Genomic DNA, 57671 nt, shown 5'->3' with positions numbered 1-57671 from the left:
GTCGCGCATATAGTGGACAAACGTCACGCGGACGAACTCGCCGTACAAGTTGCCAGAGAAGTGAAGGAGATGCACCTCGATGCGCGGGTCGTGTGGACCATCGACTGTGGGCCGGTCTCCTATATACAGCATCCCTTTGTATCGCATTTCGTCCGTATCCACCCAAACCGCATACACACCCGGTTTCGGCACGACTTTATGCTTGTCGAAGAGGTCGAGGTTGGCAGTCGGGAAACCCAATTGCTCGCCGAGCCCGTCGCCATGTATCACATTCCCTTGCAATTGGTAAGGATGGACGAGCAGTTCGTTGGCGCGCTCTACCTCGCCCTCTGCCAACATCCGTCGGATAGCGGACGAGCTGACACGCACGTTGCCGACGTCGTAAGGAAGCACATGCACGATGTCCATCCCGCATTCCCTGCCATAAGCTACATACTCCTCGAATCCCTCCGCCCGATTGTGTCCGAAGCGATGGTCGTAGCCTACGAGAAGCGTCCGCACGCGGTATTGTTTCCACAAAACCTCTTGGATAAACTCCTTCGCCGTCAGCGAGGCTAATTCTTTCGTGAAATGCAGCACGACGCAGTAGTCGACACCCGTCCCGGAAAGTTCCATCATTTTTTCCGGGAAGGAGCTTAACAAAGCCGGCTCGTATCCATCTTGCAATACGCTGCGGGGATGGACGTCGAACGTAAATATCGCCGACGCCAGCGATTGCCGTAGCGCGCGTTTTCTTACCTGTTCAATCAAGAACCGATGCCCTTGATGCACGCCGTCAAAGAATCCGACAGTGGCGACAACCCCATCCGGGGCATTTTGGTATATTTCTACCTCGTTGTGACAAAAAATCATCTGTTTTTCTCCTTTTCTTTTCGTGCACGCTCTTTGGCTTTCAATTCCTCTTTGCGTGCCTTTTCTCGTTCTTTTAATTTTTTCTTATATGCTTTCTCTTTCGCTTTCCGTTCCTTTTCTTTTTGTTTCAGACGCTCTTTGTAAGCACGTTCTTTCTCTTTCCGGAGCTCTTCACGGGCTTTGAGCTTGGCTTTTCGCTCTTGCTCGGCTTTTTTACGGGCTTCCTTCTGTGCTTTTTCCTGTTCTTTTTCGCGGTCTTTCTTCGCTTCCAGGAGGGCACGTTCCTCGGCGCGTTGTTGCTCTTCGAGCGCGGCGCGTTGGCTGGCGTTTTGTTCCAGTACTGCCTTCTCGGCCGCTTGCGAGGCTTCAAAATCCTGGCGGGCCTTTTCCTTCTCGGCCTCTGCCTGTTCTGCCTCTTTCTGACGGATTTCTTCGATGTCGTCGAGCGTCAATCCCTTGTCGCGCTCTGGTATCGGTGCGCGGAAGATGTCGGGACGCGCGGGCAGGGTATCTGCCGGTGTCGGCAAGACAGGCGCTGCAGTTCGACTGCTGTCTGCCTCTTCCAATGGCAGTCCTTCCGGCGCGACAGGCATCTCTGCAGGGATTTCCAGCTGTACGGAATCCGCCGCTAGGCTGTCTGCCTCTTCCAATGGCAGTTCTTCCGGCACGGCTGGCATCGGCGCCAGGGTGTCTGAAGGTATGGAATCCGTAGCCAGGCTGTCTGCTTCAGCGGCTGCCTCTTGCCGCATCCGCCAACGGGCTACGAACTCAGGCGCCATCTGTCCGAAATTGGCTTCAAAGAAGGCCGCATATTCATCCAGGGTTTTCCCGTGCATCAAAGTCTCATAGTTCTCTTCGGAAATAGGAACAATGGCGATATCTTTGTCTAATGCCGGTGCGTAACCATCTGCGTCGTAAATCATCTTATAATAATGGTTGACTTCGTCGAAGTTGAAGAATCCGGATAGGATAAATACACTCATGAGGCCAGATTCTTCAAAAGTCATATCCAATTGCTTCACCATAAAGTGAGCGAAATTGTAGGCTGCTACCGTAAACAGGAGCTGATTGCGATCGACGGCGCCCGTGGGATATATCATCACCATCCGATAGGGTACATTCGCGTCTGCTTTGAAAACGCGGGCGGAGTCGGCAGCAGAAAGCGAGCCGTCTTCTCCCGTACCAAATCGAAGGTTCCACGTCATGCCGCGCACACCTCCCTGCACCATCTGACGACCCCGCAGCACGCCTTTTAGCATCTCTCCCGCCAGCTCGGATACGTCGGCAGACGGATACTTATCCAAAAGTGCCCGCAAAGCCGTCTTGAATCCTTCGGCGTCTCCCGCTTGCACGTACGTAAGGGCGTCGAGGAACATAAACTTAGGCATCAACTCTGCCAACGGGTATTTCTCGCTGATGGCACGGTAATTGCGGCGTACGGCGGCTGTATCTTCGGCCAGGTACAGTTCGTACGTTTGTTCGTAGATGGAATCCTGCACGACATCCATCATCCGTATGTTTCGTTCGAAGTTCGGGTCGGAAATAGCTACCGTATAATCGCTCGACGGGAATTTCTCCGTCATTTTACGCTTATATTCTTCGGCGAGGGCTGTATCTTTCAGGCGCAACGCCATCAGATACACTTGATAATAGCTCTCCAGCAAATGCGGACTCTCCGGAAAACGCTTTTCCAAGTTGCGGAAGCCTTCGATAGCCAGCGACAAGTCCTCCAGCTTGTCTTTGTAAATTTTAGCCATATTGTATAGGCCATCTTCTATGATGACGTTCGAGGCTTCTACGTCTTCAGGTGTCATCGGCAGTTGTTGCAGATAATATTCCCGGCTCTTCGGGTCGTCTGACCCTATCGCGGCCGAATCAGCCCCGCCGGCAGCCAGCAAAGCCGAGTCTCCTGCCGCCGTAAGGTCATCGCCTTCTGCGAGCGCTTCCGAATCGTCGCTCGGTTCGTCGAACGTAGAGACACGCTTATTGCGGCGCCGCCAGTCATCCTCCAGCGGACGACGACCCCACTTGCGCTGGAATTGTGTCTTTCCCTGCGCCACCGCTTGGGGATTGTAGAAATAAAAACTACTGCCGCCCCCTGCGACAGGTAAAGTGACGACGTTTGCTTCCGTTCCGGGCCTGTTGATACCTGTCCCTTTCGCCGCCTGCTCTGCTAAGTAGGCTTCACGGGCAGCTTCTTCCTCCGCGCGCTTCTCTTCTTCAATGACGCGCTCAATAATTTTGTCGATCACCGCCAGTCGCTCTTGTTCCGGCATCTTGGCGAGCGTTTGCAGACTGTCTTGCAGGTGCACAGCTTCGGCGTGAACCACCAGCTCGTCCAACACGGCCGACAATTTGGATACCCGCTCATAGTCTTTAAACTCCTTCTGTATCCCTGCCAATGCGGCGCTAAAATTAGGCTGCGCCTTCAGGTAGTCTCGCTGTTGAAAATACAAATCACCCAGTTTGATATGGCACAATGCCTTGTCCAATCCGTTTTGAGTGCTCTTGTCTACTCCCAATTGGTATTGTTTCAGCGCATTTGTCGTGTCGCCATGCGCGAGGTATATATTTCCCAGCGCGTAATATACCTGATCCAGTAAATCTTTGTTCTTTTGGCTTTTTGCCATCCGCTCCAACTTCTTGACCACTTTCTGGTAATTTGAACCCGCAAAAACTTCTGCTTGACGAATACGGGCAGCAAACTCCAGCTCGTACGGAGGGTTAGAGCGAGCCACTTCGCCAAATGTCTTGTATGCCATGGCATCTTGGCCCAGCGTGGCGTACATCTGGCCCAAAAGATATTTCATACGCTTTCGTTGCAGCCCGCTACGCTCGGCGCGAATGGCGGTGCGCATATAAGGGATGGCCTCCTCATATCGTTGTTGTTTGACGAGATAATCGGCGTAAACCGTCGCATATTGTTCCTGGCAATCGGCAGGAATTCCCTCCGTGTTCAGCTTTTGTAGGATGTCTTCGGCATCATAAAACCAGCCCAACTCCGAATAACACCGTGCTTGCCAGAGTTTCGACGCCGCTACTATCTCCGCATCCTCCTTATAGTGTCGCGCGATGTAAGAAAAGGTGGCTGCAGCCTGGAGGAAATCAGCGTTGTAAAATTGCGCCTCTCCCATCAGTCGCCAGCAATGTTTTAGGAATGGGTTATACTCCTCCTGGTTCTGCAGGCGTACTTGCTTGGGATCATTGCGCCAACCCGGTTTCTTTTTGGGTTTCGCCTGGATGGAATGCAGCCGGATGGCTTTATTTGCCTTTTCGATGGAAATATCAAAGGGTCCGCCTGGTTCGGTTTTGTCTTTCGGCTGCGCGCTAATGGGATACATCAATATCATATCCGAGTAATTTTCCTTATAACCCGTTTGCATAGCCAACAAAGCCTCGTCAAACGCCGTTTTACCGTTAAAGTATATGTTGAAACGGGAATTCAGCGCATGATAAAACCGATTCATCCGCGTGTTCTTCTTCGTGCTGCACGACCAAAGCATACTGACCAACAACACGGCTACTATATAGTAAAATCCTTTTCTCATGAATGCTTCGAAGACGGTAATATAACGCTTTTACCATCATTTTATTGTTTAATTATGACTTTATTTTTATTTTCTTTTCCGACTGCAGGGGCTGTTCCCATGACTGCCGGGGCGGAAAGGCCGTCGGCACGTGACAATGGGTGTAGTTTCGGATTTTCTTATCCCATTGTCATGTGCAAAAATAGTTGTTTTTAAATGATTCTTCCATTGTAACGTGCGTATATAAATAATCTTATTAACATTTCCTCATTGTAACGTGCAAAAAGGGTAGTTCCAGAAATCAACTGCTTCTGCACGTTACAATGGGATTTTGACTCTAAAGAAATTTAAATAAGCACGTGCAGATGACAGTTCCGTTTAAAAACAACTGCTTTTGCACGTGCAGACGGCAGAAAAATTCGGAAATAACTATCTTTGTCATCTGCCGATGATAAAAAAAGGGGAAATCAAGAGGCATTTGCATGGGATTTCCATTGTCGGATTCCCTGAATACATTTAACTGCAAGGAAGAACGACACCAGCAGGAGAATAATAAAGGCGCCCGACGGTACATTTTGGTAATACGAGAGAAATAATCCCCCGACCGACCCTGCGAATGCCAATAGTATGCTCCCCCATTGGATTTTGCGGTAGTCCGACGTGAGCAGATTGACCGTGATTTGGGGCAAGGTAAGGAGGCTCATCAAAAGCATGATGCCCACCATGCGGATGGACAATACAATCGCGATAGCAATAAAAAAAATCATCATATATTCAATGAACCGCACGGGAAGTCCTTGCGTGCGAGCAAAATTGGCATCGAAGGCGACGTATATAATTTCGCGCCCAAAGAGCGTGAACAGGAGCAACAGCACTCCCGCCAGCGCCGCACTGGCGATGATATCCGCCTGCGTAATAGTCAGGATATTTCCAAACAAATAAGCCGAGAGGTTTGGGGCATAACCGGGCGTTAAAAAGGTAAATATCACGCCCAACGCCATTCCGAGCGACCAAATGCCGGCGATGGCAGAGTCCTCGCGTATTTGTTGGGATTTACTCATCCATTCGACCCCAAACGCCGATAGTACGGCGAACGCCATAGCCGTCAGGATAGGGTTCGTCCCCAGATAAAAACCCAGTCCTAAGCCGCCGAACGACGCGTGGGTAATCCCGCCGCTGATGAACACCAGCCGGCGCGAGACGACGTACGTCCCCACCATGCCGCAAACGATAGCCGTAAAGAGACTGCCGAGGAGCGCGTTTTGAAAGAATACAAACTGAAGCAATTCCATGTAGGCGCGTTTTTGTATTAGTGTGAGCGTCGTTCGCCGACAATTAAAAAGGCCTCGTCTTTCAGCGCGTCCGGGAGGTTGACCCCACGGAGCTGCAGGCTACGCAACCAGCCCGCGACTTCGACTTCGCGGAGCGTATACAATACCTCTCGAAACTCTTCGACGGCGTTGTCTGGATAAGCTTCAGGCTCCACGCCGCGGAAACGGTCCAGTTCTTCGTCGTCATAATATTCGATCTTTTTACTTACCGCAGCCAGGAGGCTATCTCGTTCGCAGACTTCGTGCTGGCCACAACATTCCTCCGGAATCTCCCTTGGTTCCGGGATTTCGCTAATTTCGCCCCGTTCCAACATCCGTTGCAACTTTCGATTGCGAAAATAGCCTAAAATAGCGGCCACCACCCCGAGCGCCACTAAACTTAAAATGAAATACCACATAATTGTAAGAGAAAATTACGAATAGAAATTTAAGATTCCACCGAAAAGCCTGCAGCGAGGAGATGTTCCCAGAAATGCGGATAACTTTTGCTGACGACATGGGGATTTGCAATCCGGATACCCTCCTTTCGGACGAGGGCGACGGGCGCAAAAGCCAACGCCATTCGGTGATCTTCGTAGGTGTTGATAATAGGATTTGTTTCGGATTCGCATCGCTCGCCGTCCCACATAAGGACGCCCTCCGACGGATCCTTCAGCACGTATCCGAGCTTTTTCAATTCTGTTTTTAAGGCCGCAATACGGTCTGTTTCCTTAATGCGGAGCGTTTGAAGGCCATTGAAATAGAACGGCACGTTCAGCAGCGCACAGGTGACGGCAAAGGTCTGTGCCAAATCGGGTTCGTTTACGAAATTATGCACCAGCTTCCGGGTGATTTGCCCTGTCCGACGGAGCGTGACGCCCTCGACGAAATCGCACCCGACACCCAACTGCGCGAACAGCCGAGCCCCCATGGCATCCCCTTGAAAACTATGCTTGAACAATCCCTGCAAACAGATATGGGCTTGAGGCGCGAGCGCCATCATCTCAAACCAATAGGAAGCGGCGCTCCAATCAGCTTCTACAGTAAATGGCACGGGCTGATAACTTTGCGGAGCCACGCGGATAGTCGATTCCCCCAGCCATTCGGCCTCGACGCCAAATTGTTTCATCAATTGCAAAGTCAGTTGGATATAGGGCTTCGAAATGACATGCCCCGTCAGATGCAGCACCAAACCCTTTTCCATGGTAGGAGCAATCATCAATAGCGCAGAGATATATTGCGAACTGACGTCGCCCGCCAGCGAGATCTCGCCGCCTTGCAACGCACTCCCGAAGATGCGCAGCGGAGGGAATCCCTCCTTCTCTATATATTCAATACGCGCACCCAACGAATTAAGTGCATCCACCAACACACGAATAGGGCGATTCTTCATCCGCTCAGTTCCTGTGATGGTCCATTCTCCCATGATTTTCGCGAGGAAAGCCGTCAGGAAACGCATGGCCGTCCCTGCCGCTTGGATATCGAAATCCCGCTCATTGGATTCTAAAGCCCTTACAAGCACATGCGTATCGTCACAATCCGATAAATTTTGAATAGGAAAAGGACTGTAACTTAATGCATTTAGAATCAATGCCCGGTTGCTAATACTCTTCGAAGCAGGCAACATCACGTCCGCCTGCCACATTCCTTCCGGAGATTTAATGATATATTCCATAAAAGAAATCCTTATTTTCGGCCACAAAAATAAGGATTTCTGATGAAAATATCAATTGGAATAGAAATCCAGCTCGGCGATTGCGGTGGAATTCTTGCCATCCGTGCTTTCTACGGCTTCCACTTGGATGTAGCGCGTTGAAAGCGGTTGTTTGAAGAAGTGCGTACGTTTGCTGGGGTCGTTGATGAGGTTTCCGAACTCGAAGCTCTCGACCGTGCGCCAAGTTTGGCCATTTTCGCTGGCTTTGATCACGCCTCGAGCCATCATGCCTTGTGAATTGACGGTCTGTGGCGTATAGGCAAACCCTACCAATGAATGCGTTTCGCCCAAATCAATGGTAATATGATGTGGCAACGCGCCTTTTTGCACATTCCAATAGGTAGATGGGTTCGCGTCGAAAGCCGCTGTGGCAGGATGAGATTCTTCCTCTCCATCCGCTTTGATTAATTTCCAATTCTTTTTGGCGAGTCCGGCCCGTTCGCTGGCAACGCTACCTGTTTCCCCATTCAATATAGCCACAGCTTTAATTTCTCCCTTTGTCTGAGGGAAAGGCGCAGTATAGACGGGAGATTGGGCTGTAGGCTCTGTTCCGTCTGTTGTATAATGGATGGTGTAACCTGCGTTCAGGTTCTCTGCGGCATTTTGTCCATGTTGATTCCAACCGAAATCTTGGAGTTTAGGAGAAATAACGATTTGTCCCTCTTTATCTTGATCGATACTCAACTGAGGCGGACGGGCAGCATAATGATGCGCAGAAATATGACTTATAGCCGGAGCCATTCTCGATTCGAGGATGCGGACGCGTATCTTGTCGGTCGTAACGTCCGGGAAACGGAGGATTCGTTTGTAGCCTATGTTTGTCGAGGTAGCTATCTGGGTCCATTCTCCTTCGATTTGGGCATCTACGGCGAAGCTCTCCACGCGTTCGCTATGGGTAGCTACAGCCTCTTGCAATACAAGACGGTTCAATGTGATAGGCTTCGGAGTAGACAGGACAAATTCATTCTTTCCCTCCAACAGAAGGAATGTGTGGGGGTCGTTGTCTAATACCTCTTTTGGTCCTTTGGCTCCTTCCAGCAGGTTCGTGTCATAGGTCTCGTGGATACGTCGGCCCACTTCCTGCAATACTTTCACATCTTCGTCGGAGAAACGTCCGTCCCGGTTCGGCGGAATATTCAAAAGGAAGGTAGAATTACCACCGACGGCTCGTTCATAAATATCAAATACATCGTCTGCGCTCCGTACCTTCTGGTGCGTATCGTCTCGATAGAACCACCCTTCGCGTATCGAAGTGTTGGTTTCTGCCTGCTGGTAATGGAGGTATTTGGCGGTATAGAGTTTTTCACGCGAACCTAAATCAGCATCGGTCATATCGGCGAAATGGTTCATCGTATCAGGATTTGCCTGATAAGCTACCACGTTCCATTCTGTCGGGCGCGTACCTCCGGCTTCATTACCACACCAGCGCACGTCTTCTCGGCCAAAGATGACGGCTTCGGGGGCTAACGTATGTATCAACTCTTTCCAGGCTTGATAGTTGTAGGTCTGTCCGCCTTTCCGTTTCGGATGCGCGCCGTCGAACCACACTTCGTGGATGGGGCCATATTCCGTGAGTAACTCGAACAATTGATTGAGGAAATACTCATTATAATCATCTACCTTAAACTTGAAAGTGGTCTTATTGGCAAACGGACGGCCGGGCACTTCGCGGGGAATGACACGTTCCGTGTATGGACTTAAATTCCCATACAATCCATCTTTGCTTTCAATCTGGAACAAATCGGCAGGCGAAAGGTAAATACCCAACTTCAATCCATATTTTTGACACGAAGCCGAAAGGTTCTTCAAGATGTCGCCCTTTCCTCCTTCAAAGCCGGTCGACATGATGCCATGTGTCGTATAACGGCTTTGCCAGAGCACAAACCCATCGTGATGTTTTACGGTCAGTATCACCATCTTCATGCCCGCTGCTTTCATGGCTTCGCACCACTGGTCGGTATCCAGCGCCTTCAGGTCGAATATCTTAGGGTCTTCATGCCCCGTTCCCCACTCGCGTTTTGTAAACGTGTTCGGCCCGAAGTGGATGAATGCGATGAACTCGTTCTCCAACGCATGTAACTGATTAGCTGTAGGCACTACATGGGCCGCCTTTTCAATAATCATTTCGTGGCTGTCGCCCGCCTCCACAGGGATGGTGTTCTGATAGGCCATCGTATCTTTTGGAGCTTGTGCACAAGCCGAAAGCAACCAGATACCCGCCACGAAAGGCAAAATTTGCTTCATGTTTCTCATTGTCTTCTCTATTTATCGATTATGTTTCCGCAAAGGTAACGTTTACAAATGGAATATCCTTGCTGATAACTCATAAATTTCGGATTGGATTATTTGTTGGCCTGGATGTTAAACTATTTTCTCCGGTGTGGTGGGTAGTAACCCTCCACACTGGAGGAAAATGCGGATTGGATTAGCTCCGGCGGAAGCGGACGCTCACGAACTCCAGGACAGAGGGTAAGGCCGTGCGCCAATAGGTCCAGGTATGCCCTCCGTCGCGCACCCGAAGTTCATGTTTGATATTCTTTTCTTGCAAGATTTCATGTGCGATGTTGTTGCCATGCAGCAAATAATCCTCGTCGCCGCAATCCAGATAATAAGCCACGCGCCAAGGCTTTTCAGCATCCAACGTGTTTAAGAGGTCGAGTACGCTGTTTGTACGCCAATGTTCCGTCAGGTTCCCCTTCCCGAAAATCGAATCGAAGAGCGTACCTCGCGTGGTATTCAAGGCCTTTTGCATTTGCTCGTCGGTATAAATCGCCGCACTCAGCGGGGCACAGGCTGTGAACATGTCCGGATGATGAAGGGTATAGAGGAAAGAACCATAGCCCCCCATCGAAAGGCCGGCGATAGCTCGGTATTCACGGTCGGCCCGGGCCCGGTATGTCTTTTCGATGTAAGGGATCAGCTCTTCGAAAAACATATCTTCGTAAGGCACACGGCCATCATAAGAATTAACATACCATGTTTCACCGGCATCGGGCATGACGATAATCATTTCTGCTGCCCGATGGGACGCGATGGCTTCGTCGGCAATACGCTGCACCTCGCCCATTTGTACCCACGACGTTTCATTGTCCGACCAGCCATGCAGCAGATAAAGAACCGGATATTTGCGTGTAGAATGATCATATCCGTCCGGCAGGTAGATAGAATAGCGTACCTCTTTACCCAATTTGTTACTCTGGAAGCTCAACGACTCCCGCACCGTGCTTGCCGCCATCAGACATTCGCAACAGAGCAAGCAAACTAATACATACCAATACTTTACTTTCATACGTTGTTTTTATTATTTGTTAATTGTTTACCAATTCATTGTCTTTTCATCTCCGGAATTCAAGGTTACGTTTTTTAATCGGATACTTTTATCGCCTACTTGGAACTTCTTTAAAGACAAAGAACCTTTTAAGACTTGAAGTGTGGCATTCGATGCGGAGATAGTACAAAGTCCCCATGCCGAACCATTGCTCCAGAAATAGGTACCTGGTTTAGACGTAAAACCTATTTGCTTATCAATGCCCGAGTAATGGAAGTCGCTTAATGCCAATACTGCAGCCCAACTTGCCATCGAACGAGCATAATGATGCCCGCACTCTGCTTCGCTAAATGGATTTCGCTTAGCTCCATCAAAACGGTCTCGGATAGAACGGATGCACGTTAGCGCTTCGTTTTCCATGCCTTCATATAACATGCTTACAGCCGCACAATATTCAAAGCCAGTCATCACTTCGGCGAAATAAGGGAAAGGAACCTCCAGGCGTCCTTTCGGCCAAGAGGCCATCAGAAGTCCGGCCTCATCGCCTATGACGTAAGAGCGCATATTGTTGAAGTGTCGACTGAAGTTGGGTACGTAATTATACTTCATAATGCTTTCCAATGTTGTACGGATATGCGCTTCATTGGCCAAATAACCTAAGCCACAAATATGTGCCATGTATTGCCCTACCAATTGATCCACCAAGCATCCTTTACCCAGTTGAAATGCGGGGATTTCTACATGAGGGTCGTCCATGTGGAGAAACTCGAATGTCTTTGGGTTGGTGATTTTGTGTTCGTAGTATTCGCCATTAAAGAGATTCGCATCCATCCAAGTACTACCTTGTTCGAAAAGCCGACGGCACTTCTTGGCAAAAGCTTTGTCGCCCATAGCTTTCGCCATTTCTTCGGCAGCCCGTAGAGCTCCCATATACCAAAAACCCATTTGAGGATTCGGTCCGAAATAATTTACATCCATGGTATTGTGTTGCGAACCTTCCATCACGCCATCTTGATTGCCATCCCAACCCTTTTCTGTCCAGGCGTAAGAAAGGATTTTCTTGGTTTGTTCCCAATTCTTTTCCAGGAAAGCGTTGTCTCCCGATAGTTGCCATTCGCGGTACATTTTCATCACACAACCCATTTGTCCATCGGCTGCGGCCGCGTTCCCTTTCGAGGCTTCCGAAAGAGGTAAAGCGGCGCGGAAGTTCATTAATCCGTTCTCTTTGGTGGCATAATTTAGTTCCACGTCGCGCATCGTCTGAGCTAAATCGCCAAAAAGATAAGGCGTGGCCACTTCATAATTCCAAACATGCGTGCATGAACCTTGGCAAGAACCAAAACGATCCATCACGCCTTCCCAACCCATTAAATGTCCACTTGGAAGTCTGAAAACCGTTTGCGAACGTAGCGTAGCCAAATTGAACAAAGCCGCTTCTTTCACTTCTGCTGGATACGAACTTGCGAGGAACGCATTGACAAAAGTAAGGGTTTCTTTCTCTAACTGTGGAATTTGGGGGACTATTTTTTGCGCAGCATCCCAAGCGTCGGTATATTGTGTGCTATAATAATTCCCTACAATAGTTTCCGACCAAGCTTTTCGATTGGGAAAGTTCCAGGTCAGATAGAATGTGAACGTAGCTTTCCCTTTGGGATTAATCTCTTTCTTAACAGCCAACGATGCCATTGGGTCGTCTTCTGTTATCGGTTCAGTCCGCTCTTGCATCAAACCGTCGTCTGAGAAATCATCCCAGAAATTCAAGATAGCATTGTTCCAATCATCCGGTTTAGAAGATGTGCGATAAGTTACTTGTCCATCGGATTGTGTCGTTAAAGCCAAGGTTCCCCAGGCAGGGTCTTCTTTTTCTACGCCTTCCGAGTAGAAATAAATACCTTTCAATCCTTCTTGTGTGCGGTATTCATTTTTATTCTGTTTGGCACCTATAGGGATGAAGTCCCCTTTCCAATTCGACGTGAATTTGCTTCCATCTTTTCCAATAAAATTACGGAGCGAACCGCATATGGATACTTCCATTGGTTTGTCTGTCCGGTTTTCTACTTCGTATGATAATACGGCTAGCGGCATTCCGCTTGCTTCTGCATCTCCAGGGATTAACGGATTGAATCCTTTAATAGTTACTTGGATAGGCAATGCCTCATCTGATAGATGTACTTGCCCGAATGGATAAGCCGCCTCAAACGAAGCCTCGGCAAAGCGCGGCATACCGTGATGATCTACCGGACGCCCTTCGTAATGTAAATATTCTTGTGGATAAAGCGGACCTGCCAGCAATGTGGTGGAAGCCGCTTCACCTTGTGGCTTGGCATAGATGGCAAAGAAAGGCGCATTGTTGCCGGGTGTCACTGTGCTATATTTTTTCGCTGGGACATTCATAAGTTCCCAATCGCGCAATTCGCCACGTCCACCCAGCGAAACCGTACCAGTCCCGATTCCACCCAAAGGTAAAGCAATCTGATACAAATGTGCCCCGTCATATTTTTTCAATACAGGCCAATCGGATGGTGTCCATTCTTGGGCGGATAGGAAATCTAAAGATAAAAGGAACATTACACAAAAAGCTATGTACTTCATAAATGCAATTTTTATTTTACTTAAATTCGGAAGGAAGAAGTGGCCAATTTTCGTCGTATCGGTGTGCTTCCCGCATTAACGCTTTCAACTCTTCCGCCTTCTTAGGATACAAAGATACTACATTATAATATTCGGACGGATCGGATGCCAAATTATATAATTCGTATCGGGATTCTTTTTGTATATTCAGATGGATCAGTTTCCAATTCCCTTGCCGGATGGATTGTCTGCCATTGAGTTCATGAAACTCGAAATAAAGGTAATCATGTGCTTGTTGATTTCCCTTTCCAAGCAAAGTCGGGAGTATGCTAATGCCGTCTGTCTCTATCTTTTTGTTTTGTAATAGTTCATTAAAAGTAGGCATCATATCCCAAAAAGCGCACATATGGTTGTTGGTGGTAGATTCAGCGATATGGCCTGGCCACGAGGCTATGAATGGGACGCGAATACCGCCTTCATAAAGATCTCGCTTAAGTCCTCGATAAATGCCATTACTATTGAAAAATGCAGGATCTGCACCTCCTTCTTTATGCGGTCCGTTATCGCTGGTAAAAATAACAAGCGTGTTTTCATAAAGCCCCAATTCTTTTAACTTGGCTATGATTTGGCCTACATACACATCATACCGATAAACCATTGCAGCAAAGGTCGCTCTGGGGTAAACTTGAGAACAATATCCGCCTTTTCGGAACATTTTACCCGAATCCACCCCCTGGAAAGGTTGCTCCGGATACATTCCACGAAAGTGTTGAATAATACTATCTTCTGGAACTAATAGCTCGGCATGAGGTAATACGTATGGGATGAATAGAAAGAACGGTTTATCTTGATTTTGGTCGATGAATTGAAGCGCCTGCTTGTGTATCTCATCTTGAGAATAGGTACCGAATTGTCCGTTGCTATTTTCTGGATAATTGATCCGTGTATCATTATCCCATAAATGGTCCGGGTAATAATTATGAGCCAACAACTGACTATTATAACCAAAGAAATGGTCGACAGATTGCTTATTGGGGTCTCCAGAACTACCGACTTCACCTAATCCCCATTTCCCAAAAGCCCCAGTTGCATACCCGGCCTCTTTGAATAATTTGAAAATCGTATTCGTCTCTATAGGAAGAGCCACTTCGTAATCCGGATTGACGCTTCCATTGCCACGAATGCAGGCATGTCCTGTGTGCATCCCCGTCACCAAACTGCATCGCGAAGGGGCACTGACGGTTGTCCCTGAATAACATTGCGTAAAACGCATGCCATGCCGTGCCAATTCATCGATGTTAGGAGTCTGGAATTTCTCTTGCCCGTAACAACTCAAGTCGCCATATCCCAAATCATCCGCCAAGATAAATACCACGTTTACTCTCTCTTGCGAAAAAGCAGTTGGAGAAGCAGCAAAACTTCCCACCAGTAAACACAAACTATACTTTAGAAGATTCATGATGATCGCATTTAAAATCTTTGTCTATGCCTTATAAAATTAGGTATGTAGTTAGTAAATCTCTATCTTTAGGCTGCAGATATATATCTTTAGTCTAAAGATAGAGATTGGTTAGTTAGATCCCGTATTAGTGGCCGGATAGCCTGGGTTTTGTTCCAAGTTCTTATTCAATAATAATTCATTGCTTGGAAGCGGATACAAGTAATAATAATCTTGCCAACCTTTTCCGGATACGATTGGATCCGAGAAGAATACCACACGTCCTTCGTCGCCTTGGCGATCCAACTGGAGCAGGAAGTTGTTTACGTTTGCCTCTTCCCCGCGATGCCGCTCATCTTCCAGATCCGATTTCTTCAGATAAACGCCTACCTGTTGTTTATTCATATATTCTCCCTTCTTCCATCGGCGCAAATCATCATTGCGAAAACCTTCGAACATCAATTCTACCCGGCGTTCACGGCGTATTTCCCACAAAACAGGATCTACGCTTATATCGCGCTTCGGGTCAAAATCGGAGGTGATTTCTGATACTTGCATGTGAGCTACATGTGCGCGATCCCGAAGGACATTGATAGTCGCATCCGCCACGCTTTGGTTGAATTTACCTAATTCGAAAGCAGCTTCTGCATGGTTTACCATGACTTCTCCCATGCGGAATAAAGGATAATCTGTTGAATTCAAATTCCCCGCCGAATTGACAGGTGTTACCGTATTATAGTATTTCCATACATAATAGCCTCCATACGAAGTCATGAAACCTTGCCCCATGCCGTATGCATTCTCGCGGAAATGAGGAATCTCCCGCAAGATTTGCCCAGCCCATTGCAACATGGGCAAGGTCTTGGTCGAAGTTGTCCCTGCACATAATTCGGCCATTAAGTCTATATATTCCCGATCTACCGGATTCTCGGTGTCTGTAACCAATGCCATATCTGTATTTGTGGCCGAGGGGCTATTTACTTTATATGGAGGGCATACATTCCAATACAAACGGTAATCGCGGTTCCGAAACTCGGTATAGACATCTGCGTCGCCTGTTTCCTTATCTCCTTCAAACAAATCGCTCGTATAGATAGGTTTTCCATCTTGGCAAAGATAAGCAGCTATGGCCTCTGCGCAAACCTCACCATAATGAGAAGAAGTACGGACATAGCGCGTCATATTATGTCCTTTCCCATCAGATAAGAAGTTCTTGTATAATAAAATACCCTCAATGCCAGCCAAACTTTCCGAATTGAAAAGTTCGTCGTAATTAACATGAACTTGTGGATGGGCCGCTATCAATTCGTTGGATGCCTCAAAGCTTGCTTGCAAATAAGCTTCTCCATTCGAAATGCCATGATACTTTTGCCATGTTCCTTCAAATAAGCCGAAACGAGAAATCAATGCTAATACAACGTCTCGATTAATAGTATTATCTCCATCTCCGTTTATTTGGATATTATCTTTGGCGTATTCTAACATATCCAGAACTTTAGCTGCTAACTCCTCGCGTGGCATACGTGCACTATAAAGCACATCGGTATCTGTATCTTGCAAGGCATGTTCGACCCAAATCGCACTACCGAAATAAGCAATCAACCGGTAATATTCATTTGCCTTAAAGAAATAGCCTACGCTTCGCCAATGATTCTTTTCTTCATCCGTCATACTTGATGCATCAATGTTGTCCAACAGAATATTAATGGCACGGATGCGAGTATAAGGCGTATCCCAATTATTTGTGGTGCTGGGCACTGTAACGGTTTGCCATACCCAAGGGTTTTCGTTATTCGGACTACCGAAGAAACCATTATCTGAATAACAATCAAATATGCTTGTGGACGTCGGGCCTGCGTCTAAAGACGTCGGACCAGCATCTGCCTCCAAGTAAGTATAGAATTGCCATGCATACGTTTGGAAATTCTCATAAGACGAAAATGCCGTCTCTTCTGTTTGCTGGTCTAAAGGCAATCGGTCCAAATAATCATTATTCAGACAAGATGAAAATAAAAACAAAATGCTACTGATGCTTATAATTACTTTTTTCATTGCTCAATCCTCCTAATTAAAATGTAAGGTTAATACCGAATGAATATTGCCGCATCAAAGGATAAGCCCAACCGTTTGCGCTTGAATCACCTTCGATATTGGCATCTATCTTGTTACTTCCTGGAGACATGCTATACGTATCCGGATAATATCCTGTGGGTAAATGGTGTATAGTAAATAAATTCTCACCACTTAAGAATATCCTAAAACGTTGAATGTTTAGTTTCGTACAGATTGCTTTCGGAAGATTATACCCAATCGTTACATTCTTCAAACGGACATAAGAACCGTCAAATAGATATTTCGTTTGGCGTTGGTGGTTATAGCTATCATTTCCACCTTCTCCATACAAACGTGGATAAAAAGCATTTTGATTTTCTTCCGTCCAATAATCCGTTTGATATTCTTCTATTGCTGAAGGAAATTGTCCACTTGGTATCCATAATTGGCTAATCCACAAATCGCGTTTACCCACTCCGGTGAAGAAGAAAGACAAATCGAAGTCGCGATAAGAAATGCCTCCTGTAATTCCATATTGGAAGCGCGGAGTACTATTCCCTATGACACTCAAATCACCAGGGTTATTCAATGAATTATCTCCATTGCTTATTTCCCCGTCGCCATCTAAGTCTTTATATAAGATGTCTCCAGGTTGTACATTATCCCTATTTTGGCCACGGAAAGCAGGAATATTCTCTTTCAATTTACCGTCTACAAAATCATTTACCGTATAGAAACGGTCCGTTTGATAGCCCCATATCTCTCCAAACTCCATACCTTCCCGATAATAAGTTTTCTCGACGTTATCTTCCGTATCGGTGTAGGTCAGTAACTGCTCGTCATTACTATATTTTGTTATTTTAGACCTTGAATCATATAGATTGAGACCCACATTGTATTTTACTTTCCCTATTTGGTCATTCCATGTCAATGACAATTCCCAACCTTTACTCGTCATGTTTGCCGCATTGACTTTTGGGGCAGATGCACCTAGGACAGAAGGCAGAGGTTGGGCTGCAGTCAACATATCTTTGGTATCTCGTTTATACCAATCGAAAATAATGCCTAATCGATTGAACATATTCAAATCTATACCCACGTCCAATGTGTTTACAGTTTCCCAAGTAAATGAAGAACTTACTAATCCAGGAGGATCGAGTGTTGTAACGTATTTGTCGGAACCTGGAAGGATCCAATTCAAGCTACTGTTAGCTGCCATCGTTGCCAAGTAGGCATAATAATCTACGTTTTGATTGCCAATGCTTCCCCATGAAGCTCTTAACTTTAGGTTATTAAGATAATCCTTCGTACTTTCCATAAAAGCTTCTTCGGATATACGCCATCCTGCTGAGAAAGACGGGAAAAATCCGAAACGATCATCTTTTGGAAAACGAGAAGATCCATCATATCTACCATTAGCTTCAAATAGATATTTCCCTTTATAAGAATAGTTCACGCGATAAAATAAGCTTCGTATCGCATATTCATAGAAATGATCTTCGGATTCTATCGTTCCGGTCGATTGAGAAATGGATGGCAATTTCTGATTAATAGGGTCTTGTCTGGACGCTTGTAATGATTCGCTATACCAATTCTCTTGGTTATAACCCACCATCGCCGAAAAGGAGTGATCGTCTATTTCTTTGCTATAGGTTGCATACGCGTTGATGGCATTGGTCGTCTCGAAGGATTGGAGCATGGTATAGGTGGAAGTATTATAGGATGTTTTCCTTTCACCTGTTATGGTCTCTATGAAATCGAACTGGTCGTTGAATGTCCTTTCGGATGCCCAATAACGGTTAAAGCTGTATTCACCTATAATTTCTAAGTCTTGAATAGGCTTTGCGATCAATCGCCCTAATAGACGGATATTATTGTTCCTATTTATTTTAGGAGTGGAAAGTTCCAAGAAGTTACGTGGTGTGCCGTATGGCAATAATTCTGTACCATCTTCCGTCGTATATCCAGAACCTAATGGCGTATTGGATGGACGATTTTGTGCAAAAGCCCATATCCCGGCAGAACCCCATTCGGATGTTCCGCCAACGGCTGTAGAAGTATTAGAATCTGAATAACGGATATCGGTTTGTACGGTTAGGTACTTATTCGCATCCATACTTACAAAAGCTGATGCGTTATATCTTTTATAAGTATCTTTATCTCCTACTAATACACCGTTCTCATCAATCATACCAAATGCCACACGATAAGTTGCTTTTTTACTTCCTCCTGAAACAGAAATATTATGTTGTTGTTGGAATCCGACTTTGGCCATCATGTCGTCGATCACATCGGATGCCGCCAGGTTATATCGAACGCCATCCGACCACAGATAACCTTCGGGATGTTGTCCTTGGTCGTATTCGTTTATAAATTGGAGCCATTGCCCTGTATCTTGCCCTCCGTAATAGCGTTGTAATCCCATGTCGGCATACGTTTGTACAGTCCGATAAGGATTTACTTTATCCAACAAAGAGGCTGGTTGGGAAAAAGAAAAGTTATTATTGTAAGTTACCCGCATCGGAGCATCTTTCTTCCCTTGCTTAGTTGTAATAAGAATCACACCAAAAGCCGCACGTGCTCCATAGATAGCCGATGCGGCAGCATCTTTCAAAGTCGTTACACTTTCTATGTCATTTGGATCCAATAAGTCTATATCCATCGGGACGTTGTCTACCAAGACCAGAGGCGCCCCATTTGTATTGTCGTTGATCGAAGTCGCTCCTCGTACGTTCATATTGATAGTCGTACCTGGTTTGCCATTATTGCGGCTTACTTGCAAACCCGGAATAGCACCTTCTAATGCTTGCGCCGTATTGCCTACAGGTCGATTTCCTATTACGTCATCCATTTTCACTGTTGATATGGCTCCTGTCAGATTCACTTTCTTTTGCGTACCATAACCAACCACCACCACTTCTTCCAATGCTTTGGAATCTTCTTTCAGGGTGATGTGAAAAGTGTTTTGATGGCCTACTTTTATCGTTTGGGCCGTATAGCCGATATACGAGATTTCCAGTGTCGAGCTGGTACTTGCTTCTAAAGAGAAACGACCGTCCATATCGGTTATCGTACCGTTGGTTGTCCCTTTCTCATAGACATTTGCCCCAATCACAGGCACACCGGAAGCATCTACTACCGTACCGCTCACCATCTTTCGTTGTTGTGTCCCTTGTGTGGCTGGGTTTTCTACCTGATGGTTTGCCCTTCTGCTTAAGATGATTTGGTTATTTTTGATGGTATAAACTACATCCGTGCCATTGAAAAGGGTATGAAGTACCGATTCGATGTCTTTCGCATCCACATCGATAGAGACCCTTCTATCCACATTGATTAGGGTATGATTATATAAGAAAGAATAATCGGACTTCGCCTCGATTTCGTCCAATACTTTTTCTACCGTTGTATTTTTCATCTCCAACGAGATACGCGTTTCTTGCGAATAGAGCGAGGCGGCTTGTGTCTGCACCAGAAAACCGGCTAACAATAATGATGTAATCCGCATACGCATGGGTATTTTAGGTAATAAATCATAAGATGATTTAAAATGCTGAAGTGTTATAATTTTCTTCATATTTTTACGCTGTAAATCATTTAGGTAAATACTTGTTTATCTCTTAAGGCTGCCTTTCGAAAGGTAGGATGTTCGGGCAAGGCAGCGGGGTTTACGCGCGGAGGCGAGCCAACGTCTCCGCTTTTCTTTTCTTATCCGGTGTCTGTTTCTTTCTTCATGATATTACTTTTTTACTGTGTTATTATTAAAATGTCTTTGCTATATTGACGAAACCAGTCGGGAAATACCCTATGGGAAATTCTTACTTTTTTTGATTTATGTCGAATTTATTTTCGGAAAGCCTTGGGCTATATTTCAAAAGCCCTTTTCAAAAGTTCAAAACATCCGAAGAATTTTCTATCTTTAGATTAAAGATATATATCTTCAGTCTGAAGATACGTATCTGCAACTTAAAGATATGTATCTTTAGCCTAAAGATAGAGATTTCCTCGTATCTTTTTCATTTTTTGTCAAGCCCTTCGGCATTTTCGTTCAAGGTAAGGAATGAATCCATACTTTCTTTTTCGAGAAGGCATAATCGGCGGTTGGTTCCGGGTGGATGATTTCACACCGGATAGGGGCTGTTTTTTCTAATAAATCAAGGATTTCCGTGAGGGTTTCGGTCGTAAACGTGGCCGAATAGGTATATTCGTAGAGTTCTTTTCCTTGCAATTGGATGTCGACGTTGAAGTGGCGCGACAATTGACGGACTACCTCTTGCATGGGAGTTCGGCGGAAAACGATTTTACCCTCTCGCCAAGCGGTTTCAGCCAAGAGGCTGGCTTCTTTTGTCTGCATTTTACCCTCTTTTTTCGTGTAAATAAGTTGTTCGCCGGGTTGTAAGTCTTCGCGTTGGCGGGTATTCGTTTGTTCAACTTCGATGTTCCCGTTTGCTAATGTGGCAATAATGTCGGTTTCATCGTCGTAGGCTTGAACATTGAACTCTGTCCCGTAAGCGCTTACCACCAATCCATGCCCGGTTTGCACTTCAAAACGATGTGTGCGGTCGGACATGACATGGAAATAGGCTTCGCCAGATAAGAATACCGTCCGTTTTTCTCCTTCAAATCGCGAAGGATAAATTAATTTCGAACCAGAATTTAACCATACCTCCGAGCCATCGGATAGTTTAACCTTGGATACAACCCCGTAGGCCGTAGTTAACTCGACTTGCGCTATCGGTTGGGATTCTAATTGGTTGAGTTGCTGATATAGATAGCCGGAAAGGAGCAAGGCAGGCAATAACAAAACGGCTGCCATCCGGTATGCGATGCGAAGTAAGCGTCGTTTTGTCTCGTCTCGATGAATGCGCTGGTGCAATTGCTTCCAGTTTTTGTCTACATCTATTTTGCGTTGCATCTGCAACCGCTCTAACCAATCTTCTATTTTCTTGTCTTCTTCGTTCATCATATTCCTTTGTTCTGTTTCATTGACGAAGCCTATGCCTGCTTACCCTATCTAATTATCCTAAAAATCCTACGAAAAAAGGCAAATAATCCTTCAATTCCTTTCGGAGAAGACGCAAGGCTTTCGAGATATAAGCTTCGATGGTTTTTATGGAAAGCCCTTTTTCATCAGCGATTTCCGCATAGGTCTTTCCTTCAAAGCGGTTCAGCCGGAAAGTCTCAGCAATGGGTTCGGGCAACTTTCCTAAAGCGGTTCGGAGGAGTTCTTCCAATTCGTGCGTTGTATAGAAGTCGGAAGTGTCTGTTTCTTCTTTTTTATGTTCCTGTAAATGGACAATCCAGTTTTCCTCGGCCATCTGGCGTCGTAATGTATCTAAACAGGCATTCCGGACGCTGGTTAAAAGGAAGTTGCGGACGGATGATTCGATGTGTAATTGCGTCCGATTCTTCCAGAGGCGATAGAATACTTCTTGCACGACATCCTCGCAATCATCTATTGATTCGAGATAACGTCGTGCAAAGACACATAAAGGAGAAAAGAAATCATAGAACAAGGTGCGAAAAGCGTCCTCGTCATTCCAGAGTGCCATTCGACGGATTAATTCGGCTTCCTTTTCTCCCTCGCTGTTCATTTTACTATCAACTCATGGATTCCTGCATCAGTTATGGCAAAACTTCCTGTTTCTCCTGTCAGGGCATTCATCCAGTGTAATGTATCCTTTCCGGTCGTTTGCACGCAGACTTTCCAACCTTCGTTGTCCTTTTCGATGGTAAGCACATCGCTTGTATTGGCTTCGGGCCGTAAGGCTAAGCCTTGTGCGCAATGAATGGTTTCGATGTGGTAACGACGTACAGGAATGGTAAATTGCTTTGTTCCATAGACAAAAGAGGCATTGCGTAGTTCCTTGTCGCTTTGCCAGTCTGTATTGAGTAGATAAAGGGTGCGCCGCCCTGCATCGTCCCATACCGTAAAGCCGATTTCAGGAGAAGGAGTTATCCATCCTTTCGCTGGTTCATGGTTAATGGCCTCTTGGGCTATCTTTTCCATTTCCGTGCAATAAGCTTCCCGTAAACTCTCTTCTGCCGGATAGGCTTTCTGGGGGAAATAAATGATTTTGCCTAAACCATACGAGATTTCGGTCTTTTGTGTTAAAGAGGCATAATTATTACCTAAAAGTTCGCGAATTAGGGAGTCCTCCTTCGGGAAACAGGGAGGCATGTCGGGTTGCAACTCGGCATTCAAATGCGCAGCAGAGAGTAAAAGTGTCCCGCCTTTGAATACATAATTCCGGATGCGCTCGAAATAATCTGCATCATACGTATTCCAGCCTAAAAAGATAAGGGCGCGATAACGATTCATTACATCTTGCGGCGCTTCTATGGGTAATAAATCGATGGTGCCGTAGGGCGTTGTCGTAAACCATCCTTCCGGGCCGCATCCATCAATGATATTATCGGGATAAAAGACCTTGAGAAGGTCAAAGCTCTCGCAAGCAGCATTGAATTTCCATTTCTTTCCATCTTGTGACCAAAGTGGTCCGCGTCCGAATGACTTCCAAGCATCGTTTTTTCCTTGCAAAACGGCGACGCGGCTCGTGAGTGTTCCTCGGCGGCTATGCGTTTCAATGAAATCCAGCATTTGATGTTGTGCATGGAGATGTTCCTTTCCAGACTTCGTATATCGGTCGTTCGCGTATTCATCCGTCCAAAGAGCTTCTTCGGTATTGAGATGAGAGGAACCATGCATATAAGCTACAGCCAGTGAAAGGTAAAGACGCAAGGCATGACATGGATCGGTGAAAGGTCCAGATCCCCATTGCATGGCGTGGAGCGTCCCATATTGTGTCTTGCTGTAAGCGTACGAAGCTCCGCGTAATGCAGAAAGGATAACTTCTTCCGGTCCATACATTTGTTCGGCGCCCAACCATTCATATCCGGCTTGATATAAATAACGGAAGAGCGTTGAGGGGCCTGTATGGCGTGTACTTTCTCCTTTGGATGAACGAATATTGGCAACGAACGTCCGAGCTCCGTCGGCCATATCCTGCACGCCCTGCGTATCGTAATGGATAAATGTACCATGGTTGGTATAGATTGGACGATGTTTGGCAAAAATACCTCCAAAAGGACGTGCCCGGGCTGCCATATCTGAGAATAACCCTTGATAATGAAAGTGTTGCCAATAATAATAACCGCCATCATTCTCGTGTGCTTGTTTCCCGTGGAACATCGGAGTTTGTAATGTCTCCAAGGATGGATTTATACGCGTGCTGGCCAATGTGCGGCCTTCTACTTGCCAAGCATAGGGCATTTTCAGTTGGTCGAGCAGGAGAACGTAGTGCCGAATGATTTCCGGATTAGCCATGCGGAATCCGCTCCATTGATAGGAGGGGCGGAATTGGTACCAGTTCCCGATGCGTTGTGAAATATACCATTTAAAAAAATAGTCGTAAATGCCGTATTGCTTATCCATGTATATTTCATCTCCGGATGAGAGGTAAATGGGTTCGCCACTCTGCGCGATGACTTGGCAAACAGTATCTTGTTGGATTTGTCCGGACGATTCAATTTGGATAGGAATAGATTCTCCCGCCTTGCCCGCTCGTAATTGTACGACGTGTAGGCCTTTGTCGACACATTGTTTTATTTGTTCGCTCGGCTCGCTTCCTTTTGCAGAGATTTTTAAACGCACGTTGGGTTGATTGGTTTCAATCAATATGCCAAAATCACTTTGTTGGCGCACGAAACGAGGAACACTGATGATTTCAAAAGGACGTGCGGTTTCTTCGATGATTTCAATAGAACGGAGCTCGTAAGGGAAAGCAGCGCGGTGTGCCTCTTTTCGGAGAGAGAGCTCAATCTGGTCTCCTGATTTCGTATCGGGAGGCAATGGAATATAAAAGTCGGCTATGTTGGAAGCCCTATCGAAAATGTAATCTTCAAAGATAACTTGACCGTTCCGTTTTAAGCGCCAACGCGGCCAACTGCGGGTAGAGAGATTCACGCCTACCCAATAATTTTTCTTGTCTGTCTGTTGTGCCTGTTTGATAAATGGTATCTGGCCTATGTTTTTTCCGTTCAGGTATAAGCGTGGTGCTTCCAACCAGCATTCGCCTGAAAACAAATGACCGCCAGCACGCAATAAGATGCAAGCGACATGCGAGGGTAAACGGAAACTTTGCTTGATTTCCCGGTAGCCGGAAGTGCCGGCTGAAATTGGTACAAACAGAATAGAATCTGGGGTGTCGTAAATATCTTCGGCTGCCCGTCCTGGTTGGTCGTAATAGATTTCCAGTTCGAGGCCAAATTCCCCTTGAGGCGATACCTGTAGATTCTGTTGACGGACTACTGGTACTCGGATTTCCAATTCTCCTGCTCCGAGTAGTTCCTTTTCAAGGCGGTAATAGGCATATCGCTCGAATGCTTCTCCATTTCCTTTGAAATAAAGCGAATAAGTGTCATTATGCCGCACGAGGGAATCCAGATTGTCGTCGATGAGATATTCTACCCGCCGAAACATTTCTTCTCCTCTTTTTTCGAAAGGAATAGGCATTCGGACATTCCCCACGACTCGTAGATATTTGTGCGTAGGGACTTCCGTTTGAGTTAGTTCGATGGTAGCAGCGACGGACTCGTCGGGTTGAAGCATTTGTATTTTTGCAGCATTGCTGGGTTGGAAAATCACGTGGCGTGTCTCTTTCCATCCATTTCCGGCCCAAAGGCTTGTTCCGAAGCAAAGCGTTGCCAGCAGTAATCCGATTTTTTTCATGGCCTGTTTGTGTTTATTTTGATTAATATGGACGCAAAGATAGAAAAAGATGGCGAAAAGGGAAAGGAAGCGATGGAAAAAGGAAGAAACGTGACATGTAGAGGAGTGTCACAACTTGAACCGGAGAGATTGAGTTTTGAAGCCCTTCAATGTTCATTTACGCCGGTGTGTTTCGATTTTACTTCTTGTAAAATGTGTGATAGGTTGATTTTATGAATATTTTGAAAGTTTCTCACATGGATTTTTCCCCCATTTCCTGTTTACCCTTGCCATGTGCAAAAAATATTGTAGTTTTGTGCCTACAATCAAATTAGAAATGAGACAATGGTAAACGAAGAAATAGCTGCCATATTAGCGCAAGAGGCAGATGCGGTGCGCAACATCCCGTTGACTTCAGACTACGAAGGGGCAACGGATTTAATCATCGAATATGTACATCATCGTGGTGGAAAATTGATTACCAGCGGTATGGGTAAGGCAGGACAGATTGCCATGAACATGGCGACGACCTTCAGTTCAACGGGCACGCCGGCATCGTTTCTCCATCCCAGCGAAGCGCAACATGGCGATTTGGGTATCGTGCGGGAGAATGATCTCATGTTATTGGTTTCCAATTCCGGACGGACAAGGGAGCTGGTCGAACTGGTTAGTCTCACACGTGGATTAGTACCAGCGATGAAATTTATCGTCATTACCGGTAATCCGGGGAGCGAGTTGGCGCGCGAAGCGGCCATTTGTTTGCCTACAGGTGCGCCGGCCGAAGTTTGTCCTTTGGGACTGACGCCCACTACTTCGACTACGGTCATGACCGTCATCGGCGATATCCTTGTCGTACGGACCATGAAGAAAATCGGTTTCACCAATCGAGAATATGCCAAACGACATCATGGTGGTTATCTGGGTTCAAAAAGCCGCGCGCAGAGCCAGGAAGAAAAATAAGTAAGAAGAAAGGAGACGCAATATGAGGAAAATCATCGGCATCGGCGAAACTATTTTGGATATTATCTTTCAGAACAACCAGCCCTATGCGGCTGTTCCGGGCGGGTCGGTATTCAATGGCCTGGTTTCTTTAGGAAGGTTGGGTAATGAAGTGTTATTTATTAGCGAATTGGGTAAAGACCAAGTGGGGGGGCTTATTCAGTCTTTCATGGAAGAGAATCATATTTCGACTCAATACATCGATTTTTTCCCAGATGGGAAAAGTCCGATTTCGTTGGCTTTTCTCGATGAAGAACAGAATGCCCATTACACATTTTATAAGAGTTTCCCTAATCGACGGTTGGATGTACCTTTCCCTCCCATAGACGAAGATGATATTTTTATCATGGGTTCCTATTTCTGTGTAGATCCTGTTTTGAGGAAACGAGTACGTGAGTTTGTAGAATATGCTACCGAGCGGAGGGCTATCATTTACTATGATCCGAATTTCCGGAAAGCGCATGTCCATGAGGCTATCCATTTGTTGCCGACCGTTCTCGAGAATTTTGAATTTGCCGATATCATCCGAGGTTCTGATGAAGATTTTGAGAATCTGTTTCAAGAAAACCAAGTAGATAAAGTTTATCAGGAGCATGTCCAATTTTATTGTAAAAATTTTCTGATGACGCATGGAGGCCAAGGGGTAGATCTTCGCACGGAACGCGTGAAAGCTCATTATGATGCTCCTGAAATTCCGTTGGTTAGTACAATAGGCGCGGGTGATAATTTCAATGCAGGTGTTCTTTATGGACTTTTGAAATATAACATTAGGAAAAAAGATTTGAATACATTGACCGAGATACAATGGCAAAAGATAATCCGTTGTGGTTTGGATTTATCCAGCGAAGTATGTCAGCACATGGATAATTATATTTCGCGGGATTTCGCCAAGAATTACCAACTCTAAAAAGGAGGTTAAATTAGTATAATGTAGAAATAGGTAGTCGTGTATTCGTTTATCTTTGTGCAAAATGAAGGTAAGAGGTTCATCGTATGAATAGGAAATGGTGCGCATTAGGCTTGATAGGTTGGATGTGGATATGGCTTGTAGGATGTACGCCAAAAGCCGGTAATATCCGCGTGGTTTGCGTGCGGGATGAAGTGGGTAATTATATTCTCAAGTGGGAAACAGATCCTAAATTGAAAGGACAGGTGCAAGTATATGCCTCCGCGACACCCGAAAATTTCGATATGTCCGTTCCGGCATTATCGGCAAAAATAGAAGACGGTGTAACTACATTCATTACCAATGATAACTTAAAACGATTGTATTTTCGCCTTATTTTTGATGGAGAATATCAATATGATGTAAGTGCACGTTATTCCTTTATGGATAATATACAGAATTTCCGCGATTTAGGTGGTTATTATACTTCCAAAGGAAAGCAAATGAAATGGGGTATGATTTATCGCTCGGGTTCTATCGAACGCTTTGATGTGCGAGATTCTGTACGCCTGAGTAGTATAGGTATTCGTACGATTTTGGATCTTCGTTCAAAAAAGGAAGTAGAAGCAGCTCCTATTTCTTTTGCAAAAGCTAACGTGGTTCGTGTATCGATTTCAGATGGTGATAGGGATGCGCTTATGGAGCGTTTGCAGGCAAATACGCTTCGGAAGCAAGATGGCATTTTATATATGGAGGATAAATACCTTCAATTTGTCACTCAAGATTATGATGTGTTTGGCGAAGCATTGCATCTGTTTTTAGATGAGGCGAACTATCCGATCTTGATACAAGATGATTTGGGGAAGGACCGGACAGGTTTTCTTTCTTCTTTGTTGCTTACTTTGCTGGACGTCCCGCGTGAAAGCGTGATGCAAGATTATTTAGCGTCGAACCGTTATATTGACGTAGGTTTTTTTGCGAAAGATGCTTGTTCGATGAGTCTAGATGCGCAGGAGACTATCACGGTGCTTCTCTCTGCCAAAGAGAGTTTCTTAGATATTGCTTACCAAGAAATTGATCGGAAATATGATTCGTTTCAAGAATATACTGAGAAAGAGCTGCATTTTTCTTCTCAAGATCAAGCACAATTGCGAGAGATATTGTTAAAGTAGAAAGGATTGCGTATCTTTGTGCCCGCTTAAGCATTTTATATATTTACAAATACACATAATTTGAAGACATTTGAAGAATTGAGGATTGCAGAACCTATTTTGCGCGCAATCCAAGAGTTAGGTTATGAGGTTCCTATGCCGGTGCAAGAAGAGGTAATTCCTATTTTGCTGGAAGGAAATGATGATGTAATCGCGTTGGCTCAGACAGGTACGGGAAAAACGGCGGCGTATGGTTTGCCTTTATTGCAACGGGTCGTGGTTGAAAATACTTATCCACAAGTATTGATTTTGTGTCCGACGCGCGAATTGTGCTTGCAGATAGCAGACGATTTAAAGGATTATTCGAAATATATTACTCGTCTCAAAGTGTTGCCCGTTTATGGTGGCTCAAGTATTGAAAGCCAAATTAATATGCTTCAGAAAGGAGTACATATTTTGGTGGCAACTCCGGGACGTTTGATGGATTTGATGCGTCGTAAGAAAGTGGATTTAAGTGGTGTGGGAAATGTCGTTTTAGATGAGGCGGACGAGATGTTGGATATGGGATTCTCGGAAAGTATTAATGCGATATTCGAGGCTCTTCCTGCAGAACGTCATACGTTGCTCTTCTCAGCTACGATGCCGAAGGGTATTGCTGCTATTGCCAAGCAATATATGTATGAACCGAAAGAAATTGTCATCGGACGTAAAAACGAGGGAAATCAAAATATCCGTGATATCTATTATATGGTACGTGCACAAGATAAATATGTGGCTTTAAAACGTATTGTCGATTATTATCCTAATATTTATGGCATTGTCTTTTGTCGTACGCGTAAAGAAACGCAAGAAATTGCGGATAAGTTGATTCGGGATGGATATAATGCAGATGCGTTGCATGGTGAGTTGAGTCAATCGCAACGAGATTATGTGATGCAAAAGTTCCGGATTCGCCATTTGCAATTATTGGTGGCTACGGATGTGGCGGCTCGTGGTTTGGATGTAGATGATTTGACGCATGTAATTAATTATGGGCTCCCGGATGATGTAGAATCGTATACACATCGACGTGGACGAACTGGGCGTGCGGGAAAAACAGGTATTTCTATCTGTATTTGTCATGTGCGCGAGAAACGTAAAATCCGGGATATTGAATCGGTTATCAATAAGAAGTTTGAGGCAGGAAAGGTCCCGACTGGCAAAGAGGTTTGTACGAAGCAGCTTTTCAACTTTATGGATGAAATCGAACGGGTAAAGGTGGACGAAGAGGAAATTGCTGATTTGATGCCTCAAATTTTCCGCAAACTAGATTGGCTTGATAAGGAGGATATAATTAAGCGTATCGTCTCGCTCGAATTTAATCGCATGATTGAATATTATAAGAATAATGGCGATATTAAAGTACTGAGCGATGAGCCTAAGTCTAAGAAGGTAAAAACTGAGGTTCCTGCAAAGAAAGCGAAAGCTAAGAAAGAAACGGATAGTAATAATGGATATACGCATTTGCGGATAAATTTAGGCGGTATCGATGGTTTGGGACAAGATTCGCTGATTAAGTTGGTGTATCAACAAGTGGGCGGTGGCATTCGGATGCGTCGTATCGAGGTGAAGAAACTGTATTCTACCTTTGATGTGCAAAATGCAGAAGTTGAACGTATTATTAATAGTTTTCGGGTATTGCAAGTGGGTAATCGGAAGGTTTCGGTTGAGGCTGTTCCCAGTGGCCAAAAACGAAAAGGACGCCGTTTTGAACATTCAAAAGGAAAAGGGCGAAAGAAAAAATATTAATCTGCTTATTTATTCATACGCTTGTAATAAGTGTTGAATGAAAAAGATATATCTTTGCGTTGTCAAAGAAGAACGCATTATTGACAATTAGTATATTTTTGCACTGTGGTTTTTCATAATAATTATTGAAAGATAAACTGAAAGGTAGGGGGCTGTCGCGAGATAGCCTCTTATTGTTTTCGGCCTGTTCAGGATTCAGGCGGGTTATTGCGACTATTCATTTTGTTTTTTCTGCACGCTCTTTGTTTCGCTCGGCACATTACAATTAAAGCGTACGCTGCAAACTCTTTGCATCGTACGCTTTAAAACGTGTTATCCTATTAGCTAATAACGTGTTCCGATTACTTCACCAGCTTTAGCTCTTCTATCAGGCGCGGGCATTGGCCCCACTTATCTATCATGAAGAGGACATAGCGGATGTCAACGCCGATGCAACGTTGTAATTCCGGTTCGAATGCGATATCGCCGCTCATGGCTTCCCAGTTGCCGTCGAAGGCGAGGCCGATGAGGCGGGCGTTCTTATCGAATATCGGGCTACCGGAATTACCGCCGGTGATGTCGTTGTTCGTCAGGAAGCAAAGCTGGAGGTCGCCGTCCGCGTTGGCGTAAGGTCCGAAGTCTCGTTCTTTGATTAGGTCGAGAATTTCAGGTTGTACAGCAAACTCGTCGCTCGTCGGATCTTGCTTTTCAAGGATACCTTTCTCAGTCGTGAAGTAAGTGTACCACGCCGCGTCGTAAGGACGATAGCCGCCAATGCTACCATAACTCATGCGCATGGTGAAGTTCGCGTCTGAATAGAAAGTCTTTTCCGGATACATTTCCATCAAACCGGCCAGGTAAAGACGTTCGCCCTGGATGATTTTATCGGAAGCGTCGTTCATCTCTTGCCGCAGATTCAGCATAGCCACAAGCGAAGAGAAGCTGAGTTCGAACGCAGGATCTTTCTTCAACTTGGCATTCTTCTTCGGATTGGCAATCAGCTCTACAATATTCTCGTATGAAAGGAGTTTGGTCTTCTTGAAGACGTCGGCTGCGTATTTCTGGTAATTGCCTTTATATTTCTTGTCAATCTTCGTAAATACATCTGGCAGATATTTGGCCGGGATGCGCTGTTTAGCGATTTGCATCATGGCGGCGAGTACCTCTTGGTCGAGCGTAGGTTCGTAATCCTTGAAGAACGGTTGGATACGGTCTTCGAGGAAGATGCGGCGTTCTTCGAGAGTCGAGCCAACCGGGTCGAAACTATTGACCATGCGTGCCAGACCTACAATTTCCGTGCCGCGCTCTAAAGATTCCATCAAGTAGGTCAAAGCGCGCTGGCATTCGTCCGACGACGTATACCCCTCTTCCAGCATCTTCAGTACTTCGCCATATTTAGCTTTCCGTTGTGCATCTTGCGCCACCCATGCGGCAAACGCTTTCTCTTGTTCTTGCTTGCGGGCGATGACGCCAAGGCGTGCCAAACCCTTATTCATGCCGATAGAGTTCTTCCAGTAATTGGAACTACCTGCGTATTTCGACGCATATTTGATACGAACTGCATCGCTGGCCGACATGGCACGTTTCCAAATATCCTGCTTGATGCCGCGTACTTCAATACGCGGTACGTTTTCGCTCTCAATACGTTGTTGTACGCCCCACGAACAGAGGTAACGGCTCGTGCTGCCGGGGAAGCCGATTGTCATGGCATAATCCTTGTCTGTATAGCCTTGCAGGGATACTTCTGCCACATATTTGGGTTGATACGGTTTGTTCTCTTTTGCGTATTCCGCCGGCTCGTTCTTGGCATTTGCATAGACGCGGAAAACAGAGAAATCGCCCGTATGTCGTGGCCACATCCAGTTATCCGTATCGCCGCCAAATTTACCGACTGACGAAGGCGGGGCAAACACCATGCGCACGTCGCGGAATACATTATACACGACTAAATAGTATTTATTGTCCGAATAGAACGGTACTACTTGTGCTGCCTTGAACTCGTCTGTACCAATCGAGTCGCATAACACTTGGCCAATCGAATCGGCCGCCATCACGCGTTTATATTCCTCGCCGATGCCTTCGATTTCAGATACGATGCGGTTCGTCACATCGATCGTCTCGCGCAAATAGCGGACGGTCAATCCCGGCACGGGCAATTCTTCCTCTTTGCTTTGCGAAACGAATCCATCTTTCAGGTAATCATGCTCTACGCTGCTCAATTGCTGGATCGAACCATACCCGCAATGGTGGTTCGTGAAGATTAGACCTTCGTTTGAAACCGTAATACCCGTACAGCCTCCGCCAAAGATGACTACCGCATTGGCCACGCACGGGTCGGTCTCGCTATACAATTGCTCATACGAGGGATTGAATCCCAGTTCTTTCATGCGGGCCAGATTCTGTTTGTTCAGTTCTTTCAATACCCACATGCCTTCGTCGGCATACGCAGGCATTAAAGCCATGAATCCTAACAGTATGCTCCCAATTAATCTTTTTACGTTCATTTGATGTTGTCTTGTCTGTTAATTAATATTCGTTCAATTGGCTGCAAATGTACGAATTTCTGTTCTTTTCTCTTGAAAGAAAAGAACCAAAAGTTCAAGGCTTACACTCCAGAGGCTACAAATTCGCTTCGCTCCGCTAAAATCTCGGAAAACTCGCTTCGCTCAAACAGCCGAGATTTTTTCACGCTCCGCTTGGAATTTGCTTTACGTCTCTTCCGTTAGACCGGTTTGTCCCTGTCTTCTCCTTCCTTCTTCTGCTGCCTCAAGCTGGAAGCATTGCATCTGGCTTCACACTGTATTGCATAGTTCTAGAATCAATGATTCTAGCTTCGCGCAGCGTTGTATGTTCTTAGAATCAACGATTCTAGTCTCTCGCAGCGTTGCATGTTCTTAGAATCAATGATTCTAGTCTCTCGCAGCGTTGTATATTCTTAGAATCAATGATTCTAGTCTCTCGCAGCGTTGTATGTTCTTAGAATCAATGATTCTAGTCTCTCGCAGCGTTGTATGTTCTTAGAATCAATGATTCTAGCTTCGCGCAGCATTGCATGTTCCTAGAATCAATGATTCTAGTCTCTCGCAGCGTTGCATGTTCTTAGAATCAATGATTCTAGCTTCATGCAATGTTGCATAGCTTTAGAAACAATGTTTCTAGCCTTGTACAAATGAAAATGCAGCCAAACCGGCCTAACGAAAGAGGCGTAAAGCAAATTCCAAGCGGAGCGTGAAAAAATCTCGGCTGTTTGAGCGAAGCGAGTTTTCCGAGATTTTAGCGGAGCGAAGCGAATTTGTAGCCTCTGGAGTGTAAGCCTGATTTTTTGGTTCTTTTGCATCAAGGCAAAAGAACAAACGTTTCATTTGAAATATTTCCCGACATAAGGCAATTCGCGAAGTGGCAAGTCGCGGCGTATCATCAAGAGAACATACACGCCTAAAAGCAGAGAGCGGAATCCCAGCCGGAACAGCGTCGACTCGATGGGCGCGTACATGCCGACGACATAAAGACCTGCAGTCACACCGGTGTAGAGGGCAGCCGACTTCAAATCGTAGGGTATCGGATATTTCTTTTGTCCGATAAAGTAGGAGAGGAGCATCATGAGCAAGTTGCAAAAGAAAGACGCCCAAGCACATGCCATGTAACCATAGGCAGGCGTAAAGAGGATGATAATCGCCACCGTCGCTACGCAGCCGATAATCGAAAAGTAGGCGCCCCACTGCGTCTGGTCGGTTAATTTATACCAGAACGAGAGATTGAAGTAGATGCCAAAGAAGAACTCGCCCAACATCACAATCGGCACGACCTGCAAACCTTCGTAATAATGACTGCCGACGAAATGTTTGATAATATCCATATAAAACATCACGCCCAGGAAGATAACGAGCGAGAAAATAATGAAATACTTCATCGCTTCGCTGTATGCTTTCGTATTTCCTTCGCTCTTATTCTTGGCGAAGATGAAAGGTTCGTAAGCATAGCGGAACGCCTGGATGAACATCACCATCACCACCGCCACCTTGAAGCACGCACCATAGATACCCAGTTGCCGCATCGCTTCGACCTTATCCTCGAACAGCAACGGAAAGAGGATTTTGTCTGCCGTCTGATTGAAAATGCCGGCAATACCTAAGATAAGTATTGGGAAAGAGTAGCGCACGATCTCTTTTTGCAGCTTCCAATCGGGGCGGGCTTGGAATCCCGGACGCATCGAAGGTATCAAGCAAAGGAAGGTAACGCCGGTCGTAATGACATTGGTCAGAAAGACGTAGCCTACACCATAATCCGGCCGGTAGAACCAGTTCATCGCTTCCGGTATCCGTGCGTAAAGGTAAGGACATATCACAAGGAAGAAGATGTTCAAGAAAATGTTCAAAAAGATATTCAGCAACTTGAGGCCGGCAAAGCGGTAAGCTTGTCCGGCATAACGCAGATAGGCAAACGGAATGCAGCAAAAGGCATCGATGGCAGTAACGACGAGCATCATCCCCAAGAACTCCAACGGAGCATGATATTCCAAAGCCGAAGCGATTGGGTGCAGGAAAAGTAGGACGAGTATGATGAATGCGGCCGCTAATCCGCCAACCCATGTCATGACCGACGCATACACCCGCATCGGTTCCTTCTCCTCCTTTTTATTGATGAACCGGAAGAATCCTGTTTCCATGCCGCACGTCAGCAATACCAGCAGAAGTGCCACCCAACCGTAGAGGTTCGTTACGATTCCGAAATCACCCGTGTCGGTAAAGACGCGGGTGTACATCGGTACCAGCATCCAATTGAGGAATCGCCCAATAATGCTACTTAATCCATAAACTGCGGTCTCTTTCGCCAACCGCTTCATCCCGTTTGCCATATTATTTAAAACAATGTCCCTTGTCCATCGCCTAAATCGTGCATCCGTCCAAGATGCGTGTAGGCCAGTTCGGTAACTTCCCGTCCGCGGGGTGTCCGCTTCAGGAAACCCTCTTTGATGAGGAAAGGTTCATATACCTCCTCGATGGTTCCGGCATCCTCGCCCAATGCGGTGGCGATAGTTGTCAGTCCGACAGGGCCTCCCTTGAACTTATCAATGATGGTCGTTAATAATTTATTGTCTATTTGGTCTAATCCGTAACGGTCGATGTTCAATGCCTCCAGCGCATAGCAAGCAATCGCCTTGTCTATCTTGCCACTTCCTTTCACCTGAGCGAAATCCCGTACCCGGCGAAGCAGGGCATTGGCAATACGGGGCGTCCCTCGACTTCGGGAAGCAATCTCCTTAGCGGCTTCCAGTTCGCAATGTACATTTAATATATCCGCACTTCGGAGAACAATCTTCGTCAATGTCGAAGCATCGTAATATTCCAAATGTAGGTTGATGCCGAAACGTGCACGTAGCGGACTGGTCAGCAATCCGCTTCGTGTCGTAGCTCCTACCAATGTAAAAGGCGCCAAATCAATCTGGATCGAACGTGCGCTGGGGCCTTTGTCGATCATGATGTCAATGCGGTAATCCTCCATGGCGGAGTATAAATATTCCTCTACGACGGGACTCAAGCGATGAATCTCGTCGATAAACAACACGTCGTTCTTTTCGAGCGAAGTCAAGACGCCCGCCAAATCGCCCGGCTTATCCAATACCGGACCCGATGTGACCTTAAAGCCCACACCCAGTTCATTCGCGATGATATTCGACAGGGTCGTCTTTCCCAAACCGGGAGGTCCATGAAGCAATACATGGTCTAATGCCTCCTTGCGCATCCTTGCAGCCATGACGAACACCTTCAAGTTCTCGACCACTTTCGCTTGTCCGCTAAAATCGCGAAACGAAAGCGGACGGAGCGCATTCTCGTATTCACGCTCGCTTTCCGGCATCCGTGCATCTCGTATATCAAATTCGTCTTCCATTTCCTTTTTGTGTAATCGACTTGCAAATGTACATAAAATTCCCCGTATCCCCATCCAAAAATCATTTACCCCTATAGAAAACTTCCGGTGAGTATGGAAGAAAAGTGGTTTACCCGTGAAGTTTTCTTCAAATATCGTCGGTGTTTGTACAAATATCGACGATATTTATTTATCTTTAGTTTAAAGATATACAAATATCGACGATACGTAGAGAAAATATCTTTGTGCAGGCAAGTTTTCTTCGGTATAAAAAGAAGTTTTCTTGCTTGGCTTTTGCTTTTTTCGTATCTTTGCAGATAGATTTAAATTAGGAAAATGGATTTGCTTCCGAAGAAAAACACGTGGCGGAAAACGATTCTCTTTTACCGTTTCTTGCGCTATCGCAAAGGGTTTGGCGTACATTCCCCGTTTGCCTTCGCATTGATTACGCGCGTAATCGGAGAGCGGGGGGGCTTTTATTGTTATTATGATATCGAACTGATTCGGCGGCAGTTGGTGCATAAGGGATTTCCGGGTGTGCGCCGCGAAATCAAGCGCTCACACGGGCAGTTGCTGTTCCGCCTGGCCAATTATTTTAAGCCGAAGAGGCTTTTGCAAATCGGTTCGCCAGCCGGCATTGCGACGCTTTATCTCACTTCGTATGCTTCCGATATCCAGTGCATCACGCTCGAGGCGGATAGCGAATCTGCGCAGAAGACGGATTGGTGTGTGCGGAAATATCAACATGCGCCTGTTCAAGTCCTTGCTGGAGATTACCATCAAACCTTGCCTCAAGCTTTGCAGCAACTTAAGACGCTCGATTTCGTATTCTTTCAGACCGCTTCGCGCAAGGGCGAGAATCGCGCGTGGGTTGAAGAGGCGCTGAAACATATCCATCCTGATTCGGTATTTTTCTTCGAAGGAATCCGTGCGAATGCCGAGATGCGCCAACTTTGGAAAGAACTGTGTTTGCGTCCGGAGGTCGTTTTGAGTTTCGATCTTTACAACGTCGGTCTGCTCTTTTTTAATCCTCGTTTTCACAAGCAGAATTATATTGTTTATTTCTAAAACGATTTGCTTTTGTTTTATTTAACAGTATTCTTTATCTTTGAATTACGAAAATATCGTAGATTTGCGACAGAATCGTAAATGAGGTAAATGATATGGAAAAGTTAACAACACAAGAGGAAGTGGCGATGCGTTTGATTTGGAAAATCGGCCCATGCGTTGTCCGTACGCTTCAAGCGCAGTATCCAGAGCCGAAGCCGCCCTATACAACGTTGGCATCGGTCGTGAAGAATTTGGAAAGGAAAAAGTATGTGCGGAGCCGGCGGTGTGGAAATGTATACGAATATTTCCCCCTGGTCGAACAGGAAGAATACAAGAAAGCGTTCATGAAGGAGACCGTCTCGAATCTCTTTTCGAATTCTTACAAAGAGTTAGTCTCTTTTTTTGCGAAAGAGGAGAAAATCTCGGCAAAAGATTTGCGGGAAATTATTGATATGATTGAATCTAAGAAGTAAAAACCTTCACATATTATTTATATTTATAAGATGGAAGCGACCTTATTCTATTTCCTGAAAGTGAACATAGCCTTGGCGTTTTTCTACGTTTTCTACCGGTTGTTGTTCATTCGCGACACGTTTTTTCGTGTACGGCGGACGTTGTTGAACCTGTTTTGGCTTTTGGCATTTGGTTATCCTTTTGTGGATCATATTGCTTGGATGGCTAACGAGCCGCTTCCTGTGGTCGAGGCGGCAGTGCAAAGTTATGCGACTTGGCTTCCGGAGGTGATGATTCAGTCCGGTGGACATCATGTCTACTGGACATGGCCTGTCTGGATGCTGTTGTACGGAGGCGTGGCCTGTTTGCTCTTTTGTCGTTTGCTTTTCCAATTGGTAGGTATTTTTCGGTTAGTATCCCAGTCTAAGCTCAGTTGGATAAAGGGAATACGGGTTCGTCTTCTTCCTGCTCCTTCCGGACCGTTTTCTTTCTTTGGTTGGATATTTGTATATCCGGAAGCGCATTCCGAAAAAGAATTATCAGAGATATTGATTCACGAAACAGCGCATGTACGGGAAGGACATTCGCTGGATATTTTAGTATCGGAACTTGTCGCTTGCCTTTGTTGGGCGAATCCGTTTGTTTGGCTTTTGAAGCGCGAAGTGCGGTATAATTTGGAATACTTGGCGGATGCGTCGGTCCTTCGTGCGGGATGTGACGGGAAAACGTACCAATACCATCTTTTAGAATTGGCTTATCACAAGGCTGCAGCTATTTTATATACTCATTTCAATGTTGTACCATTAAAAAACAGAATTCGTATGATGAACAAACAACCTTCTCAAAAAGTAGGGATGGTAAAACTCCTTTTGCTTTTCCCTTTGTTGGCTTGCTTGCTTTTATTGAGCCATTGTAAGCCAAGTGATAAACAAGCGGCAGATGCGGATGGGCGGGTCACAGTTTCCGCTTTCGTGGTAGACGGGCAGGGCCCCATCGCAGGAGCCAATGTGATTATCCAAGGAACTACTGAGGGCACGATTACGGACCTTGACGGACATTTTGTGCTTTCGGTTCCGCAGGATGGTAAAGTACTTATTGCTTTTCCGGATTATCAATCAAAAGAGATTGCCGTAGAAAATATTCGGAAAGATATGAAACTTACTTTAGAGCCGGTACAAATGCCTTCAGTGGGTGTTTCGTCTGATGGCCAAGTATCCATAGAAGAGCAGGTCTTTACGGTTGTAGAGGAGATGCCATCGTTTCCAGGCGGTACGCAAGCGTTGCTCGATTTCATTTCCAAGAACGTGAAATATCCAGTGGCTGCCCAAGAGAATGGCATCCAGGGGCGTGTCGTGGTGGGCTTCATTGTCCGTAAGGATGGATCGATTTCCGACATCCAAGTGATGCGTGGTGTCGACCCAGCATTGGACAAGGAGGCAGTCCGTGTTGTGGGGTCGATGCCGAAATGGCAACCTGGCAAACAACGGGGTGTAGCCGTATCCGTGAAGTATATCCTTCCTGTCTCGTTTAAGCTCCAGAGAAACTTGTTCTGAACACTTAGTTACAATTGCCTGCCTTTTTTCGTCTTTCTTGCTTATTGCGTAGCGAAAAAGGTGGGCTTTCTTTTTTTATTCTCCATATTTGTTTACTTTTGTGGTATATTTTAAATACAAAATAAACATCTCATGGAAGAAAAGAAGAAACTCACCCGTTCGAACAATAAGATGGTGGGAGGCGTATGCGCCGGGATTGGCGAATATTTGGGTATCGACCCGACGATTATTCGCATTGTATATGTATTAATGATATTTTTTGCGGGATTTGGTATCCTTTTATATCTAATTTTGTGGCTTATCATGCCCGCAAAGCCTATCCAATGAACGTAAATAAAGAAATCTTGCAATTCTTACGTGAATTGCGGCAACATAATGACCGGGCTTGGTTTCAAGCCCAAAAAGCGCGTTACGACCATTTGCGCGAAGCTTTTATGGAGGAAGTACAGCAATTGATTGAGCACATAGCGCAGTTTGAGCCGGCTCTTATCGGGTTGCAGGCTCCGGATTGTCTTTATCGCATTTATCGCGATTTGCGTTGGTCGGCAGACCGTACGCCTTATAAAACTCATTTTGCGGCTTATATGGCGCCTGGTGGACGGCGTAGTGAATATGGTGGTTATTATATCCATCTCGAACCGGACAATTGTTTGCTGGCGGGTGGCGTCTGGTGTCCTCCTGTACCGATTCTCAAGAAAATACGGCAAGATATTGCCGTGAATGGCGAAGAATTGGGCGAGATATTGGCTTCGAAACCGTTTCACGAGGCATTTGGTACGTTTTACGGGGAAAAACTCACGCGCGTACCGGCCGGATTCCTTTCCGATGCTCCTTATGCGGAATGGTTGAAGTATAAGGATTATTCGGTGATGAGCCACAAAGATGAGTCCTTTTTTACGTCGTCTGATTGGATGCAGAAAACGCTGGCTGATTTTCATCTGCTTCAGCCATTGAACCGTTTTTTGAATGCGTCTGTCGATGAATATTATGGAAAATAATACTAACTAATAAATTAAGATAAAATGAAACAATTCTTTAAGACCATGTTCGCATCGATTTTTGGTGTATTGATTGCGATGGGTGTCTTGTTGATGGGTGGCATTGCTTTTGTGGCAGGTATCGTAGCGTCGAACAGTTCTTCGTCGACTTATAAGCCTGCGAAAAATACCGTATTTAAGCTTTCGTTGAAAGGAACGTTGACGGAGCATTCGAGTGATAATCCGTTCGCAGGTTTATGGAGTTCGTCGGACGAACAAGTGGTGCTTCCGGATCTTATTCGTGCCATCCAAAAGGCGAAACAGAATCCAGACATCCAAGGTATCTATTTGGAGGGTTCCGAATTGTCGGGTGGTTTTGCTTCTTTTGCCGCGTTGCGTCGTGCGCTGGAGGATTTTAAGTCGGAGGGGAAATTTATCGTTTCGTATGCCGATGCTTATTCGCAAGGGGGCTATTACTTGGCTAGCGTGGCCGATTCGCTTTTTGTCAATCCGCAAGGTATGGTAGGTTTGGTCGGGTTGGCGTCGCAAGGCATTTTCTTTAAGAATGCCATGGCGAAGTTGGGCGTTGAATATTATATCTTCAAGGTGGGTACCTATAAAAGCGCCGTTGAACCTTATATGAACGAGAAGTTCAGTGAGGCCAATCGCGAACAGACCGCCTCTTTCTTGAATAGCATTTGGAAGAACATGACGGATGCTATTTGCACGTCGCGTAGTATCGATGCGGCTGAGATGGAACGTTTCTTGAACACCGGTGTGGCTTTGGGCGCTCCGGAAGAGTTGCTGACGTATAAATTGGTAGATAAGTTGGCGTATCGTCCCGAAGCGGAGGCTTGCGTAAAACGGATGGCGGGACAGAAAGTGGCGGATAAGATGGTATCGGCTGATTATTCCCAGCTCTTGTCTATCCCGGAAACAAAGCGCGAAGCTGCCGACAAGATTGCGATTTTGTATGCCGAAGGGACCATCGTGCCGGAAGATGATTCTCCGATGAGTACCGGAACGGCTTTAATTACCGAAGAGACGGCCCGCGAACTGTATAAATTGGCGCAAGACGAGGCGGTAAAGGCGGTCGTGTTCCGCGTCAATTCGGGGGGCGGAAGCGCGTATATCTCCGAGCAGATTTGGAAGGCGGTCATGGAAGTGAAAGCGCAAAAGCCGGTGGTGGTGTCGATGGGCGATTATGCCGCGTCGGGCGGATATTATATCGCCTGTGCCGCGAATAAGATTGTGGCCGAACCGACCACGTTGACTGGCTCTATCGGCGTCTTTGGCATCGTGCGCAATTTCGCAGGAACGGCTAAGTTGCTGGATATTACGACGGATATTGTCAAGACCAACACGTATGCGGATTTGGGCGACATCAGCCGTCCGATGCGCGCGGACGAGCAGGCGTTGATTCAGCAGAGCGTGGAACGTACTTACGACCTCTTCCTCACTCGTTGCGCCGACGGACGCGGCATGGCCAAGGATTCTATCGACCATATCGGGCAGGGGCGCGTCTGGACGGGCGAGCAGGCATTGGAACGCGGATTGGTCGACCGCCTCGGTGGTTTGGAAGTCGCTATTGCCGAAGCTGCTTCGTTGGCGGGCATTACCGATTATACGACCTATAAAGCCAACGAGGACAAGGATTTCTTTACGAAATACATGGAAAAGGCATGGGGCGAGGCAAAAATTTCCCTCCTCCAATCTCTCTTGGGCAAGGATGAGTTTGCACTTTATGCTACTTGGCAAGAGATGAAACAGACGACAGGCATCCAAGCGCGTATGCCTTATACGGTGCAAGGATTGTAAACCGATAATTGAACAGGGCGGCGCGGGGCTTTTCAGAGTTCCGCGCCGCTTTTTTTTCTGAAAAAGGGTCAGTGCATCGAAATAAGAAATAGGACGCAGAAAAATATCCATTACGGCATACCCTCCTGCCGGTTAAATGAAAGAGCCGCGCTTTTTCTACAAAAAATTTCCGCCAAACATTTGCACAGTTCAAATTATCGCCTAATTTTGCGACTGGAAATCCGGGTCGTCAGGCTTGCAGAGTGCTCCGATTTCTTCCCCACGTCGTGGGGGCGTTTACAGAGTGCTCCGATTTCTTCCCCACGCCGTGGGGACGTTTGCAGAGTGCTCTGATTTCTTCCCCACGCCGTGGGGGCGTTTGCAGAGTACTCCGATTTCTTCCCCACGTCGTGGGGACGTTTACAGAAAAGTTTGTTCATTCTAATTTTAAAAAGATACCAATATGCTGAAAATCGTAAATGCTTCTAAATCGAAAGCTAAAAACGCGCAACATGCGCAGTTCGTAACGGATATCCTGGCTGCTATCCCCAAGGCGATAGCCGAGCAGTATGGGTTTCATTTGCAATACTCAGCTTTTGCCTTGGCGGGCAATAACGAGTTGCTTTGTTTCCAGCCCGATCGGGCCTATTTAGACACGCCGGACGTAGCGGAAGCCGATGATTTCCGCGATGATTTGTTCTATTTCTATAAAAAGTTGGCGCAAATTTATGTCGATTTTTATCCTGATGAAGAAAAGAAAAAGGCGGCGCGTACAGTTGCGTTTGCTTTTGACGGAGCGCAAGTGGCCGCTGAAGCTGATTACAGTAGCGAAACATCCCTTTTGACGGACTTGGTGGAAAAGCTTCGGACAGAGCCTTATGCATCGGCTTTAACGACGTTGGGAATCGAAGAAGCTCCGGATGAAATCGAGGCGGCCAACCAGGCGTTCCATGAAATTTTCAAAAAGCGTTCGACGGAAGTGCGCGAGCGGGCCTTGTCGATGAACATGCGTTCGCTGCGGCCCAAGACCGACGAAGCGTTTAATGCGCTCATCGAAGCCATCAACGTGCTTTATGCAGCTAACGAGATGGTGGCCAAAGATGAACAGACACGGACGGACCTGACGAAAGTGATAAATGATGTAAACGATGTGATGATCAGTTTCCGACGTTCGATCGGTTCCGGCAGCTCATCGTCGGGTGGCGACGAACCCACTCCTGAACCTACGCCCGTCACTCCCGAAATCACCGCCGTCTACCAGAAAGAGGGAGGCGACCCGGAAAATCCGCACCGCATCGAGCGAGGCAAACAAACCGGCGTGGAATATCAAGGATTTACGCTGAAGGGACAAGACGGCACGCTGGAGCACGTCATCGGACTCGTCAATGACCAGGATTACATTGAATGGATTAACCCGGAGACCATCACTAACGTTACAGAGACCAGTTGCGAATTTACGATGGTCCCGGATTTAACAGAAGGACAGTATAAAGTCCGCATCGAGACCTACGACGGCGGCAGCCCATTAGTGATAGAATATCCGGAGCCGATTACGTTGTGGTAATGGACAATGGATAAAGGAAAACAAAATTATAGATAGTATGGAACTTTCATTTCAAATACATTATCGGACGAACTGGGGGGAAGAGGTTCGGGTGACTTTGTCGGACGGACAATTGTTCCCGCTCCGTTCGTACGACGGCTATACGTGGCAGGGCGATTTGATGCTCGACCCGAAGCATTCTTCGCAGGAGATTGTATATCGATACCTGATTTATCGCGATGGGTTCTGTGTCCGCAAAGAATGGGACGGCGTGAAGCGCCGGTTGGCGTTGAATCCCGCCTACCACCGTCTGATATTGGCAGATGCGTGGCGAGACCGTCCGGCCGATTCTTTTTGCTACAGCGCAGCCTTTACGAAAACAGAAGTGGCCTATCTTACCGGAACAGAAGCCACATACGAGCGGGCGATTCTCTTGAAAGTACGTTGCCCGCGCTTGCGGAAAGGCAACTGGCGATTGGCCGTCAGTGGCAATCAAGCGCAGGTAGGCCATTGGGATATCCAGCAGGCCAAGCTGATGCAGCCTTGCGGGCCGAACGAGTGGTATATCCTTTTGGACGCAGCGCGGATTACGTTGCCTTTTGAATATAAATTTTTGGCGTGGAACGTGCGGGAAAACAAATTGGGAGAATGGATAGAAGGAAACAATCGGCGATTGGATGCGCTTCCGCCCCAAACGGGCGATTTGCTGGTACTGGCAGACGATGAAGTCCATTTCCCGCTTCCGCTTTGGAAAGCAGCCGGAGTGGCGATTCCGGTCTTTTCGCTTCGTTCGGAATCCAGTTGGGGCGTGGGCGATTTCGGGGATTTGAAGAAGATGGTCGATTGGGCAGTCCTCACGGGACAGCGAATCATCCAAATCCTGCCCATCAACGATACGACGATGACGCACACCTGGATGGATTCGTATCCCTATAACAGCATCTCGATTTATGCTTTCCATCCGATGTATATCGATTTGAATCAATTGCCTCGTTTGCAAAACGCGGAATTACAAGCTCATTTCGAATGGGAACGGATGCGGCTCAATGCGCTTCCGGCTGTCGATTATGAGGCGGTCAACCGGTTGAAATTGGATTATTTGCAAGCCCTTTTCGAACAAGACAGAGATGAAACGCAGGCTTCGAAAGAGTTCCAACAATTTACCGAAGAGAACGAGGACTGGCTGATGCCCTACGCGGCATTCTGCTATTTGCGCGATTTGTACGGGACGGCCGATTTCCGCACCTGGCCAGAACTTTCGGTTTACGACCGCGACATTGTACGAGCCAAACGAGACGAGGATGAAACTTTCTGCCACGCGATGAATTTCCATTATTTCTTGCAATATATCCTGCATGTCCAGTTGTTGAGCGCCAGCAATTATGCTCGTCAACGCGGCGTATTGCTGAAAGGCGATATTCCCATTGGCATCAGCCGGAATAGTGTAGAAGCATGGTCCGAACCAAACTATTTCAACATGAACGGACAAGCCGGCGCGCCGCCCGATCCTTTCTCTGCGAAGGGGCAGAATTGGGGATTTCCTACTTATCGGTGGGATGTGATGCAGCAGGATGGATATCGGTGGTGGAAACGCCGGCTCCGGAAGATGGCGGAATATTTTGATGCCTATCGCATAGACCACTTGTTGGGCTTTTTCCGCATTTGGGAGATTCCCTCGCACTCAGTGGAAGGACTATTAGGACAATTTGTTCCCTCTTTGCCCTTGTCGCCAAAGGAAATAGAAGGATTCGGATTGCCTTTCCGTAAAGAGGCATTTACGAAACCTTATATCACGGATGAAATCCTTAAACACACGTTTGGGAAACTGGCAGATGAGGTAAAACGGACGTTCCTTTGCCAAGTCTCGCATCGGGAATATGCTTTGCTGCCTCAGTTTAATACGCAAAGGAAAGTGGAATCCTATTTCCAGGAAAAGAAGGATGCTGAAAGCCGTGTGCTCCGCGAAGGATTGTTTAGCTTGATTAATAATGTATTGTTTATAGCAGATGCGAAGTTCCCGGATCTTTATCATCCGCGGATAGCCATCCAATCAGATTCGGCCTATAAACGCCTGTCGCCGGCCGAGCAGCAAGCTTTCGACACGCTTTATACGAATTATTATTACCATCGGCACGAAGATTTTTGGCGAAATGAAGCCATGCGAAAACTGCCCGAACTGATTGATTCAACCCGGATGCTTGTTTGTGGCGAAGATTTGGGAATGATTCCTAATTGCGTCCCCGGCGTTATGGAAGAATTGCGTATTTTGAGCCTCGAAATCCAGCGTATGCCTAAACATCTGGGCGAAACCTTTGGGAATCCGCAGACTTATCCTTATCGTTCGGTTTGTTCTATTTCTACACATGATATGTCGACCTTCCGCGGATGGTGGAAAGAAAACAAGGAGCAGACGCATCGTTACTACGAACAGATGCTTGGCGGATGGGGCGAGGCTCCAGAAGAGGCCCCAGGATGGCTTTGCGATAGCGTGGTGCAGCAACATCTGATGGGAAATTCGATGCTTTGCATTCTTTCGTGGCAAGATTGGATGTCGATAGACGAAGAGGTACGCAATCCAGATGCCGACGCCGAACGCATCAACGTCCCCTCAAATCCACGCCATTATTGGCGTTACCGGATGCACATGACTATCGAGCAGCTCTTACGCTGTAACCGGTTGAACAACCGCATTCGCGATTTAATTAGGCAATCCGGGCGGGAAGCATAAGAGAAAAGCGAGAAGTTTCCACAAATATTCGGAAGCTTTACGGCCAGAGAAGGAGGAGGAAAGAAAAAGGCACGGAAACGTGGAGCCATTAAAAAACTCCGCTTTTCCGTGCCGTTGTATTTAAAAACGGATGGACTGTTATTTCGCGATAATCAAGTAATAATTCTTCTTACCGCGCTGAATAAGTAGATATTTGCCATCCAATAAATTGTCGGCCGTGATGGTCATGTCGACATCCGTGACTTTCTCTTTATTCACGCTCACACCGCCGCTCTGGATGAGTTTGCGCATCTCGCCTTTCGAAGGAAACACATTTGCTTTTTCGGTACAAAGTTCCAAGAGCTTGATGCCTCCAGATACCGTATCCTGTGCGACTTCAAATTGAGGCACGCCGTTGAAGACGTCGAGGAGCGTCGCTTCGTCCAGTTTTTTCAGCGCGTCGGATGTGGCGTTTCCAAACAAGATGTTCGAAGCCTCTACCGCTGCGTTGTAGTCTTCTTCGGAATGAACCATGATGGTCACCTCTTTGGCCAACCTCTTTTGGAGCGGGCGGAGATGTGGTGCCGCTTCCTGTTCGGCAATCAGGGCTTCGATTTCCTCTTTTGGCAGAGCGGTGAATATCTTAATATATTTGGCCGCATCCGCATCCGATACATTCAACCAGAATTGGTAGAACTTGTAAGGCGACGTATAACGACGGTCGAGCCAGATGTTTCCGCTTTCGGTCTTGCCGAATTTGCCTCCGTCGGCCTTCGTGATGAGCGGGCAAGTGAGTGCAAACACTTCGCCGCCGTTCGTACGACGAATCAACTCGGCGCCCGTCGTGATATTGCCCCATTGGTCTGAACCGCCCATCTGAAGTTTACAGTTCTTTGTCTCATACAAATGCAGGAAGTCGTAACCTTGCAACAATTGGTAAGTAAATTCCGTGAAAGACAATCCATCGCGTGCCTCCCCGTTCAGACGTTTCTGCACGGAATCCTTTGCCATCATATAGTTCACCGTAATATGCTTACCGACGGTGCGGGCAAAATCGAGGAACGTGAAGTCTTTCATCCAGTCGTAGTTGTTGACCAGCTCCGCGCGGTTCGGCGCATCCGATTCGAAATCCAAGAATTTGCTCAATTGTTTCTTGATGCACTCTTGATTGTGGCGCAAGGTTTCTTCGTCGAGGAGATTCCGTTCTTGCGATTTTCCCGACGGGTCGCCAATCATGCCGGTGGCGCCACCTACCAATGCCAATGGTTTATGGCCACACCGCTGGAAATGCTTCAGAATCATTACGCCGCACAAGTGTCCGATGTGCAACGAATCTGCCGTAGGGTCGATTCCCAAATAACCAGTTACCATTTCTTTTTCCAGCAATTCTTCTGTTCCCGGCATCATGGTATGCACCATGCCGCGCCATGTTAACTCTTCTACAAAATTCATCGTATTATTACATTATAATATATTTTCATTTAGTTTGGGGGCAAAGATACGACTATTCGGTGAAGATTCTTGCATAATGGTTTGTATTTTCCTGATTTTTTCCTAACTTCGGCGGCAGAATTCTAAACAATAAGTAAAATGAAACACGTTTTTGGTATGATGTTGTTCCTTGCGGGATGTCTGTTGGCCAGTTGTCAGCCGCAACAGGAGCAACCGAAGAAGATTGTAGCGGCGTATGTCACGTCGCAGGGCGAGTCTTTACCCGACCCGTCTGTGCTCACCCACATCAACTATGCTTTTGGGCATGTGGACTCTACGTTCGACCGCGTGCGTATTGCTCGCGAGGAACGCTTGCGTGAAATTGCTGCCTTGAAGAATCAGTATCCGGATTTAAAGGTCTCTCTTTCGATTGGCGGTTGGGGTAGTGGAAACTTCAGTGAAATGGCGGCCGACGAACAGAAACGGCTTTCGTTCGCAAAGGATTGCAAACGTATTGTCGACGAGTATAATCTCGATGGTATCGACATCGACTGGGAATACCCGACCAGCGACGCTGCCGGCATCTCTTGCTCGCCAGACGACAAGGCGAATTATACGCTCTTGATGCGCGATATCCGCGAGGCTATTGGTCCGAACAAACTTCTGACGCTCGCCTCTTCCTACACGGCGCGTTACATTGACTTCCGCGCTATAGACCCCTACATTGATTTCGTTAACATCATGGCCTACGACATGGGCAAGCCGCCCTATCATAATGCCGCGCTTTATCCTTCGGAGATGACCCGCAAGGGTGCTTCGTGCGAAGAATCATTGGCAGCGCATGTGGCAGCTGGCGTCCCGACCGAGAAAATCGTGCTGGGTATTCCGTTCTATGGGCATGGGGCCGATTCTATCCTTCCTTATTATGTGGATTATAAGAACATCGATATGATAAAAGACTACACCGCTTGCTGGGATTCCATCGCGCAAGTACCGTATGCTACGGATTCGACAGGCCAGATGGTTTGTACTTACGAAGACGCGCGTTCGATTGCCCTGAAGTGTGATTTTATCCACGAGAAAGGTCTCCTTGGCGTGATGTATTGGGAATATAATACGGATAATGCCGAAGGAACGCTTCGTAAAGCTACATTTGATGGAATGATGAAGACGAAGTAAGCCTGCCCCCACAAGGCATTTTGAACACAGAGGCACAGAGCCACGGAGCATTTATTTTTAACTCCGAGTTTCTGTGCCTTTGCGTTTTTATGCCCTATTAAATACAACACGTCAATGAGGAATGAGGAAAAATTTTTTCTGCCTTCTCCACGGCGTGGCGAACGAGGAAAAAATTTTTCTGCCTTCTCCACGGCGTGGCGAACGAGGAAAAAAATTTTCTGCCTTCCCCACGGCGTGGCGAACGAGGAAAAAAATTTTCAGCCTTCCCCACGGTGTGGCGGACGAGGAAAAAAATTTTTCGCCTTCTCCACGGCGTGGCGGACGAGGAAAAAAATTTTTCGCCTTCCCCACGGTGTGGCGAACGAGGAAAAAAATTTTTCGCCTTCCCAGTCCTAAAGTTGGGAAACCTCCAGCACAAAAATCCTCTTTTTGAAAACCTGCTGTAAAACATCAAAAATGAGGGGGCATGAAGGAGACGGGAGATGTAAGGACGAAATAGGAGAGGAGGATGAAAAGGTCCGTAGGTTTCCAAGTTTGGCAAGGCAACACGAACTTATCACTAAGATATTTGGCAAAACCGATGAAATAATATACTTTTGGGCAGGAAAACAAGATAGCAAGTAATTAGTTATGGGAATGAACTCTCCACTCATCCAACAGGCAATGGAAAATGAATTGCCTAAGATTGATTTGCCAGAAGATTTAATCACAGGTAGATTGACAGACACTACGATTCTGAATTTGTATGCACATTTCCCTTGTCGCATTAAGGCGGAGATATTCGTTTTGTGTAGAAAAGGGGAAGTCGATGCCTCTATTAATTTGAAGCATTATCATGTGAGCGATAGTTGCTTCTTGACTTTATTGCCGGGAACGGTTTTTCAAATCAACCGGATAGAAGGAGATGTGGATATTTATTTTGGGGGAGTTTCTTCTGATTTCCTTCGCAGCGTGCAGCCCATCAAATCGGTTATTGATGTGAGTTATGCCATTAAGCGAAACCCGTGTGTAGTGCTCCGGCCTGAAGCGATTGAGATGGCCCAAGACTATTTTGAAATTATCCACAAGAGCAAAGAGGTGTTTGGCATGAAAAACCGAGATTTGCTGAAACATCTTTATTACAGCTTGATGTATACACTCAACGCGTTATACAAGAATCGCAAAGTAGAAAAGGAGAATTTAACGCAAAACGAACGGACGGCGCAAGACTTTGGCCAGCTTGTTTTAGATAACTATTCGAGGGAAAAGAACGTAGCTTTTTATGCCTCCAAATTGGGCATTACGCCGGCTTACCTGAGTAGCGTGGTAAAACAAGTGACAGGCCGCACCTGCCTTGATATCATTGCTGATATGATTATCATGGATGCCAAAGCGCAGCTTAAATCAACCAATCTGCCCATCTATTTGATTGCCGATTCGCTCAATTTCGAGAATGTCTCTTTTTTTGGCAAGTATTTCAAGCGGCATGTAGGTATTAGCCCGCAGGAATATCGGAACCAAAAGGACGATGAGTGCTTGGCTTGATGTCTTGCCGCTGGCTCTTTAACGGTTTCCCAAGTCGTCATAAAGGATTTGGAGGATGGTTTTGCCTTTCTCCAAGCGGGTATCGTTTCCGTTTTCGGGCTGTTGGTAGAGTGTTTGTTGCCCTACATTGTCGTAAACAGATACGCCTGTGCTGTCTATGACCGCAAAGCCATTGTTGAAGGTATAAAACGCAAATGGCTCGCGATAGTTGGGATTAAATATATCTCGGCTGAAACGATAGGTCTCATGTGGAAGTTGCATTTGTCCTAACAATGTGGCGACCATATCGGTTTGGGAAACAATCGCATCGACTCGACGAGGTCTTTTGACGGCGCCACCTATCCACAACATTGGAATATGATAACGCGCTGGTTCATATTCTTTGAATGTGTCCGGATAACGATAACCATGGTCGGCTATGAGTACAATTAACGTATGTTCCCAAATCGGTTCTTGTTTTAGGCAATCTACAAAATGACCCAGGCAGCTATCGGCGTATGCCATCGTATTGAGGTAGGGCTGCGTCCATTTATGGTAAGGGACTTCGAATGGTTCATGGGTGCTCAACGTAAGATACATCGTGTGCCACGGGCGAGGTTCTCCGTTTCGTTCCTTTAGCATCTTGAATAGATAAGAGAACGTTACGTCGTCTTGTGCGCCCCATTTACTCAGACGGTCTGAAACGGGAAAGTCTACATCAGAAGTGAGCTGTTCGTAACCTGTACCGAGAAAATAGCTTCGCATGTTTGTAAAGTCGATGTCTCCGCCATATAGTACGTCTGTCGTATAACCAGCTTTCCGCAAACTGCCAGCCAAAGATGGGAGCGTTCGGCTTTTGGCGGGGATTTTCATAATGGAAGTCGTAGGTTGTCCCGGATAACCGCTCAGCGTAGCTACTAATCCGCGGTCGGTCCGGAAACTGCTGGCATAACATTGTGTGAAAAGAATGCCTTCTTGGCTCAATTGGTTGAAACAGGGCGTCACATCTGGCTCACCGCCCAACGCGCCTATCACATTAGCCGAAAAGCTTTCCAAAATAATCACCAATACATGGGGGCGTGTCTCTTTCAGAAGTTGAAGTGTATCGGCTTGCGCAGGAGCTGGAAACCATTTGTCAAAACGATCGGTTGCTTCTTCATCGGGATACGCATTAAACTGAGAGGCGAAGTCTTCCGATTTGGAAAGGGATGCCAACAAACTGAAGCAGGGATTGATAGCAGCATGGTTCAAGAATTGGTTCGTACTGAAATAAACCCGGCCGACATTGGCTGTCGAAGTCGTTACACCTCCACGAATGCTGATGAAAAGTAATCCGGCGGCGACTATCCATGCGCCACTCCCCGTGCATCTTCCTTCTAGCGAACCGGCGTTCTCTTGCGGATAAAAAGGTAAGACTATACGTCGTAAATAAAGGTACATCAATGCGGCATATACTATCATAATTGCCATTTGACGGACAAACAATCCTATCGGCACGCTCGCCATCGCATCTTGGGGGGATTGCGCGTAGAAAAGGGCCGTGGCATCGAGGCGGAATTGCCAATAACGATACAATTCAATGTCTACTCCCAAAATAATGGCCACCAGCGCTACTGCCAATAGGAAATAGATATGTAGTGCTTTCCGGAGCCATCTAGTATTATGCCACATGCCGATAAGTGCCACCAAAGCAGGTACTGCTGTCAAATAACCACTCACCGCCGTATCCAACCGCAATCCATGAATCATCGTTTCCACATACTCCGCCGCGTGGATATTGCCCGAAAAGCCTTGATGATATAAGATAAATAGAGGTTTCTGTATTATGAAAAACAGAATCCACGTGACGTACACCCACGCCACAAAACCAATAAACTTCGTCCACTTCATTTTTCTGCTACTTTCGAACTGCAAAGGAAGCAAAAGAAATGTATATGCCCAAATCTTATTTGCTTCTTTTCGGTTCTTTTCGGAGGAAATGTTTGCTTTTCTGTGCAGGCTGGAACCCTCGGAAAGTTCCCTTTCGTCGGGAGCACGTTTTCCGAGGGTTCTAAAGTTTTCTCCTATCGGGAGCTAATGGTGAGAAAAATTGGTTAAGCCTTCTTGCGGGTCGCCCGTCTCTTAGGCGCCGGCTTTTCGGAAGCGGCTTGGATGACCGCCAAGCAATCGTCGCGCGTCATGTCGGCCGGCGTATAGTCATTTTTCGGAATTTTGTAATTTTTCCCTTGGAAGGCGATGTAAGGTCCGAAACGGCCATTACGGATTTCCATTTCCGGTTCTTCTTCGAAACGCTTGATGAAACTTTGGACGTCTTTCTCGCGTTTGGCTTGGATGAGGCCGATGGCTTCGTCGAGCGTGATGTTGATTGGGTTCAGCTGTTTCGGAATGGAAATGAATTTCCCGTCATGACGGAGGAACGGACCGAAACGCCCTACCGCCGCGGTGACGGTTTTCCCTTCAAATTCGCCTACCGTACGGGGTAATTCGAATAGTTTTAAAGCCTCGTCGAGGGTAATGGTCTCGATGGATTGCCCCTTCATCAGCGTGGCGAAATGTGGCTTTTCGTCGTCCTTTTCCGCTTTCGATTCGCCGATTTGCACCATGGGACCGAAACGCCCGATTTTGACGAACACCGGTTTACCACTCTTCGGGTCGATGCCCAATTGTCGTTCGCCTACCCGGTGCTCGGAGCGAATGGCAGCCGCTTGCTCTACAATCGGATGGAACATTTGGTAGAAATGGTCGATGACTTTTGTCCATTCGGCTTCCCCTTCGGCGATAGCGTCGAACTCTTTCTCGACGTTTGCGGTAAAGTTATAATCCATGACGAGCTGGAAATATTGCATGAGGAAATCGTTGACTACGATGCCAATATCGGTCGGGATAAGTTTGCCTCGGTCAGCTCCGACCAATTCCTTCTTTTCCTCCTCTTTGATTCCCTTCTTGGTCAGCGTCAAGATTGTGTAGGAACGTTCTTTCCCTTCCTTGTCACCCTTCACGACATACTCGCGGTTCTGGATGGTTTGGATGGTAGGCGCGTAAGTCGAAGGACGGCCGATGCCCAATTCTTCGAGACGGCGTACCAGACTGGCTTCCGTATAACGAGGCGGGCGTTGCGAGAAACGCTCGGTGGCGGTGATATCTTTCCACCCTAACACTTCGCCTACTTGGACACGCGGCAAGAGTTTGCTTTCCGCTTCGTTTTCGGGTTCCTCGTCGTCGCTTTCGTGGTAGACTTGCAAGAAGCCATCGAAGGTCACGACTTCGCCCACGGCTACAAACTTTCCTTCCGCATGACCGAAGTCGATGGAGATCGTCGTGCGTTCCAATTCTGCATCGGCCATCTGGCAGGCGATAGTACGTTTGCGGATGAGGTCGTATAATTTCTTTTCTTGCGCCGATCCGTTGATTTCTGCGTGGGCGATGTAGGTTGGACGGATGGCTTCGTGCGCTTCTTGTGCTCCTTTGCTTTTGGTATGGTATTGGCGGAATTTGTAGTATTTTTCGCCATACGTATGTAAAATGGTCTCTTTAGCCGTACCCAATGCCAGGTCGCTCAGGTTGACAGAGTCGGTACGCATGTAGGTAATCAATCCGGATTCATAGAGGCGTTGCGCAATCATCATGGTTTGCGAAACGGAATATCCCAACTTCCGCGCGGCTTCTTGCTGAAGCGTGGAGGTGGTGAAAGGCGGAGCAGGCGATTTGCGGACGGGTTTCGTGCTGATGTCGTCGATGGTGAACGTCGCATGTTGGCAGTATGCGAGGAAATCGAGCACCTCTTGCTGCGTCTTGAACCGTCGGTTCAGTTCGGCCTTGAGTCTGGTTTTTCCATCGGGCAGGAGGAATTGGGCTATCACGCGATAGGCTGATTCGCTGACGAAGTCGTTAATTTCACGTTCCCGCTCGACAATCAACCGTACGGCCACTGATTGTACGCGTCCGGCCGAGAGCGCCGGTTTCACCTTCTTCCAGAGCACCGGGGAGAGCTGGAAACCCACGATGCGATCCAATACACGCCTCGCCTGCTGAGCGTTCACCAGATTCATGTCGATGTGGCGCGGCGTCTCGATGGCATGCAGGATGGCCGTTTTGGTAATTTCATGGAAAACAATGCGGCGCGTCGAGTCTGGTTTCAGGCCCAATACTTCGTAAAGGTGCCACGAGATGGCTTCTCCCTCGCGGTCTTCATCGGATGCGAGCCAGATGACTTGGGCGTTTTTCGCTTCTGCCTTTAATTCGGCAACCAATTTCCGCTTGTCAGCCGGAATCTCGTATTCAGGTGCATAGTTGTGTTCGATATCAATGCTGAACTCTTTCGTTTTCAGGTCGCGGATATGTCCGTAACTCGACAATACCTTATACTCTTTTCCGAGGAACTTCTCGATTGTTTTGGCCTTAGCCGGAGACTCTACTATTACCAAATTCTTTTGCATATTCGTTCGTTTCTGATTGAAAATCGGGTGCAAAGGTATACAAAAAATTGATTCTTTGCGCCCCGCGCGTAAGAAAAGCAAGGTGATAGCACGTATCGCGCCTTTCTTTCCTTTTGTAGACGCTATGTTCACGAACATCGAGCTGTCCGCGCCCGCGGAAGAAGCTACGTTCGCGAACATAGGGGGCTCCGTGCCCGCGGAAGGAGCTACGTTTGCGAACATAGGGGGTTCCGCGCCCGCGGAAGGGCTATGTTTGCGAACATCGGTCTTTTTACCCTCCCGGAAGGGCGGAAGTTTACGCGAAAAGCGTATATTTGTGGGAAAATTGGATAAAAGGGCGGGTCTCCTCGTTCATTCGTATCCTACATATTATATAATAGGAAATGGAAAAGATAAGAGAATTAATTTATGAAGGCCAAGTGGACGAGGCAATCCGCCTGTTGGACGCGCATCTCGAAGCAAACCCCGACGACGATGAGGCCTATTATCTGCGGGGCAATGCCTGGCGTAAAAAGGGGAATAACCGCTTGGCCTTGAACAATTATTTGGAAGCTATGGAGCGGAATCCGGAAAGTCCGGCGCGAAAGGCCCATGACATGTTGATGAATATCTTGGATTTTTACCATAAAGATTTGTATAATCCCTAAATAATAGGAGGACAAAGCGATGAGAAAACAACTAAGGTGCGCAGGATGGTTCTTGGTGTGTATCTCTCTAGGAGGCATCTTGCATGCGCAAGACATCCGGATGGTGGATATCCCGGCTGGTACGTTTTATATGGGTGGCGAAGGGACAGGCGAGGACTACGACGAGTTGCCGATTCATAAAGTTCGCATTACGCATCCCTTCCGGATGAGTGCGACTGAGATTACGAATGCCCAATACGAAGCGTTTCGTCCGGAACATCGGGCGTTGCGCGGGAAGGATGGCATATCGAAGGAGGACGACGAGGCGGTTGTGTATGTGGATTATGCCGACGTGGTGGCATTTTGTGAATGGTTAAGTGCGAAGGAGGAGAAATCGTATCGTCTTCCGACCGAAGCTGAGTGGGAATATGCTTGCCGGGCCGGCACCTATTATTTATATAATGTAGGAGATGGTCTGACAGAAAAAATGCGTAAAAACCAACAAACGGTGCGAGATCTGGCGCCCGTCTCTCTCCGAGTGGGACAGTCTGAGCCGAATGCTTTCGGATTGTACGACATGCACGGGAATGTAGAAGAATGGTGCCTCGATTGGTATGGTCCTTATCTGCCGGGCGAACAAATAAATCCAGCCGGACGTGCGGAGGGCGAATACCGGGTGACGCGTGGAGGAAGTCATAATACGCCAGACAAATACCTGCGTTCGGCTAACCGGATGGCGATGATTCCGGAAGACAAGCACGCCTTTACTGGATTCCGGATTGTGGAATCTTCATTTACACCACAGGCGCTTACTCCGCCAGCGGCTCCAGCTTATAACCAACAAGAGGTGAGCCAAACGAAATGGGAATGGATAGTAGTAGACAAGCCTGTATTCCGTGCTCCCGTTCCGTATGTATTGAAACCGGATGTTGAGAGCGGCGAACCTTTTTTCGCCCATAATCACCAGCCGGCGATTACTTGGTGTGATAATGGCGATTTATTAGCGATTTGGTTTTCGGCCAATGAAGAGAATGGACGAGGTATGGTTGTGTTGGCTTCCCGAATGCGTGCCGGAACGGGTGTTTGGGATAAAGCCTCGCTTTTCTTTAAGGTACCTGATCGAAACATGACAGGTTCTGCACTTTTGAATGATGGGCAGGGTACGTTGTACCATATTAATGGAGTAGAAGCGGCAGGTGATTGGCAGAATCTGGCTATGGTGATGCGTACCAGTCAAGATAATGGGCAAACGTGGAGCCGCCCGCGTCTGATAGCTCCTGAACATACGAAGCGTCATCAAGTGATTGCTGGTACGATTCGGACGCGTGAAGGCTATCTGATACAAGCCTGCGATGCCGGGCCGGGAAGTCACGACGGAGCGGCGATACATATCAGCCGAGATGGAGGCCAGACGTGGAGTGACCCGTGGGATGGCACCCCGCTTCCAACTTTCGAGGTAGGTGCGACGGGCTCCACGATTGCAGGCATTCATGCAGGAATCGTGCAATTAAAAGATGGAAGTTTGATGGCATTGGGACGAGGAAATAGCTTGCAGGATGCGTCGGGGCGTTTGTGTATGCCTATGAGTCTTTCGCGAGATTGGGGCAAGACGTGGACTTATGTCGCTTCGGAGTTCCCTCCTATTGATGGGGGCCAACGCTTGGTTCTTCTACGTTTAAACGAAGGTCCTCTGCTTTTAATTTCTTTTACCGACCATCCACTCCGTACGCCGGAGGCCGAACGAGGTATGCTTTTTACAGATAAAAACGGGAATGAATATAGAGGGTATGGTTTGTATGCCGCTGTTTCGTACGATGAAGGAAAAACATGGCCGGTAAAACGACTCCTTACGGATGGAACAGAGCGTTTTCTGGATGGAGGTGCTTGGACAAAGCATTTCATGATGGATGCCAATCATGCGGAACCGCGTGGATACATGGCTGCTACGCAAACGCCCGATAATCTAATTCACCTCGTAAGTAGCCGCCTTTATTATTGTTTTAATTTGAAATGGCTGGAAGAATTAAGTGAAGATAGAAATTAAAATAAACGAACATCGAAAAGGAATTCCGTTATAAACGGAATCGAATCCAGTTATAAACGGGAGGGAATATAGTTATAAAAAAGTGGATTTGTAACTATCTTAAAATGAGGGGTAATTAAAATTTCTCACAAAAAAGTTGGCAAAATATTTGGCGGGTAATATAAAAGTGTCTACCTTTGCACCCGCAATCGAGAGAGATGCGGCAATAAAAGATAATGAAAGCAAAAACTTCCGAATAAATTTGGAAGTAATAGGAAAAGTC

At 46.7% G+C, this 57671-nt stretch carries 37 protein-coding genes (1 of these 37 running past the window's edge); 17 read left to right on the top strand and 20 right to left on the bottom strand.

Going from position 1 to position 57671, the window contains the following annotated elements; translation table 11 throughout:
• The 14 genes from B5F77_RS05600 to B5F77_RS05535 form a co-directional block, all read right to left on the bottom strand.
• Nucleotides 1-852 carry the 5' portion of a bifunctional riboflavin kinase/FAD synthetase gene (locus tag B5F77_RS05600; protein WP_087328811.1) on the bottom strand. It extends 93 nt beyond the left edge of the window, so the window shows 852 of its 945 coding nt (coding positions 1-852); it begins with the start codon at nt 850-852; its stop codon lies off the left edge, out of view.
• Nucleotides 849-4400, bottom strand: a complete 3552-nt coding sequence (locus B5F77_RS05595) for a cell envelope integrity protein TolA (protein WP_087328809.1) — start codon at nt 4398-4400, stop codon at nt 849-851. The genes B5F77_RS05600 and B5F77_RS05595 overlap by 4 nt, the downstream gene beginning before the upstream one ends.
• A gap of 446 nt (nt 4401-4846) precedes the next feature.
• The gene (locus B5F77_RS05590) at nt 4847-5671 is read right to left on the bottom strand and encodes a metal ABC transporter permease (RefSeq protein ID WP_087328807.1); all 825 of its coding nucleotides are present in this window, start codon (nt 5669-5671) and stop codon (nt 4847-4849) included.
• Between the two features lie 17 nt (nt 5672-5688).
• The gene (locus B5F77_RS05585; protein ID WP_087328805.1) at nt 5689-6108 is read right to left on the bottom strand and encodes a phospholipase; all 420 of its coding nucleotides are present in this window, start codon (nt 6106-6108) and stop codon (nt 5689-5691) included.
• A gap of 29 nt (nt 6109-6137) precedes the next feature.
• Complete coding sequence (locus B5F77_RS05580; RefSeq protein ID WP_087328803.1) at nt 6138-7364, bottom strand: 3-phosphoshikimate 1-carboxyvinyltransferase; 1227 nt, start codon at nt 7362-7364, stop codon at nt 6138-6140.
• A 51-nt stretch (nt 7365-7415) separates the two neighbouring features.
• Complete coding sequence (locus B5F77_RS05575; RefSeq protein WP_087328884.1) at nt 7416-9647, bottom strand: alpha-L-fucosidase; 2232 nt, start codon at nt 9645-9647, stop codon at nt 7416-7418.
• A gap of 181 nt (nt 9648-9828) precedes the next feature.
• Nucleotides 9829-10692, bottom strand: a complete 864-nt coding sequence (locus B5F77_RS05570) for an alpha/beta hydrolase family protein (protein WP_087328801.1) — start codon at nt 10690-10692, stop codon at nt 9829-9831.
• Nucleotides 10693-10719: 27 nt separating this feature from the next.
• Nucleotides 10720-13263, bottom strand: a complete 2544-nt coding sequence (locus B5F77_RS05565; protein WP_087328799.1) for a GH116 family glycosyl-hydrolase — start codon at nt 13261-13263, stop codon at nt 10720-10722.
• 16 nt (nt 13264-13279) lie between these two features.
• Nucleotides 13280-14701: an arylsulfatase gene (locus tag B5F77_RS05560; protein ID WP_087328797.1), complete on the bottom strand. Its 1422-nt coding sequence runs from the start codon at nt 14699-14701 to the stop codon at nt 13280-13282.
• A gap of 111 nt (nt 14702-14812) precedes the next feature.
• Nucleotides 14813-16732, bottom strand: coding sequence for a RagB/SusD family nutrient uptake outer membrane protein (locus tag B5F77_RS05555; protein ID WP_087328796.1), 1920 nt, complete (start codon nt 16730-16732; stop codon nt 14813-14815).
• A gap of 16 nt (nt 16733-16748) precedes the next feature.
• Nucleotides 16749-20306, bottom strand: a complete 3558-nt coding sequence (locus B5F77_RS05550) for a TonB-dependent receptor (protein WP_239445741.1) — start codon at nt 20304-20306, stop codon at nt 16749-16751.
• Between the two features lie 471 nt (nt 20307-20777).
• Entirely contained in the window at nt 20778-21695 is a 918-nt protein-coding gene (locus tag B5F77_RS05545; RefSeq protein ID WP_087328794.1) for a FecR domain-containing protein, read from the bottom strand.
• A 52-nt stretch (nt 21696-21747) separates the two neighbouring features.
• Nucleotides 21748-22281 carry an RNA polymerase sigma-70 factor gene (locus B5F77_RS05540; protein WP_239445740.1) on the bottom strand — a complete coding sequence of 178 codons (534 nt, stop codon included), beginning with the start codon at nt 22279-22281 and terminating at the stop codon, nt 21748-21750.
• A 38-nt stretch (nt 22282-22319) separates the two neighbouring features.
• Nucleotides 22320-25460, bottom strand: coding sequence for a hypothetical protein (locus B5F77_RS05535; RefSeq protein WP_087328790.1), 3141 nt, complete (start codon nt 25458-25460; stop codon nt 22320-22322).
• A 324-nt stretch (nt 25461-25784) separates the two neighbouring features.
• Between B5F77_RS05535 and B5F77_RS05525 the strand changes: the two genes are divergently transcribed.
• The 4 genes from B5F77_RS05525 to B5F77_RS05510 all read left to right on the top strand — a co-directional run bounded on the left by B5F77_RS05525 (nt 25785) and on the right by B5F77_RS05510 (nt 30263).
• Nucleotides 25785-26399 (top strand): SIS domain-containing protein, encoded by a 615-nt coding sequence (locus B5F77_RS05525; protein WP_087328786.1) that lies wholly within the window; start codon nt 25785-25787, stop codon nt 26397-26399.
• Nucleotides 26400-26421: 22 nt separating this feature from the next.
• Nucleotides 26422-27345, top strand: coding sequence for a carbohydrate kinase (locus B5F77_RS05520; protein ID WP_087328784.1), 924 nt, complete (start codon nt 26422-26424; stop codon nt 27343-27345).
• Between the two features lie 86 nt (nt 27346-27431).
• Nucleotides 27432-28496: a tyrosine-protein phosphatase gene (locus B5F77_RS05515; RefSeq protein ID WP_087328782.1), complete on the top strand. Its 1065-nt coding sequence runs from the start codon at nt 27432-27434 to the stop codon at nt 28494-28496.
• Between the two features lie 60 nt (nt 28497-28556).
• A complete protein-coding gene (locus B5F77_RS05510; protein ID WP_087328780.1) occupies nt 28557-30263 on the top strand; it encodes a DEAD/DEAH box helicase in 1707 nt (568 codons plus the stop codon).
• Between the two features lie 341 nt (nt 30264-30604).
• Here the strand turns inward: B5F77_RS05510 and B5F77_RS05505 are convergent, their stop codons facing one another.
• From B5F77_RS05505 to ruvB, 3 genes are all read right to left on the bottom strand, one after another.
• Nucleotides 30605-32746, bottom strand: a complete 2142-nt coding sequence (locus tag B5F77_RS05505; RefSeq protein ID WP_087328778.1) for a S46 family peptidase — start codon at nt 32744-32746, stop codon at nt 30605-30607.
• A gap of 854 nt (nt 32747-33600) precedes the next feature.
• Nucleotides 33601-35097, bottom strand: a complete 1497-nt coding sequence (locus B5F77_RS05490; RefSeq protein WP_087328772.1) for a lipopolysaccharide biosynthesis protein — start codon at nt 35095-35097, stop codon at nt 33601-33603.
• Between the two features lie 5 nt (nt 35098-35102).
• Nucleotides 35103-36131 carry a Holliday junction branch migration DNA helicase RuvB gene (ruvB, locus tag B5F77_RS05485; RefSeq protein ID WP_087328770.1) on the bottom strand — a complete coding sequence of 343 codons (1029 nt, stop codon included), beginning with the start codon at nt 36129-36131 and terminating at the stop codon, nt 35103-35105.
• 315 nt (nt 36132-36446) lie between these two features.
• Here ruvB and B5F77_RS05480 point away from each other — a divergent pair, with 315 nt between their 5' ends.
• From B5F77_RS05480 to B5F77_RS05445, 8 genes are all read left to right on the top strand, one after another.
• Nucleotides 36447-37178 carry a hypothetical protein gene (locus tag B5F77_RS05480; RefSeq protein ID WP_087328768.1) on the top strand — a complete coding sequence of 244 codons (732 nt, stop codon included), beginning with the start codon at nt 36447-36449 and terminating at the stop codon, nt 37176-37178.
• A 95-nt stretch (nt 37179-37273) separates the two neighbouring features.
• A complete protein-coding gene (locus B5F77_RS05475; RefSeq protein ID WP_087328766.1) occupies nt 37274-37633 on the top strand; it encodes a BlaI/MecI/CopY family transcriptional regulator in 360 nt (119 codons plus the stop codon).
• Between the two features lie 30 nt (nt 37634-37663).
• The gene (locus B5F77_RS05470; protein WP_087328765.1) at nt 37664-39166 is read left to right on the top strand and encodes a TonB family protein; all 1503 of its coding nucleotides are present in this window, start codon (nt 37664-37666) and stop codon (nt 39164-39166) included.
• A 132-nt stretch (nt 39167-39298) separates the two neighbouring features.
• Complete coding sequence (locus tag B5F77_RS05465; RefSeq protein ID WP_087328763.1) at nt 39299-39493, top strand: PspC domain-containing protein; 195 nt, start codon at nt 39299-39301, stop codon at nt 39491-39493.
• Nucleotides 39490-40164: a DUF2461 domain-containing protein gene (locus B5F77_RS05460; RefSeq protein WP_087328761.1), complete on the top strand. Its 675-nt coding sequence runs from the start codon at nt 39490-39492 to the stop codon at nt 40162-40164. Before B5F77_RS05465 ends, B5F77_RS05460 begins: the two co-directional genes overlap by 4 nt.
• A gap of 24 nt (nt 40165-40188) precedes the next feature.
• Nucleotides 40189-41961, top strand: a complete 1773-nt coding sequence (gene sppA, locus B5F77_RS05455; RefSeq protein WP_087328758.1) for a signal peptide peptidase SppA — start codon at nt 40189-40191, stop codon at nt 41959-41961.
• Nucleotides 41962-42403: 442 nt separating this feature from the next.
• Nucleotides 42404-43504 carry a DUF6261 family protein gene (locus tag B5F77_RS05450; protein ID WP_204244950.1) on the top strand — a complete coding sequence of 367 codons (1101 nt, stop codon included), beginning with the start codon at nt 42404-42406 and terminating at the stop codon, nt 43502-43504.
• Nucleotides 43505-43541: 37 nt separating this feature from the next.
• Nucleotides 43542-46211: a 4-alpha-glucanotransferase gene (locus tag B5F77_RS05445; RefSeq protein ID WP_087328756.1), complete on the top strand. Its 2670-nt coding sequence runs from the start codon at nt 43542-43544 to the stop codon at nt 46209-46211.
• A 138-nt stretch (nt 46212-46349) separates the two neighbouring features.
• Here B5F77_RS05445 and tyrS read toward each other — a convergent pair whose 3' ends face one another.
• Nucleotides 46350-47642, bottom strand: a complete 1293-nt coding sequence (tyrS, locus tag B5F77_RS05440) for a tyrosine--tRNA ligase (RefSeq protein ID WP_087328754.1) — start codon at nt 47640-47642, stop codon at nt 46350-46352.
• A gap of 138 nt (nt 47643-47780) precedes the next feature.
• On the opposite strand from tyrS, the gene B5F77_RS05435 reads away from it, so the two are divergent.
• From B5F77_RS05435 to B5F77_RS05425, 3 genes are all read left to right on the top strand, one after another.
• Nucleotides 47781-48800, top strand: a complete 1020-nt coding sequence (locus B5F77_RS05435) for a glycoside hydrolase family 18 protein (protein ID WP_087328752.1) — start codon at nt 47781-47783, stop codon at nt 48798-48800.
• A gap of 114 nt (nt 48801-48914) precedes the next feature.
• Complete coding sequence (locus B5F77_RS05430) at nt 48915-49196, top strand: hypothetical protein (protein WP_087328750.1); 282 nt, start codon at nt 48915-48917, stop codon at nt 49194-49196.
• Between the two features lie 234 nt (nt 49197-49430).
• Nucleotides 49431-50324: a helix-turn-helix domain-containing protein gene (locus B5F77_RS05425; protein ID WP_239445739.1), complete on the top strand. Its 894-nt coding sequence runs from the start codon at nt 49431-49433 to the stop codon at nt 50322-50324.
• 18 nt (nt 50325-50342) lie between these two features.
• Here the strand turns inward: B5F77_RS05425 and B5F77_RS05420 are convergent, their stop codons facing one another.
• Both B5F77_RS05420 and topA read right to left on the bottom strand, forming a co-directional pair.
• Nucleotides 50343-52193 (bottom strand): alkaline phosphatase family protein, encoded by a 1851-nt coding sequence (locus B5F77_RS05420; protein WP_087328748.1) that lies wholly within the window; start codon nt 52191-52193, stop codon nt 50343-50345.
• A gap of 203 nt (nt 52194-52396) precedes the next feature.
• Complete coding sequence (gene topA / locus B5F77_RS05415) at nt 52397-54739, bottom strand: type I DNA topoisomerase (protein WP_087328746.1); 2343 nt, start codon at nt 54737-54739, stop codon at nt 52397-52399.
• 383 nt (nt 54740-55122) lie between these two features.
• Between topA and B5F77_RS05405 the strand changes: the two genes are divergently transcribed.
• Nucleotides 55123-55386 carry a tetratricopeptide repeat protein gene (locus B5F77_RS05405; protein WP_087328742.1) on the top strand — a complete coding sequence of 88 codons (264 nt, stop codon included), beginning with the start codon at nt 55123-55125 and terminating at the stop codon, nt 55384-55386.
• Between the two features lie 100 nt (nt 55387-55486).
• Nucleotides 55487-57409, top strand: coding sequence for an SUMF1/EgtB/PvdO family nonheme iron enzyme (locus tag B5F77_RS05400; RefSeq protein WP_239445747.1), 1923 nt, complete (start codon nt 55487-55489; stop codon nt 57407-57409).
• Nucleotides 57410-57671 lie beyond the last annotated feature (262 nt).

This window comes from Parabacteroides sp. An277 (assembly GCF_002159645.1).
Taxonomy (GTDB): domain Bacteria; phylum Bacteroidota; class Bacteroidia; order Bacteroidales; family Tannerellaceae; genus Parabacteroides.
This window is presented reverse-complemented; position numbering and strand designations above follow the sequence as displayed.

Coding starts and splice junctions, on each gene's coding strand:
- B5F77_RS05595 (WP_087328809.1), bottom strand. CDS start 4,400: ATGAGAAAAGGATTTTACTATATAGTAGCCGTGTTGTTGGTCAGTATG.
- B5F77_RS05590 (WP_087328807.1), bottom strand. CDS start 5,671: ATGGAATTGCTTCAGTTTGTATTCTTTCAAAACGCGCTCCTCGGCAGT.
- B5F77_RS05585 (WP_087328805.1), bottom strand. CDS start 6,108: ATGTGGTATTTCATTTTAAGTTTAGTGGCGCTCGGGGTGGTGGCCGCT.
- B5F77_RS05580 (WP_087328803.1), bottom strand. CDS start 7,364: ATGGAATATATCATTAAATCTCCGGAAGGAATGTGGCAGGCGGACGTG.
- B5F77_RS05575 (WP_087328884.1), bottom strand. CDS start 9,647: ATGAAGCAAATTTTGCCTTTCGTGGCGGGTATCTGGTTGCTTTCGGCT.
- B5F77_RS05570 (WP_087328801.1), bottom strand. CDS start 10,692: ATGAAAGTAAAGTATTGGTATGTATTAGTTTGCTTGCTCTGTTGCGAA.
- B5F77_RS05565 (WP_087328799.1), bottom strand. CDS start 13,263: ATGAAGTACATAGCTTTTTGTGTAATGTTCCTTTTATCTTTAGATTTC.
- B5F77_RS05560 (WP_087328797.1), bottom strand. CDS start 14,701: ATGAATCTTCTAAAGTATAGTTTGTGTTTACTGGTGGGAAGTTTTGCT.
- B5F77_RS05555 (WP_087328796.1), bottom strand. CDS start 16,732: ATGAAAAAAGTAATTATAAGCATCAGTAGCATTTTGTTTTTATTTTCA.
- B5F77_RS05550 (WP_239445741.1), bottom strand. CDS start 20,306: ATGAAGAAAATTATAACACTTCAGCATTTTAAATCATCTTATGATTTA.
- B5F77_RS05545 (WP_087328794.1), bottom strand. CDS start 21,695: ATGATGAACGAAGAAGACAAGAAAATAGAAGATTGGTTAGAGCGGTTG.
- B5F77_RS05540 (WP_239445740.1), bottom strand. CDS start 22,281: ATGGCACTCTGGAATGACGAGGACGCTTTTCGCACCTTGTTCTATGAT.
- B5F77_RS05535 (WP_087328790.1), bottom strand. CDS start 25,460: ATGAAAAAAATCGGATTACTGCTGGCAACGCTTTGCTTCGGAACAAGC.
- B5F77_RS05525 (WP_087328786.1), top strand. CDS start 25,785: ATGGTAAACGAAGAAATAGCTGCCATATTAGCGCAAGAGGCAGATGCG.
- B5F77_RS05520 (WP_087328784.1), top strand. CDS start 26,422: ATGAGGAAAATCATCGGCATCGGCGAAACTATTTTGGATATTATCTTT.
- B5F77_RS05515 (WP_087328782.1), top strand. CDS start 27,432: ATGAATAGGAAATGGTGCGCATTAGGCTTGATAGGTTGGATGTGGATA.
- B5F77_RS05505 (WP_087328778.1), bottom strand. CDS start 32,746: ATGAACGTAAAAAGATTAATTGGGAGCATACTGTTAGGATTCATGGCT.
- B5F77_RS05490 (WP_087328772.1), bottom strand. CDS start 35,097: ATGGCAAACGGGATGAAGCGGTTGGCGAAAGAGACCGCAGTTTATGGA.
- ruvB (WP_087328770.1), bottom strand. CDS start 36,131: ATGGAAGACGAATTTGATATACGAGATGCACGGATGCCGGAAAGCGAG.
- B5F77_RS05480 (WP_087328768.1), top strand. CDS start 36,447: ATGGATTTGCTTCCGAAGAAAAACACGTGGCGGAAAACGATTCTCTTT.
- B5F77_RS05475 (WP_087328766.1), top strand. CDS start 37,274: ATGGAAAAGTTAACAACACAAGAGGAAGTGGCGATGCGTTTGATTTGG.
- B5F77_RS05470 (WP_087328765.1), top strand. CDS start 37,664: ATGGAAGCGACCTTATTCTATTTCCTGAAAGTGAACATAGCCTTGGCG.
- B5F77_RS05465 (WP_087328763.1), top strand. CDS start 39,299: ATGGAAGAAAAGAAGAAACTCACCCGTTCGAACAATAAGATGGTGGGA.
- B5F77_RS05460 (WP_087328761.1), top strand. CDS start 39,490: ATGAACGTAAATAAAGAAATCTTGCAATTCTTACGTGAATTGCGGCAA.
- sppA (WP_087328758.1), top strand. CDS start 40,189: ATGAAACAATTCTTTAAGACCATGTTCGCATCGATTTTTGGTGTATTG.
- B5F77_RS05450 (WP_204244950.1), top strand. CDS start 42,404: ATGCTGAAAATCGTAAATGCTTCTAAATCGAAAGCTAAAAACGCGCAA.
- B5F77_RS05445 (WP_087328756.1), top strand. CDS start 43,542: ATGGAACTTTCATTTCAAATACATTATCGGACGAACTGGGGGGAAGAG.
- tyrS (WP_087328754.1), bottom strand. CDS start 47,642: ATGAATTTTGTAGAAGAGTTAACATGGCGCGGCATGGTGCATACCATG.
- B5F77_RS05435 (WP_087328752.1), top strand. CDS start 47,781: ATGAAACACGTTTTTGGTATGATGTTGTTCCTTGCGGGATGTCTGTTG.
- B5F77_RS05430 (WP_087328750.1), top strand. CDS start 48,915: ATGAGGAATGAGGAAAAATTTTTTCTGCCTTCTCCACGGCGTGGCGAA.
- B5F77_RS05425 (WP_239445739.1), top strand. CDS start 49,431: ATGGGAATGAACTCTCCACTCATCCAACAGGCAATGGAAAATGAATTG.
- B5F77_RS05420 (WP_087328748.1), bottom strand. CDS start 52,193: ATGAAGTGGACGAAGTTTATTGGTTTTGTGGCGTGGGTGTACGTCACG.
- topA (WP_087328746.1), bottom strand. CDS start 54,739: ATGCAAAAGAATTTGGTAATAGTAGAGTCTCCGGCTAAGGCCAAAACA.
- B5F77_RS05405 (WP_087328742.1), top strand. CDS start 55,123: ATGGAAAAGATAAGAGAATTAATTTATGAAGGCCAAGTGGACGAGGCA.
- B5F77_RS05400 (WP_239445747.1), top strand. CDS start 55,487: ATGGTGGATATCCCGGCTGGTACGTTTTATATGGGTGGCGAAGGGACA.